Origin of the sequence: Pseudoalteromonas sp. SG44-17 (assembly GCF_014164235.1) — a bacterium.
In the GTDB taxonomy this organism is placed as follows: Bacteria; Pseudomonadota; Gammaproteobacteria; order Enterobacterales; family Alteromonadaceae; genus Pseudoalteromonas; species Pseudoalteromonas rhizosphaerae.
Genome location: NZ_JACJEV010000033.1, coordinates 1 through 43,645 on the forward strand (window position 1 = coordinate 1; position 43,645 = coordinate 43,645).

The window sequence follows — 43,645 nt, forward strand, 5'->3', positions numbered from 1 at the left end:
CAGATGATTGCTTTATATTGTTAAAGAACGTTGCGGTTAAAGTTAAACTTTATCTCGCTAGGGCTGCGCATATTACGCTTTCCTATTTTTTTGTCAACACTTAATTTTAAACTTTCTTAAAAATCCAAACTCAAGTTTTACTCGACTAACTGATTAACTCTTGCCTCGCTAAGCGTTGCTGTCTGCCGTCTCAGTGGGGTCGCATTATAGGGAGATCCAAAAACAGATCAACCTTTTTTTGAAGAAAACTTAAAATAAAACACTGTTCGCTGAGTATTTAAGCTAAACGCTCAAAAACAACACTAAACTAGACTGTTTTTAACTATATAAGTGTAAGTTAAATGAAGAAACCCAGATTCAATCTTTAATCGAAAAAACGATCCACTACTGAAATGATCAATATTTTGATCAAATGACCTAAGTTTATAATCTTTACCTATGTATATTGTTAATAACTTATGAGGGTCAAACACTGACAGTCGCAGTTATCACGCATTTAAATCATAGATAAAAGTAGACTCTATAGATTTATACAGCTACATATTCAGTAGCAAGATAACTTTCAAAGCTATAAATGTTATTACCGACCATGAAATTTAAATTAACAAGCTAGTTGAATAACAAATGGTTATTAAGGGAAGTAGATTCTAGTGACGCTTAGTGGCTTACAAAGATGTTGGTTTGATAATGGTATAGTTGAGATCTTGCACTATATACAGGGATACTGATAGCGATATTATTTTTTGCCAAATTTTAGATATTAAAAAGCCGAGCTTATGCTCGGCTTTTTGGTGTCTTTAAGACTTACTCAGCAGACTGCGCGTCTTCTTGAACTTCTTCGTTCGCAGATGTGCGACCTACTAGTTCAATATAAGCCATTGGTGCATTGTCACCAGCACGGAAGCCACACTTAATAATACGAGTGTAACCACCTGGACGGTCTGTATTGCGAGGACCGATTTCACTGAACAACTTACCAACTACTTCTTTATCACGCGTGCGAGCAAACGCTAAACGGCGATTTGCTACACTGTCAGTCTTAGCCAGTGTGATTAAAGGTTCAATTACACGACGTAACTCTTTCGCTTTTGGCAAAGTAGTTTTGATGATTTCATGTTTCACCAAAGAACCTGCCATATTGCTGAACATCGCTTTACGATGGCTGCTGTTACGGTTTAATTGACGACCACTCTTACGATGGCGCATGACCCTATCCTTCTAACTAAACTAATATAGTGATTTAGATTATTCAGCTAGGCTTGCAGGTGGCCAATTTTCTAGGCGCATACCTAGAGATAGACCACGTGAAGCTAGCACGTCTTTAATTTCAGTCAGAGACTTCTTGCCTAAGTTAGGCGTTTTAAGAAGCTCGACTTCTGTGCGCTGAACTAAATCACCGATATATTGAATTTGCTCGGCTTTCAAACAGTTTGCTGAACGCACTGTTAGTTCAAGATCATCAACTGGACGAAGTAGAATAGGATCGAATTCTGGCTTCTCTTCTTTCTCTTCTGGCTCAGTAACATCACGTAAGTCTACGAATGCTTCTAGCTGCTCAGCTAAGATAGTCGACGCACGGCGGATCGCTTCTTCTGGATCTATAGTGCCGTTTGTTTCCATATCAATGATTAACTTGTCTAAGTCTGTACGTTGTTCAACACGTGCTGATTCAACCGAGTACGCAATACGTTCAACTGGGCTAAATGATGCATCAAGCAACAATCTACCAATTGGACGCTCATCGTCATCAGAGGATAAACGGCTAGATGCCGGCACATACCCACGACCACGTTCAACACGAATTCGCATGCTGATCGCACTATTATCTGCCGTTAAATGACAAATAATATGATCTGGGTTGGCAATGGTTACATCGCCGTCGTGCTGAATATCAGCCGCAGTCACAGGGCCTACACCAGACTTAGTCAGGGTAAGAAAAACTTCATCTTTACCTTCCAAAGTAACTGCTAGACCTTTAAGATTTAACAGAATTTCAATGATGTCTTCTTGTACGCCTTCTTTCGCGCTGTATTCGTGCAACACACCGTCGATTTCAACTTCGGTTACTGCACATCCTGGCATTGACGAAAGAAGTATACGGCGTAAGGCATTCCCAAGAGTATGACCGAAGCCACGCTCTAATGGCTCTAAAACTACTTTAGAACGAGTTGGGTTAATAGCGTCGATATCGACTAACCTTGGTTTTAGAAATTCTGTAACAGAACCCTGCATTTTATCCTCTCTTAACTCTTAACTTTACTTAGAGTAAAGTTCGACGATTAGTTGTTCATTGATGTCCGCAGACAGGTCTGAACGCTCTGGTAGGCGTTTGAAATTACCTTCCATTTTCTTACCGTCAACTTCAACCCAAGTCGGTTTTTCACGTTGCTCGGCTAGTTCTAGAGCAGCGATGATACGAGCTTGTGTCTTAGACTTTTCACGGATAACTACTACATCTTCTGGAGTAATTACGAATGAAGGAATGTTCACTACACGACCATTAACTAAAACCGCTTTGTGGCTTACTAACTGACGTGCTTCAGCACGTGTGCTTGCAAAACCCATGCGGTATACAACATTGTCTAAACGTTGCTCTAAAAGCTGTAACAAGTTTTCACCTGTGTTGCCCTTAAGGCGAGCAGCTTCTTTGTAGTAGTTACGGAATTGCTTTTCTAATACACCGTAGATACGACGTACTTTTTGCTTTTCACGTAATTGTAAACCGTAATCAGATAAGCGACCTTTACGAGCGCCGTGCTGACCAGGTGCAGTCTCAAGTTTACACTTAGAGTCGATAGCTCTTACGCCGCTCTTAAGGAACAGGTCAGTACCTTCACGACGACTCAGCTTGAGCTTAGGGCCCAAATATCTTGCCATGTTATTTCTCCTAACCTATTGTTAAACGCGACGTTTCTTCGGTGGACGACAACCATTGTGTGGTATTGGCGTCACGTCAGTAATGTTGGTGATACGGTAACCAGCAGCATTCAAAGCACGTACAGCAGATTCACGACCTGGACCTGGACCTTTGATGAAAACTTCTAGATTTTTTAAACCGTATTCTTGAGCAGCAGTACCTGCACGCTCTGCAGCAACCTGAGCAGCGAATGGTGTAGATTTACGTGAACCACGGAAACCTGAACCACCGGCAGTAGCCCATGATAGTGCATTACCTTGACGGTCGGTAATTGTAACAATAGTGTTGTTGAAAGAAGCATGAACATGAGCCATACCATCAGCAACTTGCTTTTTAACCTTTTTACGACGAATTGGTGTCTTAGCCATAATACTATCCCCTTATCGCTTAATAGGCTTACGAGGACCCTTACGGGTACGCGCGTTAGTCTTTGTTCTTTGACCACGTAGTGGTAAAGAGCGACGGTGACGTAGGCCACGGTAACAACCAAGGTCCATAAGGCGCTTGATATTCAAAGTAACTTCACGACGAAGATCACCTTCTACAGTGTACTTGCCAACTGCTTCACGCAATACGTCAAGTGTTTCGTCTGAAAGTTCACCGATTTTTGTGGTTTCGGCGATACCAGTCGCTACTAAGATAGCCTTAGAGCGAGTCTTACCTATGCCATAAATAGCTGTTAAACCAATAACTGCATGTTTATGATCAGGGACGTTAATGCCAGCGATACGGGCCACTAACACATCTCCTATATTTGAATTCGGTTATCATCTGTTTGAAGAGCCCGTAAGGATACTCAAACGAAGACCAAATCACAACTGAAAACACAGGCCGAGAAACCTCAGCCTGCACGACTTATAAATTAACCTTGCCTTTGCTTATGCTTAGGCTCACTGCAAATTACACGTACAACACCGGCACGTTTAATAACTTTACAGTTACGGCATATTTTCTTAACGGAAGCACGTACTTTCATTGCTCAACTCCGTAAACTGACCTTATCGACCGTAGCCTTTAAGGTTCGCTTTTTTCAGCACAGAATCATATTGATGAGACATCATATGAGTCTGTACTTGTGCCATAAAGTCCATGATCACAACAACGATAATCAAAATTGATGTACCGCCGAAGTAGAATGGCGTTTGCCATGCCATGGTCATGAATTCGGGCACCAGACAGATAAAGGTTATATACAAAGCACCTGCCAATGTCAGGCGTGTCATCACTTTATCAATGTATTTCGATGTCTGCTCGCCTGGACGAATACCTGGGATAAATGCGCCAGATTTTTTCAGGTTATCTGCTGTTTCACGTGGGTTAAAAACCAACGCTGTGTAGAAAAAGCAGAAGAAGATAATAGCCGCAGCTAAAACTATTGCATACAAAGGCTGACCTGGAGTCAACGTTGTAGCAATCGCTTGTAGCACATCAGCGACAGGACCTTCACCCTGGCCGAACCAGCTGGCAATAGTACCAGGGAACAGAATTATACTGCTAGCAAAGATTGGTGGAATAACACCCGCCATGTTTACTTTTAGTGGTAAATGCGTGCTTTGGGCAGCAAATACTTGACGACCTTGTTGGCGCTTTGCGTAGTTAACGACGATACGACGTTGTCCACGTTCAAAGAACACTACAAGATAAGTAACAGCGAATACGATTACCGCAATCAATAACAGTGCTAAAACATGTAAATCACCTTGGCGCGCCATTTCGGCTGTCGAACCAATAGCAGACGGCAGGTTAGCTACAATACCAACAAATATTAGAACTGAGATACCGTTACCGATACCACGTTCAGTTATTTGCTCGCCCAACCACATCAGGAACATAGTACCAGTTACTAAACTCACCACTGCGGTGAAGTAGAAACCGAGACCTGGGTTAACAACTAACCCGTCCATCATACCCGGTAAGCTTGTGGCAATACCGATCGATTGGATAGTAGCAAGCAAGAGCGTGCCGTAGCGTGTGTACTGGCTAATTTTCTTACGACCTTGTTCACCTTCTTTCTTAAGCTCTATAAACGGAGGATACATATGCGTTAATAGTTGCGTAATAATTGAAGCTGTGATGTAAGGCATTATACCCAGTGCTAACACCGAAGCGCGCTCAAGCGCACCACCGCTGAACATGTTGAACATTTCAACAATGGTGCCCTTTTGTTGCTCGAAGAAATCGGCAAGTACAGCGGCGTCAATCCCAGGGATTGGCACAAATGAACCTAGACGGTAAATAATGATAGCGCCCAATACGAATAGTAATCGACGTTTCAATTCCGAAAGCCCACTTTGTGCACTTTGTGTATCTTGACCTGGTTTAGCCATTAGTACTTCCTTAGTCTTCTACCTTGCCTCCGGCGGCTTCGATAGCTTCGCGAGCACCTTTAGAGGCTTTAAGGCCTTTAACGGTAACAGCGCGTGAAACTTCGCCAGATTTAACAACTTTAACGAACAGAACGTTCTTTTTAACTAGACCAGCTGCCTGTAGCGTACCTAGGTCTACCACATCGCCTTCAACTTTAGCGATCTCGTATAGGTTTATTTCTGCAGATACTAAAGATTTGCGAGAAGTGAAACCAAACTTAGGTAGACGACGTTGCATAGGCATTTGACCGCCTTCAAAACCAACGCGTACTTTACCGCCAGAACGTGACTTTTGACCTTTGTGACCACGGCCACCAGTCTTACCTAGACCAGAACCGATACCACGACCAACACGTTTACCAGCAGATTTAGAACCTGCAGCAGGAGAAAGTGTATTCAAATGCATTCGAATTACCCCTCAACCTTAACCATGTATGAAACTTGGTTGATCATACCACGTACACATGCTGTGTCTTCTAACTCAACAGTGTGATTGATACGACGTAAACCAAGACCGCGTAATGTAGCTTTATGTTTCGGTAAACGACCGATAGAGCTCTTTACTTGTGTTACTTTTACAGTTTTATTAGCCATGGTTTACCCCAGAATCTCGTCTACTCGAAGACCACGTTTTGCAGCGATCGACTGAGGAGAATTCATATTCTCAAGAGCTGAGATCGTTGCACGTACAACGTTGATCGGGTTAGTAGAACCGTAACATTTAGAAAGTACGTTCTGCACACCAGTAACTTCTAGTACTGCACGCATAGCACCACCTGCGATGATACCAGTACCTTCAGATGCTGGTTTCATAAACACAAGAGAGCCAGCATGACGTCCTTTAACAGGATGCTGTAATGTGTTGCCATTTAGGTCTACGTTGATCATGTTACGACGTGCTTTTTCCATTGCTTTTTGAATAGCAGCTGGAACTTCACGTGCTTTACCATAACCGAAACCTACTTTACCTGCGCCGTCACCAACTACAGTTAGTGCAGTGAAGCTAAAGATACGACCACCTTTAACTACTTTAGACACACGGTTCACCGCGATTAGCTTTTCAGCTAGATCAGGCTGTTGTTGCTTTGCTTCTACGTTAGCCATTGTCTACTCCTAGAATTGCAAACCGGCTTCACGCGCAGCATCTGCTAGCGCCTTCACACGGCCGTGATATTTAAAGCCACTGCGATCAAAAGCAATCTTTTCGATGCCTTTGTCAGCCGCACGTTCAGCAACCGCTTTACCAACTGCTTGCGCAGCTGCAACGTTGCCTGTGCCTTTAACTGTTTCGCTAATAGCTTTCTCAACAGTAGAAGCAGCAGCCAGTACATTACCCTCAGCGTTTACAACTTGAGCGTAAATGTGACGTGGCGTGCGGTGGATAACAAGACGCGTTGTGCCTTGTTCAATATAATTTCTACGAGTGCGTTTAGCACGACGTAGACGAGCTGTTTTTTTATCCATCGTCTTACCTTACTTCTTCTTAGCCTCTTTACGGCGTACATTCTCATCTGAATAACGAACACCTTTACCTTTATAAGGCTCAGGTTTACGGTATGCACGAATGTTAGCAGCTGTTTGACCAACTAACTGCTTATCTACGCCCTTAACTAGAACTTCTGTTTGGCTTGGAGTTTCAATCGTAATTCCTTCAGGAACTGCGAAATTAACTGGGTGTGAGAAACCAAGAGTTAAATCTAATGTTTTACCCTTAGCTGCAGCACGGTAACCAACGCCTACTAACTGAAGTTTCTTCTCGTAACCTTCATGCGTACCAACAATCATATTGTTGATTAGAGCGCGAGCAGTACCTGCTTGTGCCCATGCATTGGCTACGCCTTCACGAGGTAAAGTTGTAATAACGTTGTCGTTAAGTTGTACTTCAACTGCAGAGTTGATAGTACGCGTTAATTCGCCGTTTTTGCCTTTAACTGTGATGTCCTGGCCTTTTAATGTAACTTCTACACCGGCAGGAACATTAATTGGTGCCTTTGCTATGCGAGACATAGTTCCCCTCCGATTAAGCTACAAAACCAATGATTTCACCACCAACACCAGCACTACGTGCGGCGCGGTCTGTCATTAGGCCTTTAGAAGTTGATACGATAGCGATACCTAGACCACCCATTACCTTTGGTAATTCGTCACGTCTCTTATAGATACGTAAACCAGGGCGGCTAACACGCTGGATATTTTCAATAACAGCTTTGCCTTCGAAGTATTTCAACTCGATAGAAAGCTCAGGTTTAACATCACCGCTGATTGTGAAATCAACGATATAACCTTCATCTTTTAATACTTTAGCTAATGCTACTTTCAGCTTTGAATTAGGCATCGTTACAGATACTTTTTTCGCTGACTGACCGTTACGAATTCGTGTAAACAAATCCGCGATAGGATCTTGCAAGCTCATAGTCTTACTCCCGTGATTCTATTACCAGCTAGCCTTTTTAAGGCCAGGAATTTCACCGCGCATAGCTGCTTCGCGAACTTTAATACGGCTCATGCCGAATTTGCGAAGGTAACCATGTGGGCGGCCCGTAATGTTACAACGATTACGTTGACGTGCAGGGCTAGAATCACGTGGTAAAGCTTGTAGCTTAAGTACCGCGTCCCAACGATCATCGTCAGATGTTTTCACATCACTGATGATAGCTTTTAGTGCTGCGCGCTTTTCAGCGAACTGAGCAACTAATTTCGTGCGCTTTGCTTCGCGCGCTTTCATAGAATTCTTTGCCATAACCCTACCCTTATTTCTTGAATGGGAAGTTAAACGCTTCTAACAACGCACGGCCTTCCTCATCTGTTTTCGCAGATGTAGTGATTGTGATATCCATACCGCGTACGCGGTCTACTTTATCATAATCAATTTCTGGGAAGATGATTTGTTCACGTACGCCCATGCTGTAGTTACCACGTCCATCAAAAGACTTAGCACTTACACCACGGAAGTCACGGATACGTGGGATAGCGATTGAAACCAAACGCTCAAAAAAGTCCCACATACGCTCGCCGCGTAGGGTTACTTTACAACCAATTGGGTAGCCTTCACGTACTTTAAAGCCAGCAACAGATTTGCGTGCTTTAGTAATGAGTGGCTTCTGACCAGCGATTGCTTCTAGATCCGCAACAGCGTTGTCTAGAATTTTCTTGTCAGCTAGGGCTTCGCCCACGCCCATATTCAATGTGATCTTTTCGATCTGAGGGACTTGCATGACAGAGCTGAAACCAAACTTCTCTTGAAGTTCAGCAACTACTTTGTCTTTATATACTTCATGCAGTTTCGCCATCATTCTACTCCAACTATTAGATAGTTTTACCAGTAGATTTAAAGATACGTAATTTCTTACCATCTTCAATCTTGAAACCTACACGATCTGCTTTACTCGTTTCCGAGTTGAAGATCGCAACGTTTGATACGTCAATAGACGCTTCTTTCTCAACAATACCACCTGGCTGGTTCAATTGTGGAACCGGCTTTTGGTGCTTCTTGATTAAGTTAATGCCTTCGACAAATACTCGACCAGACTCGGTAACAACTGAAAGCACTTTGCCGCGCTTACCTTTGTCTTTACCTGCTAGAACGATTACTTCGTCATCACGACGGATTTTTGCTGCCATGATTGACTCCTTACAGTACTTCTGGGGCTAGTGAAACGATTTTCATGAACTTATCATTACGAAGTTCGCGAGTCACAGGGCCGAAAATACGTGTACCAATTGGCTGCAAGTTATCATTTAAGATAACAGCCGCATTGCTGTCAAAACGGATCAAAGAACCATCTGGACGACGAACGCCTTTCTTAGTACGCACAACTACCGCGTTTTTAACATCACCTTTCTTCACTTTACCGCGAGGAATCGCTTCTTTAACAGAAACTTTAATGATGTCACCAATCGCTGCATAACGACGGTGCGAACCGCCTAAGACTTTAATACACTGCACTTTGCGAGCGCCGCTGTTATCAGCAACTTCCAGCTGAGTTTGCATTTGGATCATGTTAATGACCTCCGGTGTAGTTATTACAACTGTCTTAAATTTGTTTAAAATCAAGACATTTAGGTTAAAAACCACTCAAAAAACAATCTAGTTGTCTCCCAAGGGCGGGCAATTGTATCAGCATTGCGGGGGTAGTGGTAGGTTATTTTTTAATTAATTTAGAATAACGAGGATGGTTGTTTTGTCGATGAAACATATTTTGCTATTTTAGCATTGATTATAAAACAATCAGGGCAATTTTATGCCCTGATTGTTTTATCACCGAATAAAATCGGCATTATTTGCCAAACAAACCTTTTAACTTATCTTTAATTTTATCTTTCGCTTTTTCTTTTACTTCATCTTCTGCCGCTTTGCTTACATCTAAGCTGATGCCAACATCATGAAATGGTCCTTTGATTCGCACTGGAATTTTAAAGCCGGTACTGTCATCTTGGGTACCCTGTCCTTCGAGAGAATCGACTATGCCTGTCACTAAGCGGTAGTTAACTGTCGTTGCTGGTAGATTAACATCCCCTTCACCACTAATACGTACTAATGGACTTAACAAACTCAGATCTGTGTTTTTACCTACGCCATTGGTAAAGTTAAAGCTACCCGTTAGCGCAGAGAAGTCGGTTTGCTGGGAATTATCAAAGCCAGTATCTAGTCCTTGTGATATTGCACCAAAGTTACCCTTAATTAGCTCTTTGCCTTTGCGAACCATTTCAGCAATGTTGGCGCCTTTTACTGCACCATCGGCAAATTCAAATGCTAGTTTACCCTGTAGGGCACTCATAAAGTCTTTTTGGCTCTGACCTGATGTTGCTAAGTCCCAATTGAGTGAGCCTTTGCCCATTAGCTTATCGAAGCCAGCGGCATCTGTTAGCAATGGTTGTGCATCTATTTTATCTAACGAGAAGTTGGTGCTGATTTTGTAAGGAGCTTGTTTCGCATTAACCGTTACTGTGCCTTTACCATTACCTTCGTAGGCGGCAAACTTATCTAGGCTGATCTTTGCTACGCCTTTGTTAAGGTTTACAGTGAATTGATTAGCACCAAGTTTGATTTCATTTGCTTTTAAGCCACTTGAACGGATCACCACATTCGCATCTAAGGCATTTAAGCCACTTAAATCCATTTTTGTGTCATCCCATACAATTGGTTTGGCTGGCTCGTCACTTTTAGGTTCTGGTTTATCTGCTGGCGCTACCACCTCAGGTAAGTAAGGATTTAAGTCCAGCATACCTAAATCGATGTCAGCATTAACGGCTAAACGCTTACCTAAATTAAGCTCGCTTTTTCCTTTGATCTCTAATGCATCAAGAGTGGCGACTAATTCAGCTAGGTTGAACTTATCACCTTGCATACGCATTTTGCCGCTAACACTAAATGCATTAAAGGCGCTTTCTTTAGCGTTCAGCTCGACTCCCTGCCATTTAGCAATGTCTTTTACTGAATCACCACTGAGCGCTAATTGACCTTGAATATCTTTACCTTGACCGGCTATTAAGCCTTTAAACTCAACATCAACCAACTTTGAAGTGACATCAGTTGTCACATTAAATGTATCACCTTCTATTGCTTTAGCTGGGTTATCAACTGTTACATCAAGCTCAAAGCGCTCTTGCATATAAGTGATCCCACCTTTGACTTCGAGTGATTTATGCAGTGAAGGCAGTAAAATAGCTAATTCTAAATCGCTAATTTGCTGTTTAGCTCCCGTTTGACCATCTAAATAAGTAAACGACCCACCATATATAGCTACTTCACCTAATTGAATATCAAAGTTTTCAGGTAGTTTGACTGCCTCACCTGCTTGAGTTTGCTGCTCAGGTTTCGTAGCTACTGCATCAAATAACTGCCAGTTAGCTTTACCATTTTTATCTGTTTCAAGCAGAATGTTTGGTTCATTGATCACAAACTTTTCTAGTTTAAGTTCACCACCAAATAGCGAAAACCAAGGAATATGAACTGCAAGTTGCTGCATGCTTGCCATATCTGCACGTGAGCCAGTTTTCATATTGGCAAAATGCACATCTTCAAGTTCAAGCTTCAAAGAAGGAAAAACGGATAATGTTTTATCGCCTTTAATAGTTAAAGTACGCCCTGTGGTTTGCTCAACCTGCTCAGAGACTTTATTAAAAATGGCATCGGTTGGAATTAAAAACGGTGCAGCAATAATTAAAGCAACAAGCAATAATAATATGACACCAATAACTTTAAATAAGGTCTTCATGATGGTCCTTTCAAATGTGCAAATAATGTTCTTATCATAGCGGGAGTTAGCATTAAAATCATTGTGCAACGAATAAAAATGCTATTCCCTGCATTCTACATTGAATATATGAATTGTGACTGAAATATTTTGATACCTTTAGGTTACAAAAAACAACTTGACCAAATGATACCCCAAGGTTACATTGATACCTGTAGGTTACAAAAATATAAATTAACACTTTCACAGGATGGACTTTATGAAACAACAAGATATTAAAACCGAAGAAAAATTTATGAACCAAAACGCATGGTTTTCGATCTTCATGGGTATAACCTTACTAATTATTAGCGTTTACCCCATGCTTAATCACACATCAGCACCGCTGCTGTTTTTAGGAAGTGCTGCTTTTCTTGGTTCATTTTTTATGTTTGTGATCAGAGGTGGCTTTACATGGAAATTAAGTTACCGCCTGACTTATAAAGATGAGTATTTAAATACTATAGACACGATAGCCTATAAACATGTTGTACTCGCTCTGCTGTTTAGCATGGGGGCGATATATTTAGCTTCAGATAACCTTGCTGTTGATGTAACACACAGTACAATGGCCACCTTTTACTTAGCTGTTATGAGTTTGGTATATGGCTTTTCAATTTTTTGGCAAAGCCGTGATTAGGAGATAATGTGCAAAACCATATAGCTGAATTTCGCAAAGCCGCTGGGCTTTCACAGCAAGAGCTAGCCGATGCTATCGCCGTTTCACGCAAAACAATCAGCACGGTCGAAACATCACGCTTTACACCTTCAGTGATCATTGCATTGAAGATAGCTCGGCAGTTTGAAACTACTGTGGAGCAGTTATTTTCACTTGAAGAAGCAGATTAACCCCTTTAAATGCAATCTTGTGCAGATTTAACTTATCAAGATTGCATCCCCTGTATTCTCCGGTATGATGCACAGCCCTGTTGTTTTAAGACGTTTTGCGCTAAAATTAAACTACTGAAAAATGTATTTAACCGGAGTACCATCAGGCATGAAAAAATTGCTCATTTCACCTTCACAAATGGCATTAGGCGAACAAGAAGGCCATATTTATCAAAATATTCTAAAGCAGGCTTCTGAAATCAGCTTAAACCTGATGGCGGTGAAAATAGAAAATCATCCTGAAGACTTCTTAGGTTGGTGCTATGAACTACTTAATGCTAGCCGTGACCGTATTAATCATGACTTACTCGAAACCAATCAATTACCAATTTTAAAAAAGCTTAATGACTTATTAGTTTCAGCAATTAGCTTCTTACAATTGAAAACATTACGCGTAGCGCCTTGGCCTGTAGTTAGTGTATTTATAGAGCAACATAAAGATGTGTTAGCCCTTGATGAACAGTTACGCCTTGCCAACTATATAGCTGGTATTCGCGAGCAATCACTGAAAGAGATGATCCCTGAAGATTTATTAGCATTTAGTGGCAAACATACTTCTGCACTGGATCCAAGTAGTTATAATTTTGATGTTGAATGGTTTAGCTCTACTAAAAGCGCCAAAGCTTTTCATCAAATGCTTGCCGACCTGCCTGCATTATTTGATGAAGCATTAGCACATATACCTTTAGAAGGTGAAGTAACTGAAGCTGATTACCAAGAATTTGTGGTCAAATATTTAAAAGCCTTTACTGATAGCAATGAAAAGCCAACGCTTGCACCGGCAACTCGTCTATTAGCAATGCGCCGCCCAGATGTTTTTACACCAATTAATAACACCCGTTTAGATGCACTTTGTTCAGCATTGGCTATTACTAAATTAAATAATCGTGACTTTGCGCGTTATTGGCAGGATATTGTCCAAGCAGTTCATGGTATGTCTTGGTTTAAAATGGCAAGTGGTGACAGCGAGCTGGATCAACAACTTGTTGCAATCAAAGCGTTAATTCCGTGCTTTTTCTATCACGCAGACAAAAACACGCCTGAAAACTCTAACTACATCAAGTTATTGAGTAAACCAAAGCGTACAACAACCACTGGCACTAGAAAAGTGCGTCGTGGTAAAGAGTCTGCTGAAATACTTGTTGATCGCGCACTTGCTGCTGACGATATGCCTGAGCATATTCGCGCAAAGCGTGATTCAATTATCAGCGAAGTACAAAAAGGCCGTGGCGTGAACGAAACAATCAGCCTAATGCGTACTATTTTTGGTTAAACCACAGTAAAAAATACAAAAACCCGCTGCAACTGAGTTGTGCATGCGGGTTTTTTTACGCACCAATAAAGTGCGCAAGCTTCGTAAAAAACAATCTCATCCTTTCACTATAAATATTTATACCTTTGTTTATAAAGTAATTTAAATATAAATTATTGCTTTTCATTTAACTTGGCACAAGCAGTGCAATTATCCTAGTAGACAACTAAAAATAGGATCCGCAATTATAGACTGCAATCTAATTAATAATTGCGAGCCAAAAAATCAGCATAACAACAGGATACCAAACATGTTAAAACTAAAATCAGCAATTGCGATCAGCACACTTGTACTCATGGGTGCAACATCTACAGCAGCATATGCAGAAGTAACAGCCAATGCCGCAGCAACTTCAAACTACTTATGGCGTGGTCAAGAACAAACCGGTGGTGATGCTGCAATTTCAGGTGGTATTGATTATGCCAACGAATCAGGTTTTTATGCTGGTACTTGGGCTTCAAATGCAAGCTGGGCCGATGAAATGACCTACGAGCTTGATCTCTATGCTGGTTTTGGTGGCGATATTAATGAAAATATGAGCTACGACGTTGGCTACATCTATTACGCTTACCCTGATGCAGCTTCTGGCGCAGACGCTGATTTTTCTGAAATTTACGGTAGCATCAGTATGGGTGGCTTTAGCTTTGGCGCATCAGTTCTTGCAACTTCAGCCGCAAGCGGTGATGGCACAGACTTTGGTGATTCGTTATACCTGACTGCAGATTACGGTTTCGCAGTTGGTACTAATGGCACTGAAATGGCTTTACACTTAGGTCACTACTCTGGTGATTTTATTGGTGATGACGATATCATCGACTACGGCGTATCTATCTCTAAAGATGGCTTCACTTTTGGTCTATCTGATACCGATATGGATGACAGTGATATTAAGGCTTACGTTGCTTTTTCAATGGACTTTAGCCTATAAAAAAGAATGTGTTACTTGCTGCAACACTAAGGGCCGTAAGGCCCTTTCTCGATCTTGGTAAGCGGTAAGCGGCTAAGTTCAGATTTTATGTCAAGACTTACCCTCAACTCAGACTGCTTAAAACTTACAACTCCTATGGCACACTGTGCCCTGTTGAACCCTGCCAAATACGATACCATTGTTCACGACTGAGTTTTAACTGCTTAGCGGCAACAGCCGATTTAACACGCTCAATGTTGCCAGTACCCAGTACCACTGATGGGAAACTTGGGTGCATTAATAACCACGCGTAAACCACTTGATCAATAGAACTTGCACCAATTTCGCTACCGACTTGCTCAAGTACTTGACGCAGGCGAATCGCTTTTTCATCATTTTCTGCAAAAATGCGACCGCCAGCCAAAGGTGACCAACACATAGGTTTAATATCAAGTAACTGACATTGGTCTAAACTACCATCATCAAGTGCTTGCATTTCATACGGTGAAAATTCAATTTGATTGGTCACCAATTCAAAATCAAGACGCGACTGCAATAAACTTAGTTGTGATGGCGTAAAGTTTGATACACCAAAATCGAGTACATCACCATTTTGCTTAAGAGTAGTGAATGCCTCAGCTACTTCGTCTGCATTCATCAAATAATCAGGGCGATGAATAAGTAATGCATCTAATCTATCGGTATTAAAATGCTTTAACGATTGCTGTGCTGAGCTAATAATATGTGCGGCACTCGAATCGTAATGATTAGCTTGGCCTGCTAATCCTAAGCTTGCAAAAGCAGGTTTAATACCACACTTGGTAATAATTCTAATCTCATCTCGAATACTTGGCTTTAAAGCCAAGGTTTTACCAAACTCTGCTTCACAGCCATATCCACCGTAAATGTCAGCGTGATCGGTGTGCCTTACGCCAGCTTCAATTGCTTGCTCGAGAAAAGCTAAACACTGTTGTGGAGTAATTTGCCAATCTAATAATCGCCAAAACCCTAGTACTAGTTCGTCAATTTTACGCTCTGCGTTGTTCATTATTATCTCTCAACTATTTGGTGCACGATGCTAAAAAATGCCAGCCTCTATACGAATGGACTATATTCTACTAACTTAATATACTTTTAATAGAGAGAAGAAGATAATATATCCAGTATAGAAAAAGCACCCATTAAAAAGTGAGTGCGATGCTAACTATATGATTGAGTTAAATAAGGTTAAGGTACTTAACTAGTACAACTTTAACATGATCTTTGATTATTAAAAATTACTGCACTTTATACGGTACCTGTGCACAACTCACCTCAACTGTTTTTGGGTACCAAATAGGCCCAACTTCGTTAACAACCAGTTCTGCTAAGCCATTAGTAAATGATTTATAAGTGTGCACACTTTGCCATTGCGGATCAGGGCAAATCTCAGATAAATCAACCGCATTCGAGCCCTCATAAAGAGCGGCGGCAAAGTTGTGATGCCATTGCTCACTTTTATGGTTTTCAGCTAAGTCATCATATTCACCGTTATCAAAATGAATATTAGTACACCCCGCTAACACGACAATAAATACAATAGTGAACAACCCTGTTAACTTTTTCATATTCCAACTCCTTCGCTACCTTGCTCCTGACACCAGACTTTAATTGTGTGTGGTGCATAAATACCTAACGTGACTAACCCTAGCGCACCATCGGTAAATGTTTGTTGTGATTGCATTTGCACCACAGTTTGATCGCCACATACCTTTTTTACATCAACACGCTGCTCACCAACCAGTCCCCACATAAAAAATGGACGGCTATCTTGATAAGTTGGTTTTGAGCTAAGTTTAGCCATTTTTTGTGGTTGGATTGTTACAGCTGAACACCCTCCAAGCACAATAAATAACAAACTTATTAAAAAAATTCGCATAACTTAATCCTGATTAATTTAGTGGTGCAGAGTGTAAAATGAATGCCTACTAAAAAAAGTAAGAAACTGTATTGAAAATGTAGAAACAAACTGTATTCATTAGCTTGGCAAGCTTTTTTAGGAACTTTATCTTATTTAGAGCACCTAAAATGCAGTAACATTCTTTTTAGTCAAATTACTTTAAGGTCATTGATGCAGATAAAATCATTTTCTTTTATTGCTATTGTAGCAATTGCCATTGCTTTGCTAAGCATCACAGCATTGGCCACAGCACCATTATCAGACGAATATAAAGGCTTTACTGAAACAGCTCATACACTCACGCAAGATGTAACAACATCAAGGACCGATTATTTTTGCAGGGGAACTCAATGCATGTAGTGATGCAAGGCAAAAGGTAGCTATTACCGCACTTTATAAGCTTGGTTTCTCAAAAACGCTTTATATTGATGATAAACGGACAAATGCTTTTGGTCTTGCGCTTTAACAAATATAGCCCCGCGGTGTGACCGTTAATACAACCCGTGTGCCACAACAACAAAGCTCAGATCACAATCCTATAATGGTAAATTTACACCTAAATGAGGCTATAGATGAAACACTTACCCCATAATATATACGTTTTTATAGCGTGCCTTTTACTGTGCGTTAGTCGGCTAAGTGTTGCAGCAAGCGCAGATCAGGAAGTCAGTCACTTAATTAGTTTTATTAAGCAAAGTAAAGCAACGTTTATTCGAAATGGCGATGAACATAACAGTGAAGAAGCGGCTGAGCATTTAGCCATGAAATACCGAAAAGCCAAACGCTATGCAAAAACCGCTGATGATTTTATTGACAACCTTGCCAGCAAAAGTTCATGGAGTGGTAAAGCCTATACGGTTATTTTACCTGATAGTAGCACATTAACCGCTAGCAAATGGTTAACTGATGAATTAGCCCGTTTTAGAGCAATAGAAAAGCCGCAATAAATGCGGCTTTTCACCTTGTGAAAGTGGATATAAACCAAGTCTCAGCTAACGAACTCTAAAACTTAGCCAAGTTATCAACACTATCTTTATCAATTAACTTAACAAAAGGATCAACCCCTGCGAAAAGCGGCTTTTCTTTCACTTTTAGTTCAATGGTGTTAGTGCCGGTTACTAACCGGTGCTTTTGTGAATAAATCACAAAATCTTCAGCTAGTAGGTTTTCAGGATCATCGTTAAATAATGCAATATCAATCATTTCATCAAGTGGTTGCTCTGCTTCTTCACCTTGACCATCGGCACGCTTTTTAGCGGCCTCGACAGTTAGAGTGACCGTGTACAAGCCATCACTATCAGCCTCATCAGATACTTTCGCTTCTTTCATTGTCAGCTCATATAAAGTGATATACATAAACTGATCATCAATGAACGCTTGCTCTGCGGGAGTCGCGTCACGTTTCAAATAACTAAGTAAATCTAACGTGGTCGGGTAAGGATTACTTTGATATTTAAAGTCACTAACAAACTCTTTTAAAATGCTGTTTAAACGCTCCTCACCAAACAAATCATGCATGGCCATCATCACCACTGAACCTTTTTGGTAATAAATATGCGCTTGGCTTTCTACTTTATACAGCGGCATTTCTTGATACGCTTCAACCGAGCGACCTTGCAAATACTTATCAAGTTCATACTTTAAGAATTTACGTAGCTTTTGCTCACCGTATTTTTTCTTAAGTACCATAATTGCGCTGTATTGCGATAAACTTTCTGACAATACTGCAGCACCTTGCACATTAGCTCCGGTAACCTGATGCCCCCACCACTGGTGAGCCACCTCATGAGCAGTAACATAGTAAGGCACATCAATCTTAGTACTGTCTCGGTTATCTGTAATAAAGCCTATTTGCTCTGAATAAGGTACAGTATTAGCAAAGCTTTGTGCAAATGACTCATAACCAGGGAACTCAATAATACGCATTTGCTTATGTTGATAAGGACCAAACTCCGCAGAAAAATAATCAATTGAATCAGTAACCGACTCAATCATACGATCCACGTTCCACGTATGGTCTTGATGGTAATAGACTTCAACATTTACTCCATTATGCGTTATTTTTTTAGACTCTAAACGAGCGGATAAAATGGCATAAAAGTTTATTATTGGTGAATCCATTTCATAACGGAACGTGCGTCGTCCGTCAGTCACTGTTTCACTTTTTAAATAACCTGGTGCAATTGCAAATTGCGACTCATCAGTAGTAATGGTTGCAGCAAAGTTGATAAAACCACCATTCGCGCCAAACATGCTTTGTTTGTAATACTGAGTGTCTTCAAGTTTATTAGCACGCTGTAGCTCAGGTAAGCCACGTTTACGACGCTCATGTTTATCCGTTAATTGATAACTGTCGTTATAACCAAAGCGCGGGAATAAGCGCCAATTATCAATAAAGGTGCCATTAGCAACAAGCTTAGTATCGGTGTTGCTATCGGCAAAACCTTGGTGGCTGCGCTCGACTGAAATCTCACCTTTGCGCACTTCACCAGGCATTAATGGCTGAGTAAATTCAAACCACGCTGAGTTATAGTCAGGCAATTGTTCAGTGATGTCCCCTCCGGCAATTTTAACACTCCACTGAGGGCTGTTATCCGGTTTACTCACCAAAAATCGCTTAATTGCTTGCTCACTAGTATTGGTAATAAGCACATTGGCAGTGGCGAGTATTTTGCGCTGCTGTGGATATATCGCAACATTAAGATCAACGTCAGTGATTATCGGCAGTGGGTCATCTTTATACTGCACAAACTGTTGCTCGTATTCAACTTGCAAGTTTTCAAGTTGATCTTTAGTATAAAAATCATTCAGCACTCTTGTATTATAATAAATTTGTGCGCCCGCAGCGATAAATACCACTAACCCAAGTACTGCCGCCGCTTGCCCTTTTCGACCTAAGTTATATTTTAACTGCGCAAAACGATTGCGTAAGCTTTGTGACGGGCCACGGTGCCACAATGCAAGCCCAATAACGGCTAGCACCACACTTAACCCTCCCCAATAAAGTGTGTACCATGCCACTCCAGTTAAGTAATGACCATAACCGTTAATATCTGAATAAGCAGCAGGACTTGATTGGGCAAAATGAAACATATTATGACTAAACCCATAATTACTTAGCACTATTGACACTAAATAATACAGTCCAAATAATCCCATGCCGATGTATTTATTAGCACTGATTATCTGCAGAAAAAAGGCCAGAATAGCGAGCATTACAAAAGGTAAAAAAGCAAAATAACCTAACCTAAATAGGTATTGTCCAAGCTCTAAATTAAACTGTCCTTTAATTAGCTGTACAGTAATTGTCAGTACCATACTAAAAATATAAAGCAGACCAATAACACTCACTAAAGCCAATAGCTTAGACACCCAAAACACACTATTATGCACCGGAAAGCTATCGACAATATCACCCATGCCGCTATTACGTTCACGCCATACTAGCTCAGCGCTGTAGTACACAATAACAATAGTAATTAATAGTCTTATTGCATTTTGAATGATACCAACCATGTTTTGAGTAACAGGCCAATTAACTGTGCCATACCAACCAACTGGAGCTAGTAATGGCACCATAAGTACAGCTAAAGTAATAATACCTAAAATCAAAAATGGCGCACTGATAACAACTTGTTTAAACTCAAAAGCACAGCGCAATAATAGCTGTTGTTTGAAAGAACTTGCGCTCGCTTTGTGATTTACCGAAGAAGCAATGAGAGCCGCCTCTTTTTGTTTAGTTAAATTAGAGGCAGCGAGTTTCTTCTTTTCGCGCTTGATAACAATGCGAGATGACAGCTTGCCTGAGGCAAAAAATATAACAGCTGCCAATATAACCCATAATATACGATTAAATAGTAAAACCCCTGTTAGCTCTAACGTTTGAGTATTTTTATCACTCGCAGTCCAATAACGAGTAATATCAAGTAATGAGCCACTTGCAAAAGGATCGGCATAACCCACTATCCATCGAAACGCTAAATCATCAAAGTAAACAGATACGGTAGAGTAGGCGATTAAAAATGCAACCGCGGTAAGATATACTGCCATCATTGAGCGAAAATACGTTGCCACACCATTAAATATAGCCGCTAAAACAAACAAGCTAGGCACTGCCATATAAAAATAGGCCGTTAAGTAATAGCCTAACTTGTTATCTCCTACCAACTCAGGATCAAGCCAACCAACTAGCAAACCAAAACCAGATCCTAAATATATTCCCAGCGGTACAAACGCAAAAATAAGCGCAACAACACAGTACGAACCTAAAAAGCGCCCTAATTGATACATTAATGGCTTGAATGGCTTGCTAAAAACTAGCTCTGACATATTCGTTTCATCATTACGAATCGCAGAACCAGCAACAAAATTTACCACTAAAAAAATAGCAAACTGAAGCAAAATACTAACTAGCATCAAGATACTAAATGGTGAATTCACATTAACGTTGCTGCCACCAAGTAAGACGTTGTCACTGCTACTTGCAAAAAAAGCCACTAAAAAAAAGATTAAAGCGGTTACATAAAATGAAGGCTGACGTATAAAATAACGCAGCTCAAAGGTAAGCATATTTAAAAACATGATATCCCCCCTACGCTGCACTGATATTACGATGCTGATGCAAAGTAGAAAAATACACATCTTCTAAGTTAGCATGACTAGCAGTAAACCCTTCAGGAGCTTGCTCACCATACACATTTAAAATTGTCTGCCCAGCGAATAAACGCTTTGAAATCACTGGTAGATGCTGTTCAAGCTCTTGCGCTTCAGTTTGGCTAGTTGTTTTTTGCCAAATTTTACCTTGGAGTTTATCAGTAAGTGCTATTGGGTTACCTTCAAGTAAAATTTTGCCACTGGCTAATACCGCCATATTAGGGCAAAGCTCCGCGACATCTTCAACAATGTGAGTTGATAAAATGACCACTTTTTTCTCGCCAAGGCTTACTAATAAATTATGAAAACGATTACGCTCTTCAGGATCAAGACCTGCTGTTGGCTCATCAACAATCAGTAAATCAGGGTCACCAAGTAATGCTTGTGCGATACCAAAACGCTGGCGCATACCACCAGAAAAACCACTCACGGCTTTATTACGATGCTGATACAAATTTGTATGTGCCAACAAGCCTTCAACCGACTCTTTACGCAGTGCTTTATTATCGAGCCCTTTTAAAACAGCCATATGATCAAGTAAGTCATAAGCTGAAACTCGCGGATAAACACCAAAATCTTGTGGTAGGTAGCCTAAACGCTGACGAAGCGCTTGTGGGTCTTTAAATGCATCAATACCGTCAAAGATCACAGAACCTGCATCGGCTGACTGCAAAGTGGCAACAGTACGCATTAACGATGATTTACCGGCGCCATTTGGTCCAAGTAATCCAAACAGACCTTTTCCTATTGATAAATCAACCCCTTGTAGTGCGTGCACCCCGTTATCGTAAGTTTTTGATAACCCAGTTATTGATAGCATTTTTACTTCCTAGTATTTGATTATAATAATTATTTATACGAAGTAAGTTACATTACCAGTAAGTTAGTAACAATAGCAGGAGGTTGTAATTTTGTAACATAATGAAAACAGAAAAGCCGCAATAAGTGCGGCTTGGTTTCACTCTTAGGAGAGGTGAACTTAAATTCTGAAGTAACACTAACTCAAAGCTGTATTTAATACTGCAGTAGTTATTTTCATCATCAGTTTGCACTAGCGATAACTTTATATAACTAAGTTATCGACAAAATCTGCCTGCACTAATGATTTTTGAATGTCTAAATAATGACTGCCGGTATGCTCGGCTGAGTATTCAAAGCATGTGCTTGTAATAATGTTGCTTTGTTTTTAGCTACCCATGCATTCTTAATTTCGAACTATACTGTATGAAAATATAGCTGAACAATCTGTGAACACAATGTGCAATTAACAATCATTATTTTAGGAAATAACATAACTGTAAAGTAGATATTACTTGCACCTAATCTCGCTACTGGGTATAAAAATAGTTATCAACATTTAATAAGAAGCGAAAAGCCATGCAGCAACATGACCACCAACCACTTACAGACTTTATTGAATATCCACATGAACAGATGCTTGAACGCGCTAATGAGTTTTTAACGACCAGCCAACGTCGTCATACAATTCGTAGTTTTAGCGACCGACCGGTGCCAAAAGATATTATTCAAACCTGCATTAAAGCCGCAGCTACAGCACCAAGTGGTGCAAACCACCAACCGTGGCATTTTGTAGCAATTAATAGTAGTGATGTGAAAAAGCAAATTCGTGAAGCAGCCGAGAAATTAGAACGCTCATTTTATGAAGGCCGCGCTGGTGAAGAGTGGTTAGATGCTCTAAAGCCATTAGGCACTGATGCCAGCAAACCTTATTTAGAGCATGCACCTTGGCTAATTGCCGTATTCAGCCAAAAGAAAGGCGGCTTAAATACTGATGATAAAAACACCAACTACTATGTGCATGAGTCAGTCGGTATTGCCACCGGCTTTTTAATTCAAGCATTACATCGCGCAGGGCTTGCAACACTGACTCACACACCTAAACCAATGAGCTTTTTAACCGACATTTGTGGCCGCGACAAAGACAACGAACGCCCTTATATGCTGCTCATTGCCGGTTACCCAAGTGATGATGCTACTGTTCCTAATCATGCCTTGGTGAAAAAATCACTCGATGAAGTTGCGACCTTCATTTAGGTTTAAAATCCACCGCTAATGTGTCGCCGGCGTTAAGCCCGGCGATAATATGCTGTTTAGCATTAATCACCTCCCCTAAACGAACAAAGCGGCGCTCAATCTTTTGCTCGTTAATAACATATACCATGGCTAATTGACCGTACTCATGCACCCAACTTGGCTCAATTAAAATTCCTTGCTCGGTATCCAGTGGCAAGTGAAGCTGTGCATATAAACCAGGCATCAAGTTTGATTGTGTTGGCAACTCTAAACGAATTAACATACTACGTGCAGCACTATCGGCAATCGGAACAATTTCACTCACCACCGCAACAGCGGTTATATTAAGTGAAGGCAAACTGACCGTTAAGCTTTGACCCAGTGTGAGGCTAATTGCCTGACGTTCTCGCACATTAAATTCAAGCTGTAATTGTTGTGGATTATAAAGTGCCAATAAAGGTGAACCAGGCACTGCGGTATCACCTGGTTCAACTAACCGCTCTACAACAACTCCAGAAATGGGCGCTTTTATACGGGTAAATTCAAGTGCGACTTGTGCTTGGGTTTGCTGTTGCTTGGCAACAGCTAAGCTTGCGGTTAAGTTATCAAATTTCGCTTTTGCCTCATCATTATCACTAACCGATACCAACCCTTGTGAATATAAGTCAGTTACGCGCTTAAGCTGTTTATCAGCTTGTGTAAGTGACGCTTGAATGGCTTTTATTTGCGCATCACTTTGTGCCAATTGCGCTTTAAAATCGTCTTGCTGCAAAGTAATGAGAACATCGCCTTGCACAACACTATCACCAGCACGTACATTTAAACGTTCCACTTGTGCCATCACTCGTGACGAAATTTGCGTGTTTTGTTTTGCAATCACAGTACCGGGAACATCTTCACTGCGCTTGATCGCCGTCAGCTCAACGGTAGCGACTTTTCCCTCATATGTCGTTGCTAATACGGGTTTATTTCCTGCGGCTTGTTTATTTGAAAAGCTGCCTGCCATATAAAGCACAGCAACAATAATCACTAACAACGCAATGATTGAGCCGAACAGTTTTGATTTACCTTGCATGAGCTTCATCCTCGGTTGTTTGTGTGTTCGCAAACACTAAATAATAAACTAGCGGCACCACAAACAACGAAAACAATGTTGATGCCACAATGCCAAAAATAATAGCGATAGCAAGACCACTAAATACGGGGTCTAACGTAATCACTAAGTTGCCTAATAAAGTTGTGCCAGCAGTCAGTAATACTGGCCGCATCCGCGTTGTGCCTGCGGCAATCAATGCCGCTTTTATTGCCATCCCTTGCCCGCGAGCTTGATTAATAAACTCAACTAAAATAAGCGAGTTACGCACCACAATACCAGCAAGTGCTATCATGCCGATCATCGCTGTTGCGGTGAATAGCACAGGCTCTGGAGCACCGGCTATGGAGCGCTCACCAAACTGATTTAATAACCAAAAACCCGGCATAATACCAATCACAGTAAGTGGAATAGCCGACATAATAATCAGCGATAAACTGGCAGATTGCGTTTGTATTCGTAAAATAATAAAAATGGCGGTTAACGCAAAAGCAAACGCAATTCCCATATCTCTAAACACATCAATTGTGATCCGCCATTCACCTTCACCACTAAACGTTACATGCGTGCCTTGTGGTAATTGCCAAGCCTGAGTTCCACCGTTATTAAAAAAGCTGCGGGCTAACCAATTTGTTTGCTCAAAATCATCGCTACTTACATTTAAATCAGCGTTTACGTCCGCAATGATTTCTGCAGGAGTACGGCCATTAAGCTCTGCCATCACGTATACAACCTCGCGTTGGTCTTTACGCATAATCGGTTTTGCGACATTTAGGTTATGAAATTCACCCAGCTCAGATAAAGCCACCAACGGTCGTGGCGCACTAGTTAAACCAAACTCATTAGTTGATTTTGCCAGCTCTCTATCACCTCTGATTTGTATAGCAAGCAGTTGCGCTAATTGGTTTCGCTGCTGATATGGTAATTGCATTTTGATCTCAACGGGCTGCGTTTCACCACTGACATACATTACGCCCACATTTTTACCCGCAGATGCAATCGTTAATGTATTGGCAATATCTTGTGTTGATACCGCCGACAAAGCCGCCTTGGCTTTATCGGTAATAAAGCGCTGCATCGGTGCCGTGGCTGCAATACTTGTATCAACTTCAACCACATGGGGCTCTTGCTTCAGTCGTTGTGCAACTTGTTGAGCCGCTTGATGGTGGGTTTGCGTATCAACAAACGGATCACGATACACTTCAGCCACTAAGGTGCTAAATACTGGCGGCCCGGGTGGAACTTCAACCACTTTTATCACAATGCCGTTAACGGCCAATGGCTCAAGCTGTTTACGTAAACGCATCACGACACCATGAGACTGTTGCTCGCGCTGCGCTTTGTCTAATAGTAATACTCTAAGCTCAGCTAAATTAGCGGCCTCACGGCGATAATAACCGCGCACCATACCATTAAAATCCATGCTTGATGGTTGCCCAACATACGCAGCTATTTCACTTACTTCACTAAGCTGCCATGTTATAGCTTGTACTTTACGAGCGGTCAGTGTTGTTTGCTCCAGATTCGTCCCCTCGGGCATATCTATCAGTACTTGTAGTTCATTTTTATTATCAAACGGCAATAACTTCAGCGGCACCATTCGCATCACGGGCAGCAATGCACTGATAATAAATAATCCTAAGGTTGCCCATAAAATCAGTTTTGCGCGCCCTTTACTGGCCAGTAAAGGCGTTAATAAGCGTTCATAAATAGCTACTTTAGGGGAAGTTAAATCATTGTGCTCAACAACCGGTTCTTTTAATAACTTCATGGCAAGCCAAGGAGTTACAAAGAATGCCACAATGGTTGAGACCATCACGCTTACAGGCACATTAAATGCCATTGGTGCCATATATGGGCCCATCATGCCAGTGATATAAGCCAAAGGAATAAAAGCCACCATGATGGTCAGTGTCGACATTAATAATGCACCACGTATTTCGCTCATTGCAGCGACAATCTGTTGTTTTTTATTGCCTTTGTTTTGTAAAAAACGGCTAATATTATCAATGCCCGTTATCGGATCATCCACCAGCAAGCCCAGTGATAATATCAATGCAAATAACGTTACTCGGTTGATGGTGTAACCAAACGCAAAATCGAGGCTTAAGGTTATGCCATAACAAATTGGCACAGCTAAACCAACAACGATAGCGGGTCGCCAGCCTAAGAACACGCCAACAAAAATCACTACGGTAAATACCGCAAACACTAAGCTTGAGGTTAAGTTATTCACTTTTTCGTTAGCGGTTTGCCCGTAATCTCTAAGTATTGTGTAATCTATTTGCGAAGGTAAAAAATTAGTTTTTAAATCAGCCATCATTGCGTGTACATCATTTGCGACCGCGACTGCATTTGTGCCCGCTTTTTTAGCAACACTTAAGGTGACTAAAGGATGCTCTTGTGTGGTATCAGATTGCGCTAGCCACTGATAATTTTCAGGCTCACTTGGTCCATCGAGTACTTTTGCAATATCTTTTAAATAAACACTTTTGCCGTTAATAACATTTACAACAAGCTGCTCAATCGCGGCTTTTGTTCGTAACACATCACCAGCTTGTAGCATGATTTGTTGCTCTGCATTAACAACACTGCCAACCTGAGATAATTGATTAGATACACTCAGTGCATAATAAACATCGCTGAGCGTAGTTTGATGAGCTGCTAGGGCCGTCGCATCTAAATTGACCGTTAAAGTGCGTTTGCGCCCAGCAATCACTTTAACTTCACTGGTGTTTTCTATGCGCTGTAAACTATTCGCAATTTCGTTAGCAAAACGGGTTAACTCATAGTCGTTATATAATTTAGGATCTTTACTAAATAAGCCTAGCATCACAATCGGCACGTCATTTACTTCGACCGGGCGCACCTGCCATGAGCTAATAACTGACGCCATGGTATGTTGATAACTATATAGTTTGGCGTAAGTATCGAGGATTGCTTGTTCACGATCATGACCCACAGTAAAGCGCAATGTCACCACAGTGCCATTACTTTGTGTGGTTGAATAAATATGCTCAACACCGCGTAATTGCGCCAATAACTTTTCGAGTGGTTGCGTGACCAGCCTTGCCACTTCGGGAGCTTCAATGTTAGGAGCTGAGACATAAATATCCAGCATCGGCACCACTATTTGCGGTTCTTCTTCACGGGGAGTTTGCTGTAAAGCCATAATGCCAAGCAACACAGCCATTACAAAAATAATGATAGGAATACGCCCGTTAAGACTATTTTTTACTGCACTGTCGAGCTTATCCATTTGGTTATTCCTTACAAAATAAACCATAGAGCGTGGCTAACATAGCCTGTGCGTTGTCGTTAATCACCCGATAATAGATGGTCTGGCTTTCGCGACGAGTACTAACAATATTTGCTTTTCGTAGTGCAGCCAAATGCTGCGATAAAGCAGACTGTGCCAATGGTACAGCCGCATTTAATTCAGAAACACTCATTTCACGCCCCTGCAAAGAGCACAAAATCATTAAACGGTTTTTATTTGCTAAAATTTTTAATAGCTGCTCAGCATGCTCTACGTTATTAGCCATAGCTGCAAAGTCGATAGTCATAGTTCCACTCTTATATTCAAAGTACAGCAGATTATAGTTAGCTATATTAGAAAAGTCTAATATTATAATTTACTAATGTAGCTTTATCTAATATATTAAATAGTAACAGTCACTATTACTAAGGTTAACCGTGAAACTAAACGATGCTCTTCGCTTGATAGCAGGTGTAATGATTTGCATATCATTGTTACTACAGCAATTTCATGATCCATTGTGGATTTGGTTTACAGTGTTTATTGCTCTAAACTTAATTCAATCAGCATTTAGTAAATGGTGCCCGATGATCACTCTTTTAAAAAAACTAGGTTTCGAGGAATAACATGCTTACTTCAATCCCAGATCTAATGAAAATAATTACGCCAAATCAACGCCGAATTGAGGCTACACAGGCCAAGCAAGAAATTGCTGACAACAAAGGGCTATTAATTGACGTACGTGAACCCGCCGAACATGCGGCAAAAGCAGCTATCGGCGCAATTAATATTCCCCGAGGTTTACTAGAAATGAAGTTAATGGAAATCGAAAAAGACCCAGCTCGGCCAATTTACTTACACTGCGCCAGTGGCGCACGCGCAACATTAAGCGCTGAAGCACTTACCCGCGTTGGTTATGAAAACGTCACCGTTATTACCTGTAATGCAGAACAGGTTTGCCAAGTATTTTAATGCAATTGGCATAACAGCTTCACATAAAAGTCATACTGGTCGGATAAGCTCTTACTTTTAAATTTAGCGGTACAGAGCAATGACGTTTACACGAAGAAATTTTTTAAAAGCCTCGGCGGCAGGATTTGGTGTCGCCGTTTTGTCATTAGGATTAACAGCTTGTCGGTTTGATGATGAAGATGACGACATTCTTGACGTAAGCTTTGCTCATGGTGTTGCCAGTGGTGATCCATTAGCTGACAGCCTAATTCTGTGGACTCGTGTAACCCCTCTAGATCCAACAACCACCAGCATTAAAGTACAATGGCAAGCAGCAACCGACCCTAACTTTGCTAATATCAGCCACAATGGTGAAACACATATAAGTGCAGCTACAGACTTCACCTTAAAAGTCGACTTACAAGGCTTAAACGCCAACACCACTTACTATTATCGCTTTAAATCGAATGGCAAAACCTCACCTATTGGTGCAGGTAAAACACTACCAACAGGCAGTATTGATAAAGTGAAATTTGCTGTTATATCGTGTGCCAACTACCCCGCAGGCTTTTTCCATGTGTATGGTGAAATAGCCAAGCAAACAGACATAGACGCTGTATTGCATTTAGGTGATTACATCTATGAATACGGCAATGATGGCTACGCTACTGAAGATGCTGGTATTTTAGGCCGTTTACTGCCAGAAGATAACAGTGACGAAATAATTAGCTTAGCTGATTACCGTAACCGCTATGCCCACTATCGTACTGATTCAAACTTACAAGCTGCGCATAGTAACTGTGCATTTATTACTGTGTGGGATGACCACGAAATTACCAATGACACATGGCGAAATGGCGCAGAAAACCATAATAAAGGCGAAGGTGAATTTAGCGAACGTAAGCTACATGCCCTACAGGCCTATTTTGAATGGATGCCAATTCGTAATGTAGCTGATAAAGAACGAATTTACCGTCGCTTTGAGTTTGGTAATTTAGTCTCTTTATACATGCTAGACACGCGTGTACTCGCCCGTGATGAACAGCTAAACTATGCTGATTTTGACCTAACCAGTGCACAAGGACAAAGTGATTTTGCACACGCACTAAGCTCACCATCGCGCGCATTACTTGGCAATGAGCAGCTAACATGGCTCACTGATGGCATGACAACATCAAACTCAAAATGGCAGGTACTTGGCCAACAAGTACTGATGACCAAAATGCATTTGCCGTTTGAAGTACTGCAACTACTAGTGAGCTTACAAATAAGTCAAGCAAATGGCGGCGACACAAATGCATTATTAGCACAAGCATCGGCATTATTTGCTGAACTTGCACAAATCAAAGGCCGCGTGCTTGCAGGCGATCCAAGTGTTACTGATGCGGAACGCGCTCGAGTTGATACTACTGCACCATACAATTTAGATGCATGGGATGGTTACGCCTACGAACGTGAAGTGCTGCTTGGTACTGCCATTGCCGCACAAAAGAACTTAGTGGTTTTAGCGGGTGATACTCATAACGGTTGGGCTGGGCAATTAGTTACTGATGCTGCAAACCCAATTGCAGCGTCACAAAATGCCGGTGTAGAATTTGCTACCTCTTCGGTGTCTTCGCCTGGTCTTGAAGAATACCTAGCGCTGAATACACAAGGACCTGAAGTTACGGCACAAATGGAGCAAGTTATTGCACTATTAGTCAATGATCTTATCTATAACAACTTAGTCGATAGAGGTTACTTAACCGTGACCTTTACCCCTGAGCAAGCCACCGCTAAGTGGAATTACGTGAGCAGCATTAAAACCGCTTCATACGAAATGCAAACCGAGCGCAGTAAAGAACTACGTATGCTAGCAGGTCAGCCAGTAATACAAGGGTAAAGATTCTAGGTGCTAGGAAAAATGTTTAGATGAAAGATTAAAACAGCCCGGCGATCACTCGATCGCCGGAATTTTTGCGTTACGACTTTAATCATTGGTAATTCCTTTCATATTCTTAGTGTCGCTATTCCTCTCAAAGTGCATGAATAAAACATGAGCGATACTTGATAGCACGATCAATACAATGCCTGTGATACCCAATAAAGTTTGAGTTTGTTGAAGAAAAATGTAGCCCAAAATACTAGAAAATAGAATTTGCGCATATTCAAGCGGCATTAGCTTAGATAAGTCACTTTTATTAAAAGCGAAAAAACGTGCTGCAAGTTTAGTAATAAGGAGCCCACCATATAGCATAATTAGTAGAGCACTATTTGTATCTAAAGGTTTCCACACAAAAATAGCGACGGGTAATAAGATAATCGCCGAATAGAGGGGAGCAAAAACCATTTGAGGCACAACTTTCTCTGCATTGCCTATTTTCTTTAAATTAATATTATAAATGACTAAAATAGCTACCGCTGACAGTGCAAAGATCAATCCTAGATAGAGGTTTTGCTGCGTTACTTGGCTCGCCATTAGTTTTGGAGAAAGCAGCATCATCACTCCAGCTAAATTCAAAATAATAGCGATATAGACATAGGCTTTTGGTTTTTCTCTAAAGATAAACACCGACAAAATGGACGTTATAAGTGGCACAAAAAAGTTAATCGCGGTTACTTCCGCTAAACTTAAATATTGCAGAGCATAAAACAAACATATTGTTGAACTAACACCAAGCAGTCCTCTGAAAATATGTAGCTTCATTTTTTGGGGTTTGATATTTTCCCATTTGCCTTTCGAGAATAATATAATGGCCGCAAAAGCTGCAATTACATTAACCAAAAAGACAACTTGGAATGGGCTGATAGCTTTACCTAAAAAACCACCGATTAGTAACATCACACTTAAGATAAATGAATCTGACAACATCCAAATCACTGCGGTTGACTCTTTACTAGCCATTTAACTTCTCTCCATGTGTTTGTGTAGCACAAATATATGCTACAAAATTAGAGCCCTATTAGAAATCAACTACTTTGAACCCTAATAAAACTGCATCCTTTTCAGATAAAATCGCTTTAAATTACACCCATAAAAGGTACAAAACAAGGGGTTTAGAGATAATTTGAGCTAATAGCATAAGACACTTTGGGAGGGTTAAAACAACTGGAACCAATGATAGTTAATGTAATAGTCTTGGGTTATCGAATGTAAACTTAAGCTCCCTGTTTAGTGAATACATTGGCATAGCACTGTATTAATTTCGCGGATACTCGCACATTGCCATATACCAATTGCCAGTTACATGTTCGTGCTTACCATAATCTTTAGCGCCGTAACCGAGCACACATAAACCTATTTTCTCAGGGTTACCAAAAACAAAATAACCTTCTTGTTGCCTATCCTGGTATGAAAAGGTAAATGCTTTTCTAATCAACCAAACACCCTGAAAAGATTGAATCCAAAGAACATCTATATTTTTATTCAGTAAAAACTCAGTGAGCTCATCCAAACTTGGATCGGTCACCTTCACGAATTCTTTACTGCCTTTTTTTCTTATTAACTTATGCGCGAAACGCTCACCACTTTTATCATCAACCCATTGTACAGCCTAAAGATCCCTTTGCTCTGCAAGTAAAATGGCGTGCTCCAAATCATTCTCGTGTTTTTTGAGAAAGTTTTTAGCTTTTGATTCAGGGCTATTAACCGTAAAAAATAAAAAGCTTGCTAGAAAAATAACTACAAGCACCGAGAATAAAACAATGAATCTTGGTATCAGAGTCTTCCTACGAAACAGCTTAATATAAGGTGTATTTTCCATATTTTCCTTAAAGCAAAATAGGATTACTCATATCTAACTATTTCCGCTCATCCAATAACGTCACTAACATTTGTTCAATATTTTTCACACTGTAAGTAAGTGCGCGTATTAGCTCAACTTGGCTTTGTGGCTCATCACTGTTCGCTTTTGTTGGTTGCTGTGCGGTTAGATTATCTTTTTGAGTTAAGATTGCCTCGCGAAACTCACTGGCATCAACTACCCCAAGTAACGATACTAATGCGCCATGACCAGACTGACCTGCGGTTTCAAAGCTTAGTCGATATAAACCAAATAAACGCATCAACGGGCCTTGGCTTAACCCGACGTCAGTTATTTTTTCAAGTGGGATGGACTTTTCTTCTTTGAAAAATACACCGCGCTTTACTACCAGTTTACGCTCAAGTAATTGAGCCGACATAGCGGCTAATATACTGCCACTTACAATCCAAACAATCAGTACTATTACCGGGATAAGCGGAATAGTCACAACTCCTAAGGTGCTTGCACATACTGCAAAAATTAACCAATAAGGCTTTATTTTAGGATCAAACGTAGCACTTTTTAACATAGCTTCTGACATCGTAGTTACCCATAATCGTATTATGATTATAAATTACGCTAACTTTGCCTAGGCTGCAATTTGATCATAAAAAAACCGAGCATCTAGGATACTCGGTTCTGATTGTTTATAAAGTGTATTAATGCTTAGTTCTTATTGATCAGTACCTGCATATTATTACGATTAGGGCCAATAACCGTAAAGGTATAGTTGCCTGCGTCAGCAATGGCTACATTAATATTTGCCCCTACAGCTTCAAGCAAACTTTGCTCGCCAACTATAACCTGTGGAGATTCACCTTTGCCGCCGTAGTCCACAGTGTTCCAATCTTCAGAGGCTATTTTGAACTCATAATCACCGGCATCTAAATCAAGTGATGTACTATAAATAGCATTCCCTTGATAGATTAGGGGGTTGTCGGTACCCCAGCCATTTAAGCTGCCACGTAAGTAAACTTGAGTGTCTGCAAACATTTGCGCATTAAATACACTCAGCGTGGGTGCATTCAAATCACTGGCATCAAAAATGAACTGATATTCGCCCTCGGTTGCAACATCCATCGTCATATTAGCGCCTTTAACAGCTAATAACTTATCTTCGGCAACGGTTACGATTACATCCGCTTCACCGGAACCATAATCAACGGTATCCCAATCTTCAGAAGCAATTTTAAATTCATAACTACCTACACTGAGAATTTTAGTAAAGGTATAAACGCCTTTACCTTGATAGATTAACTCATCACTGGTGCCCCATTCATTTAAGCTGCCACGAACAAATACAGGCGTGCCAACGAATCGTTCTTCGTTATAAATTTTCAGCGTTGGATTGTCTTTATCGCTGGCATCAAACGAGAATACATAAGTTGCATCAATTGCGGCATTAAAGGTCATATTCGCGCCACTGCGCATTAAAGGCTCGGTTTGATTTTCCAACACTGCTTTATCAGCATCAGACAGCGCGCCAAAATCCACACTCGACCAATCTTCAGAGGCAATTTTAAATTCATAATCTCCCGCAGTTAAAGTAATAGCGATACGGTATTCACCATTGCCCATATACTCAAAGCTGTCAGCTGTGCCCCAATCATTTAAACTACCTCGCACATATACTGTGGTGCTGCCAAAAGGCACTACGTCTGGCGCGCCCACTGTTGCATTCGCACTTAAGCCTACACCTTGGTTCTCGCCTTGTGGTTTTACAAATACCGCGATTGTATAAGCTGGGACTGTAAATGTACCGTCGGTTTCACTGGCAGTAAAACTCACTCCAGACATACTGCTATCGGTGCTGTTTTTAAGTATTGGATGTAATTCAAACCCAGCAGCGGTTGGTACTGTATGTGAAAGCGCTTGCTCAGTTGCATTAATTACTACTACGAGCGCGTCAACTTGGTTATCTAAATCTGCAAAACCTTGACCGTCATCAATGCTCATTACAATCAAACCATGTTGCTGGTTTTTACCAACATTGTGAAAACCTACACGGTCAATAACATCTTGCTCTGTGGTTAATCTAAATAATGGGCTGCTACTACGAATAGCTAAAAACTCTTGGAACACATCCCCTGCGTAAGCTATATCTTGCGGCTGTGCAGCAGCTTGTGGATTACCTGAGACCTTAATGATTTCAGGCCATTTCTGTTGGTTTTTCTCAGCATTAGGTAAACCAATATTCCAATTATTATTTTCTTTCGTTAAATCTACCGCATTAAACCAATCCCCTGCATTGTAGCTGTCACGATCCATTGATTTTGAGCGTAGTAAATCAGCCCCAAGTTGCATAAACGGGATACCTTGGCTTACTAATGGAATTGCTAATGCCATATTATGCGCACGCACTCGTTGCTCAATACTCATACTTGTTGCATGTTTATATTGCAGTTGATCCCATAAGGTTTCGTTATCGTGCTTTGATACGTAGTTAATGCTGTCAGCAGGGTCTAAAGCATAAGCCGTCGGCTGAGTATTCCAGCTAAAGCTATTACCTTTTGCCGAATTACCTTTAAAGTCTTTCAGGATATAGTTTTGTAAATTACCCGCCAGTGATAAACGCAGAGTATCTTGGTCTGCTAAATTACCATCGGTCGGGTTATTGCTAAACATAGCCCCACCGCGCACAGCCTCACGGATGCGGTCATTGAATGTGCCAACTTCAGAGCCTGCCATATCAGCTTGCTTAGCTTGAGTGAACAATCGGTTATTAGCGACTTCACCAAAATCCCAGCCTTCGCCATAAAAGTAGTTGTCAGGGTCAACAGCTTGCACCGCTTCACGCGCTGCTAAAATTGATGATTTAGGCATGTGCCCCATAACATCAAAGCGAAAGCTGTCGTAACCAAAATCACGGGCAAGAATGACCAGTGAATCGCTAACAAACTTGTCCATCATCACATGTTCAGTCGCGGTGTTTTCACAACAGGTTGAACGCTCGATATCCCCCGTTATTTCACTGTATCTGTGGTAATAACCCGGCACGAGTTTATCAAACACTGATTTTTCCCAAATGCCTGATGACGTTGTATGGTTGTATACCACATCAAGAACCACGCGAAGGCCAATCTCTTGAAGTGACTGTACCATGGCGCGCGTCTCTTTAACCCGGGCAACCCCTTCACTGCTTGATGCATACGAACCTTCTGGGGCAATAAAGTGATGCGGGTCGTAACCCCAGTTAAAACCGTCTAAATCACGCATCGCGCTGGCAAGTGCTTGAGCATCATCAGAACCCGGAAAGTAGCTTTGCATTAAATCAGCAATGATGCTGTTTTTATTTTCGATTTTACAAGCATCGGCGGCATCGTCTATTCGCTCACATAACTTACCTAGGGTGTCAGTGATTTCAACGCGCTTATCCGCATCTTCTTCAATGGTGCCAATGTCTGTTACAGGGAGTAAGTGAAAATGCGTTAAACCTTTGTCAGCTAGTTGCTTAAGGTGCTGCATAGGGATGCTTTCAAGCTCAGTAAATGCTAAATATTTACCTTGGTTTGCTGCGCTTACTGACGTATCGCGAATACTAAAATCACGTACATGACCTTCATAGATAATGGCATCTTCCGGGTTGGTAATTGTTGGTACACTGCGCTCATCCCAGCCTTGTGGTTTGGTATCGTCATCATTTAAGTTGATCAACTGCGAATACAGGCCATTGCTTGATACATTCAGTGAGTAAGGATCGGTACTCCATAAACTTTCAATCGCTTGAGTAGTAGGGTGGTAAACATCAAACGCATAGCGGTAATAATGACGGTCGTATTTGCTGTCTAAACTCACTGACCAAATACCTGTATTGCTGTCTAACGTCATGGCAGTGCTATGTACTTGTGCTTTATCGGCGTCAAATACATTAAGCATCATATTGCTAGCGGTTGGTGCCCATACTGAAACATCAATTGCATTGTTATTATAATGCACGCCTAGCATGGCTTCATTTGCGTCGTTTTCACCTTGGGTGTAAAGTGCATCAAGGGCTTTGGCGGTTTGCACAAAACTTGCTTCAAGTAGCTTGCCTTCTGCATCGTAGCCCGCTACAACGAGCTGTTGTTTTATAAGTTGTTTTGCAGTAGCGGCATCCCAATTACCTTGATAGGCAGTCCAATCTGTTAAGTGCGGTACTTTCGCTGCTTGTGCATCGGTTAAACTCGTTGCCATTAATTCAACTGTTTCACCATTTAAGCCAGTATCAACATCAACAACCAAATCGGCAGCAGCTGATGAATGCAGCTTAATAATCTGCGTAAGCTCATTACTTGGCTTATACAGCACAGTATTTAAATCAATCCAGTGTGCTGATGCACCGTCAATTGCAACGGGGCGTTCGCCAAGCGCTTCTACTGGGTATTCAAATACTGTTGGCTCACCGTCAAAGGTAAAGTTCATACGTACAAAACGCTCGTCGTCCTGCATCAGTGGCATGGTTAAATCCACATCACCATGGGCTTTACCTGAACCTTCTGTGCCAATATGAATAATAAAATTAGCGCACTCGGTATAACCGTCTTTTAGCGCGACAATCCAATAAGCTCCATAGTTTGGATCGACACCATTATATTCATGGCCATTAGCCCAATCGGTGGCATCAAACGGCGGCGCGTAAGCATCACAGCCGTCGGTATTCCAAGAGTGTAAACGATAGCCTTCGTACCCTTCATTCTTATCACGTTTATAAAATAAAATAGCCTCACCTTCGCCTGCAAATACCACAGGGTCTGGTAAGTCGGGGTTATAGCCACTGGTACAGCTTTCATTATTTGCATCTGGAAACAGCGGTGCGTCACAAGAGATAGGCTCAGGATCAACACACTTAGTGCCTGCTGCATTAGGGACTTGCGGTACATCACAAGTCAATAAGGCTTGGCCTGCTTTTACATCGCTACTGCCTGAGCCTCCACAGCCAAACAGTAGTGTTAAGCTCACTGCTAATAGCAAATGAGTCAATTTAGTTATTTTATTCATTATTTATGCTCCAATTTGCTATTAGTGGCTATAGGTAAAACCTAAATAAACCTGACGACCAAAGTACTGGGTAGTACCGGTGATGTTTTCATTGCCAAAGTAACTTTGGGTTGGTTCATCAGTAAGATTATTAACCTGTAGCAACATGCCAAATGAGTCTGTAAATTGATAAGAGGTTTGAAAATCGACCACGGTCTCGGCATCAAAATTAACCACTTGCTCATTGATCGCCACTTGCTCTGAAACAAAGTCTGAGCGGTAACGCACATTAAGGCGGGTTTCAAAATTATCTAAGCTGTAAAATAAAGTGCCGTTTAACACGTTTTTAGACAAACCAGGTAAACCTTGTGTAACCGTTTCACCACCTAAGCTGGTGATAGATTCAACTTCGCTCTCGGTGTATGAATAGCTACCGTTAAACCCAAGGCCATCAAACGGCGCGGGTAAAAACGAAAATACTTGCGTGTAGGCAAGTTCAATACCGCGAATATAACCGCCATTGGCGTTATTTACCGCCGTTGTGTAAGTGCCGTTAGTTGTGGCAACTTGCTCACCACTGACTGGATTTTCTATATAGTCAGGGACGTTAAAGCCATTACCTTTAAAGTCAAACCCTTCAATGGCGATGGTATCGATAAACGAATCGATGTTTTTATAGAAACCTGCGATCACTAGCGCACCATCTGACTCATCAAAATAATGCTCGTAAGAGATATCGTATTGGTCGGCATAAAATGGTTTTAAGAATGGATTATTGGTACTTGAGCCGTTAATTTTGCCACTGGTTTTATCAGCTTGCGCACTGGCGTCCCCCGCTAGGCGATTAATCGGTGGGCGCGACATTACTTTAGCCGCCGCAAAGCGTAATTGCGTGTTATCCGTTAGCTGAAAGTTTAAATTAAGGGATGGCAGATAATCGGTATAAGTTGTGCCAAGTACATTAGGTAAATAATTTTTATTTATGATGCCGATACTGTCGGTAATGTTTTGTGCACCGAGTGATAAATCACCATTAACATTTTCTAAAATAGTGGCCGATTGGTCGGTATCAACACGGCGAATACCAATATTACCCAGTACCGGCATAGTACCAATTTCAGTATTAATATTAAGCATGGCGTAGGCTGAAAGCACTTCTTCATACACTGAGCCACTTTGTAACATGGTCCACGAATAGTTAGTGGTGTAACCTTGCGAGTCAACTACCCCATCTGCATTACCCCAAGTTTTAACTGGCTCTGGTGCGCCTTCAGGAAACCAAGCATTAAGCGCTTTGTCTAAATCAATCGCCAAATATGATGGGAAATAACTAAAGTCACCTTCCCAGTCAACAACATTTACCATGTCATTGGTTAAACGCAGTGGCGGCTCACTCACTGAAAAATCACCATCATTACCGTATTCAAACACTGAGCGGTTATTGCTGTATTCGCGATCTGAATAACGCGCGCCAAATTCAACAGAGCTAAACCAGCTGTTATTCAGCTCGTATTTAAAATCAAGGCGATAAGCGCTTACTTCATCTTCATTTTGATAAGGGTAAATACCGTATTTACTAACCATTACTCGGTCGATATCGCTAAATGCAGCCGCTTGATTAAAGCCTACATCAGGTAAATTTAAACCATTAAGTTGGTAGTTTATTGATACGTTTTTATCTAACACAGGTTCTTCGGCTGAGGCGTCTTCGGCAACCAACGCCCACAATAAGCCATTGCGAAAGTTACTTTTAGCCCGTGACAGCGACACATCAACATTAACGTTTAAACGTTCTGTCACTTGCCAATCGGCGTTAACACCGTAGCTATCTACTTCATCAAAGTCTTGGTTATCATCATTCACAATTTCAACGCGAGTGTAGCCTTTTGAAGTACGATTAACAGAGGCACCAACTACTGAATTTCCCTCTAGCTGAGCGTTTGTATAAGTGGCCGTTGGGCCACCTAATTTCACTCGTAACCCACGGGCAAATGACTCAGTATCAAAGCGTGATAAAAACACGTCCCCTTTTAATTTAAAATTATCCACCGGTGCCCATTCAATCGCCGCCATATAACCGTTACGGGTTTCTTCTCCACCTAAATGCTGAAGCTCAAAACCTTCGCTGATATACTCATTTTCAGGTTTAAGTTCGGGGCCATTAGTATCATTTGCAACACCATCAACGTCTTTATTATCGTTATAGGCAAGGCCAATAAACTGTGTTGCTACGCTGGGTTGAAATAACCGTGCATAACCAAGTGCTACACCTAAAGTATCGTCAAGATATTTACCTTGATAGGAAAAACTAATGCGGTCGCCAAACTCAGTGGCATCGTTCACCTCTGACGCTCGGTCGTTGTACATACCTCTGGCGTTAACCACAAACTTATGTTGCTGATCATTATCAAGCGGGCTAGCTGTTTGCAGTTCTACCGTACCTGCAACACCACCTTCGATAAGCGATGCTTTTGGTGATTTATACACGGCTGCTGAGCTGATCAATTCAGACGGATATTGGTCAAACTCAATACTACGGCTGCCACTAGTTGATACCTGTTCACGGCCATTTAAAGTTGAAAATACAAATCCACCGGACATACCGCGAATGTTGATTTCTGCCGCCTGCCCGCCGGTTCGTACCGCTGAGATCCCCGGTAACCGAGTGAGCGCATCAGCCATAGATACATCAGGCAAAGCACCTAAGTCATCCGCCGATAACTGCTCAGATACCGTATCAGTAAAGCGTTTTTGATTAAGTGATTGGATTAAACTACGACTAAAGCCACGCACTTCAATGACTTCAAGATCTTCTTCTAGTTGTGGTTTTTTTACGGTACTTTGCGCGTCACTTTCAACCGCAGCTAATACACTGCTGGCTGCAAACATTGCGAGCATTAACGCACTTAGTTTGAATTTCCCCATGAGCTTTCTACCCTATTGATTTTATAATTGTGTGCTGTTTGTTTTGAAATTATGGATAAAATAAAACCAATAAAGTGTAACTAAAAAGTAAAATAAGTGTGATGAATACGTATGCAGCAGTAAGGGCAATAGCTAGCAAGGTGAGGAACTTAGTTTAGAAGTGCTGCGATCATGTAGATAACGTAAAATAAATCGACTGACTAACGGAATAACTCAGTCATAAGCCACTATTACACAGGTGAATTAGAAATTGCTAAAAACAGCTTTAAAGGGAAGTAGTAAGGATTAGTTAAGTTTAATAAACTACACCATTAGCACCACCCTTATTGCTAGACCAATAAAAATCACCGCTAATATTTTATCAAACCATGGGGATGATTTAGTAAAAGCAAAGCGCTTCTTTGAAAGCTCTGTCAATGCTGCAACAATCAGATACCAGCCAGTATCAATAGTAAAAACCGTTAAGCACATAATCAAACCGACCTTAAAACTGAGATTGGCAGGATCTATAAACTGTGAAAACAGGGCTAAAAAGAATACCGCTAATTTAGGATTTAGAAACGCAATAGCAAAGCCGTCTTGCAAGGCTTGTTTTGCACTGCCACTTTGCTGAGCCACTTTTAACTCACTATTACTTGGTTTGGCTAATAAGATTTTAACCCCTAAATATGCCAAGTACGCTGCACCTAAGTAAACTAACACTTGATACACAGTAGGAAATTGCAACATTAGTGCACCGAGGCCAAGTAACGATGCTGCAGCATAAAAACCGACGCCAACACCATGACTCAGCGCTGCCAACATGCCGTTCTTCATACTGCCATGAATGCTGTGTTTTAACACCACAGCCAAACTTGGCCCAGGAGACATTGCACCCATCATACAAATGGCGACTAAGCTTAGCCACAGTGATAACGTCATTTATATTCCTTATAGTTCTTCATTTTCAATAAGTAAGATGTATGCATAAACTTGGCCGTATAATCCTGTAGAGGCGCTAACATTTATTACTTTCCAGCCATCTTGGTTTAATTGATAAATTCGCTCATTAAGTGCGTCAATATCAATACCGCCTCTAAAAAAGCCACGCTGCTTGTTAAACTCAATTATTTTCTGCATGGCTGTATCGCTTATAATTGATACTCAAAATCATAAATGTGTATACCTGCTTCGATGCGAATTGCCATTTTTCCGCTAAGGCCTGCAAGTTCATTACTGCCAGAATCTGGCACCACGTTTAAAATTAATGAATCTTGGCCTTTATCCATAGTGCCAAAATGTTGCAGCACAAAGCTGCCTTGAAGACCTGCAAGTGTGCCAACTACTTGTTCAATTGCCACATAACCGGCACTGCCTTGAGTTGCGGTCATAGCACTGAGCATTTCGCCAGTGCTGGTTGCATCAAGCTCACCTGTAAACGTTTTATCAATCGACATACGACCCAGGTTTACGCCATCAATGCCCTTTGCATAACCTTCAATAGGATTGAGTTTAACGTTAAATTCGCCCGTTACTTTTTCAGTTGTCATGGTTAGTCCCTTAGTTAGTTATTGAAATTATGATTTAAGTAACCATATCTATACCCTATTCATCTAAAAGAATCCACTATGAGCAATAGTAAAACCGAGCAAAAAGACAAAGCTGCTTTTAGTAGTTTAATTCCTATTTTTCAGTTTATTAAGCCGTATAAATGGGTGGTTTTTGCAGCTCTTGCAGCATTACTTGTTACTGCCGGGGTTAATTTATCATTGGGCCAAGGAGTTAAATTTGTTATTGATCACGGCTTTATTGCGGGCTCTCAAGAACAATTAAAACAAGCCATAATCGTGCTAATTGGCTTGATCAGCTTATTAGCCATAGGAACATTCAGCCGTTTTTATTTAATGTCATGGATTGGTGAGCGCGTCAGTAATGATATTCGTAAAGCGGTATTTGATCGCATAGTCACCCTCCACCCGAGTTACTTTGAAGAAAACCGCAGTGGCGAATTAATGTCGCGCTTAACAACCGACACCACTTTGTTGCAATCAATCATTGGCTCGTCATTTTCAATGGCACTGCGCAGCGCTCTGATGCTAGTCGGTGGTTTAGCCATGTTGTTATTTACTAACTTAAAACTCACTTTAGTTGTAGTTGCCTGTGTGCCGCTGGTGTTAGTACCCATGATGATTTTTGGTAAAAAAGTACGCAAACTTGCCAGCTCCAGCCAAGATGCGATTGCCGATATCAGCACTTATGCGGGAGAAATAATTCAAAATATTAAAGTAGTGCAAAGCTATAGCCACGAACAACGCGAACAACACGCTTTTGCACTAGAGACCGAAAAAGCCTTTAACGTTGCGAAAAGCCGCATTAAACAGCGCTCATTTTTAATTGCTGCAGTAATATTTTTGACCTTTAGCGCAATTAGCGTGATGCTGTGGATAGGTGGTAGTGATGTACTGGCAGGCACAATGACTGGCGGTGAGTTAGGTGCATTTGTGTTTTACGCCATTATGGTAGCGATGTCGGTAGCAACCGTTGCTGAGGTATATGGCGAGCTACAACGTGCAGCGGGCGCTGCCGCGCGGTTACTTGAACTGCTCGCGGTTAAAAGTGAGATCACAAACCCTGCAGCACCACAAGATCAGTTATTACATAACAACTCTAACGCTCCAGCCATTAGTCTTGATAAAGTAACTTTTAATTATCCATCGCGTCCTGATGTGAGCGCCTTAAAAACTATTTCATTAACGATTGAACAAGGCCAAACAGTAGCAATCGTTGGTCCGTCAGGTGCTGGTAAAACCACGTTATTTGAATTACTACAACGCTTTTATGACCCTGCAGGTGGCGACATTAAGTTTCATAATATTAATATCAAAGATCTATCCCTTAATACGCTCAGAAACAGCATGGGCATGGTGGCACAAAACCCGATTTTATTTAGCTCTGATGTGATGCATAACATTCGTTATGGCAACCCAGATGCAAGCGACGAACAAGTATATGCTGCCGCTAAGCATGCTCACGCGGATGAATTTATTGCACAATTACCTAACGGCTACGAGAGCTTTTTAGGCGAGCAAGGGGTGCGCTTATCAGGCGGCCAAAAACAACGAATTGTATTAGCAAGAGCAATATTAAAAGACCCAGAAATACTGTTACTCGATGAAGCAACCAGCGCTTTAGATGCGCAAAGTGAGCATCATGTACAAGCTGCGCTTGAACATTTAATGCAAAACCGTACTACGCTTATCATTGCCCACCGCCTCGCCACAGTAAAACATGCTGATATGATAGTGGTAATGGAGCACGGAGAGATAATCGCAACAGGTACTCATCAACAATTGCTAGCGAGTAATCCACTATATCAAATATTATGTGAGCTGCAGGTTAATAAGGATTGAAGCGGTAAGCGGTAAGCGGTAAACGGTAAGCGGTAAGC

The 43,645-nt window shown here is 41.3% G+C and carries 45 protein-coding genes; 11 read left to right on the forward strand and 34 right to left on the reverse strand.

Annotation, left to right across the window (positions count from 1 at the left end):
* Nucleotides 1-804 precede the first annotated feature (804 nt).
* From rplQ to H5182_RS18100, 18 genes are all read right to left on the reverse strand, one after another.
* Nucleotides 805-1,206, reverse strand: a complete 402-nt coding sequence (rplQ, locus tag H5182_RS18015; protein ID WP_016710207.1) for a 50S ribosomal protein L17 — start codon at nt 1,204-1,206, stop codon at nt 805-807.
* 39 nt (nt 1,207-1,245) lie between these two features.
* A complete protein-coding gene (locus H5182_RS18020; RefSeq protein ID WP_145241913.1) occupies nt 1,246-2,232 on the reverse strand; it encodes a DNA-directed RNA polymerase subunit alpha in 987 nt (328 codons plus the stop codon).
* 24 nt (nt 2,233-2,256) lie between these two features.
* Nucleotides 2,257-2,877 (reverse strand): 30S ribosomal protein S4, encoded by a 621-nt coding sequence (gene rpsD, locus H5182_RS18025; RefSeq protein WP_016710205.1) that lies wholly within the window; start codon nt 2,875-2,877, stop codon nt 2,257-2,259.
* A gap of 21 nt (nt 2,878-2,898) precedes the next feature.
* On the reverse strand, nt 2,899-3,285 hold the full coding sequence (gene rpsK / locus H5182_RS18030; protein WP_002959471.1) for a 30S ribosomal protein S11: 387 nt from the start codon (nt 3,283-3,285) through the stop codon (nt 2,899-2,901).
* A 12-nt stretch (nt 3,286-3,297) separates the two neighbouring features.
* Complete coding sequence (rpsM, locus tag H5182_RS18035) at nt 3,298-3,654, reverse strand: 30S ribosomal protein S13 (RefSeq protein ID WP_145241916.1); 357 nt, start codon at nt 3,652-3,654, stop codon at nt 3,298-3,300.
* Between the two features lie 125 nt (nt 3,655-3,779).
* Complete coding sequence (gene rpmJ, locus H5182_RS18040; RefSeq protein ID WP_002959476.1) at nt 3,780-3,893, reverse strand: 50S ribosomal protein L36; 114 nt, start codon at nt 3,891-3,893, stop codon at nt 3,780-3,782.
* 22 nt (nt 3,894-3,915) lie between these two features.
* Nucleotides 3,916-5,244, reverse strand: coding sequence for a preprotein translocase subunit SecY (secY, locus tag H5182_RS18045; RefSeq protein WP_145241918.1), 1,329 nt, complete (start codon nt 5,242-5,244; stop codon nt 3,916-3,918).
* A gap of 10 nt (nt 5,245-5,254) precedes the next feature.
* Entirely contained in the window at nt 5,255-5,689 is a 435-nt protein-coding gene (rplO, locus tag H5182_RS18050) for a 50S ribosomal protein L15 (RefSeq protein WP_064668467.1), read from the reverse strand.
* A gap of 5 nt (nt 5,690-5,694) precedes the next feature.
* Nucleotides 5,695-5,877 (reverse strand): 50S ribosomal protein L30, encoded by a 183-nt coding sequence (gene rpmD, locus H5182_RS18055; RefSeq protein WP_016710201.1) that lies wholly within the window; start codon nt 5,875-5,877, stop codon nt 5,695-5,697.
* 3 nt (nt 5,878-5,880) lie between these two features.
* Nucleotides 5,881-6,387, reverse strand: a complete 507-nt coding sequence (rpsE, locus tag H5182_RS18060; protein WP_002959485.1) for a 30S ribosomal protein S5 — start codon at nt 6,385-6,387, stop codon at nt 5,881-5,883.
* Between the two features lie 9 nt (nt 6,388-6,396).
* Nucleotides 6,397-6,747 (reverse strand): 50S ribosomal protein L18, encoded by a 351-nt coding sequence (rplR, locus tag H5182_RS18065; RefSeq protein WP_008115388.1) that lies wholly within the window; start codon nt 6,745-6,747, stop codon nt 6,397-6,399.
* Nucleotides 6,748-6,756: 9 nt separating this feature from the next.
* Nucleotides 6,757-7,290: a 50S ribosomal protein L6 gene (gene rplF / locus H5182_RS18070; RefSeq protein ID WP_145241920.1), complete on the reverse strand. Its 534-nt coding sequence runs from the start codon at nt 7,288-7,290 to the stop codon at nt 6,757-6,759.
* Nucleotides 7,291-7,303: 13 nt separating this feature from the next.
* Nucleotides 7,304-7,696 (reverse strand): 30S ribosomal protein S8, encoded by a 393-nt coding sequence (gene rpsH / locus H5182_RS18075; protein WP_145241923.1) that lies wholly within the window; start codon nt 7,694-7,696, stop codon nt 7,304-7,306.
* A 21-nt stretch (nt 7,697-7,717) separates the two neighbouring features.
* Complete coding sequence (gene rpsN / locus H5182_RS18080) at nt 7,718-8,023, reverse strand: 30S ribosomal protein S14 (RefSeq protein WP_058562128.1); 306 nt, start codon at nt 8,021-8,023, stop codon at nt 7,718-7,720.
* Between the two features lie 10 nt (nt 8,024-8,033).
* Complete coding sequence (rplE, locus tag H5182_RS18085) at nt 8,034-8,573, reverse strand: 50S ribosomal protein L5 (RefSeq protein ID WP_016710195.1); 540 nt, start codon at nt 8,571-8,573, stop codon at nt 8,034-8,036.
* Nucleotides 8,574-8,589: 16 nt separating this feature from the next.
* Entirely contained in the window at nt 8,590-8,904 is a 315-nt protein-coding gene (gene rplX / locus H5182_RS18090) for a 50S ribosomal protein L24 (RefSeq protein ID WP_016710194.1), read from the reverse strand.
* A 10-nt stretch (nt 8,905-8,914) separates the two neighbouring features.
* Entirely contained in the window at nt 8,915-9,283 is a 369-nt protein-coding gene (gene rplN, locus H5182_RS18095) for a 50S ribosomal protein L14 (RefSeq protein ID WP_011329449.1), read from the reverse strand.
* A gap of 277 nt (nt 9,284-9,560) precedes the next feature.
* The gene (locus H5182_RS18100; RefSeq protein WP_182758461.1) at nt 9,561-11,501 is read right to left on the reverse strand and encodes an AsmA family protein; all 1,941 of its coding nucleotides are present in this window, start codon (nt 11,499-11,501) and stop codon (nt 9,561-9,563) included.
* A gap of 238 nt (nt 11,502-11,739) precedes the next feature.
* On the opposite strand from H5182_RS18100, the gene H5182_RS18105 reads away from it, so the two are divergent.
* The 4 genes from H5182_RS18105 (at nt 11,740) to H5182_RS18120 (ending at nt 14,647) form a co-directional block, all read left to right on the forward strand.
* Nucleotides 11,740-12,159, forward strand: coding sequence for a hypothetical protein (locus H5182_RS18105; protein ID WP_145241927.1), 420 nt, complete (start codon nt 11,740-11,742; stop codon nt 12,157-12,159).
* A gap of 8 nt (nt 12,160-12,167) precedes the next feature.
* Nucleotides 12,168-12,368 (forward strand): helix-turn-helix transcriptional regulator, encoded by a 201-nt coding sequence (locus H5182_RS18110; RefSeq protein ID WP_145241929.1) that lies wholly within the window; start codon nt 12,168-12,170, stop codon nt 12,366-12,368.
* Between the two features lie 148 nt (nt 12,369-12,516).
* A complete protein-coding gene (locus H5182_RS18115) occupies nt 12,517-13,680 on the forward strand; it encodes a hypothetical protein (protein ID WP_145241931.1) in 1,164 nt (387 codons plus the stop codon).
* 289 nt (nt 13,681-13,969) lie between these two features.
* A complete protein-coding gene (locus tag H5182_RS18120; protein ID WP_145241933.1) occupies nt 13,970-14,647 on the forward strand; it encodes a TorF family putative porin in 678 nt (225 codons plus the stop codon).
* Between the two features lie 133 nt (nt 14,648-14,780).
* Here the strand turns inward: H5182_RS18120 and H5182_RS18125 are convergent, their stop codons facing one another.
* The 3 genes from H5182_RS18125 to H5182_RS18135 all read right to left on the reverse strand — a co-directional run bounded on the left by H5182_RS18125 (nt 14,781) and on the right by H5182_RS18135 (nt 16,544).
* On the reverse strand, nt 14,781-15,674 hold the full coding sequence (locus tag H5182_RS18125) for an aldo/keto reductase family oxidoreductase (RefSeq protein WP_182760409.1): 894 nt from the start codon (nt 15,672-15,674) through the stop codon (nt 14,781-14,783).
* Between the two features lie 229 nt (nt 15,675-15,903).
* Nucleotides 15,904-16,233, reverse strand: coding sequence for a Bor/Iss family lipoprotein (locus H5182_RS18130; RefSeq protein ID WP_145241937.1), 330 nt, complete (start codon nt 16,231-16,233; stop codon nt 15,904-15,906).
* Complete coding sequence (locus tag H5182_RS18135) at nt 16,230-16,544, reverse strand: Bor family protein (protein WP_145241939.1); 315 nt, start codon at nt 16,542-16,544, stop codon at nt 16,230-16,232. The genes H5182_RS18130 and H5182_RS18135 overlap by 4 nt, the downstream gene beginning before the upstream one ends.
* Before the next feature lie 192 nt (nt 16,545-16,736).
* Here H5182_RS18135 and H5182_RS18140 point away from each other — a divergent pair, with 192 nt between their 5' ends.
* The gene (locus H5182_RS18140) at nt 16,737-16,925 is read left to right on the forward strand and encodes a hypothetical protein (RefSeq protein ID WP_182760410.1); all 189 of its coding nucleotides are present in this window, start codon (nt 16,737-16,739) and stop codon (nt 16,923-16,925) included.
* Between the two features lie 212 nt (nt 16,926-17,137).
* Nucleotides 17,138-17,512: a DUF5329 domain-containing protein gene (locus tag H5182_RS18145; protein WP_145241943.1), complete on the forward strand. Its 375-nt coding sequence runs from the start codon at nt 17,138-17,140 to the stop codon at nt 17,510-17,512.
* A 55-nt stretch (nt 17,513-17,567) separates the two neighbouring features.
* Here the strand turns inward: H5182_RS18145 and H5182_RS18150 are convergent, their stop codons facing one another.
* Both H5182_RS18150 and H5182_RS18155 read right to left on the reverse strand, forming a co-directional pair.
* Nucleotides 17,568-21,146: a M1 family aminopeptidase gene (locus H5182_RS18150; RefSeq protein WP_182760411.1), complete on the reverse strand. Its 3,579-nt coding sequence runs from the start codon at nt 21,144-21,146 to the stop codon at nt 17,568-17,570.
* A 10-nt stretch (nt 21,147-21,156) separates the two neighbouring features.
* Nucleotides 21,157-22,038 carry an ABC transporter ATP-binding protein gene (locus H5182_RS18155; RefSeq protein WP_145241947.1) on the reverse strand — a complete coding sequence of 294 codons (882 nt, stop codon included), beginning with the start codon at nt 22,036-22,038 and terminating at the stop codon, nt 21,157-21,159.
* A 557-nt stretch (nt 22,039-22,595) separates the two neighbouring features.
* Between H5182_RS18155 and H5182_RS18160 the strand changes: the two genes are divergently transcribed.
* Nucleotides 22,596-23,273, forward strand: a complete 678-nt coding sequence (locus tag H5182_RS18160) for a nitroreductase family protein (protein ID WP_145241949.1) — start codon at nt 22,596-22,598, stop codon at nt 23,271-23,273.
* On the opposite strand, the gene H5182_RS18165 is transcribed toward H5182_RS18160, so the two are convergent.
* Genes H5182_RS18165 through H5182_RS18175 form a run of 3 tightly spaced genes read right to left on the reverse strand, consistent with a single transcriptional unit; the run spans nt 23,266 to nt 27,911 of the window.
* A complete protein-coding gene (locus tag H5182_RS18165) occupies nt 23,266-24,327 on the reverse strand; it encodes an efflux RND transporter periplasmic adaptor subunit (RefSeq protein ID WP_145241951.1) in 1,062 nt (353 codons plus the stop codon). The genes H5182_RS18160 and H5182_RS18165 overlap by 8 nt on opposite strands.
* Complete coding sequence (locus H5182_RS18170; RefSeq protein ID WP_182735711.1) at nt 24,317-27,604, reverse strand: efflux RND transporter permease subunit; 3,288 nt, start codon at nt 27,602-27,604, stop codon at nt 24,317-24,319. Before H5182_RS18170 ends, H5182_RS18165 begins: the two co-directional genes overlap by 11 nt.
* 4 nt (nt 27,605-27,608) lie before the next feature.
* Nucleotides 27,609-27,911 carry a metalloregulator ArsR/SmtB family transcription factor gene (locus tag H5182_RS18175; protein ID WP_149983086.1) on the reverse strand — a complete coding sequence of 101 codons (303 nt, stop codon included), beginning with the start codon at nt 27,909-27,911 and terminating at the stop codon, nt 27,609-27,611.
* A 130-nt stretch (nt 27,912-28,041) separates the two neighbouring features.
* Here H5182_RS18175 and H5182_RS18180 point away from each other — a divergent pair, with 130 nt between their 5' ends.
* The 3 genes from H5182_RS18180 to H5182_RS18190 all read left to right on the forward strand — a co-directional run bounded on the left by H5182_RS18180 (nt 28,042) and on the right by H5182_RS18190 (nt 30,437).
* Entirely contained in the window at nt 28,042-28,230 is a 189-nt protein-coding gene (locus H5182_RS18180) for a DUF2892 domain-containing protein (protein WP_149983085.1), read from the forward strand.
* A 1-nt stretch (nt 28,231) separates the two neighbouring features.
* Nucleotides 28,232-28,576, forward strand: a complete 345-nt coding sequence (locus H5182_RS18185; protein WP_182732369.1) for a rhodanese-like domain-containing protein — start codon at nt 28,232-28,234, stop codon at nt 28,574-28,576.
* 79 nt (nt 28,577-28,655) lie between these two features.
* Nucleotides 28,656-30,437, forward strand: coding sequence for an alkaline phosphatase (locus H5182_RS18190; RefSeq protein WP_182760412.1), 1,782 nt, complete (start codon nt 28,656-28,658; stop codon nt 30,435-30,437).
* A gap of 87 nt (nt 30,438-30,524) precedes the next feature.
* On the opposite strand, the gene H5182_RS18195 is transcribed toward H5182_RS18190, so the two are convergent.
* The 8 genes from H5182_RS18195 to H5182_RS18230 all read right to left on the reverse strand — a co-directional run bounded on the left by H5182_RS18195 (nt 30,525) and on the right by H5182_RS18230 (nt 41,747).
* Nucleotides 30,525-31,439 (reverse strand): DMT family transporter, encoded by a 915-nt coding sequence (locus tag H5182_RS18195; RefSeq protein ID WP_182735712.1) that lies wholly within the window; start codon nt 31,437-31,439, stop codon nt 30,525-30,527.
* 295 nt (nt 31,440-31,734) lie between these two features.
* Entirely contained in the window at nt 31,735-32,004 is a 270-nt protein-coding gene (locus tag H5182_RS18200; RefSeq protein WP_182760413.1) for a hypothetical protein, read from the reverse strand.
* A 331-nt stretch (nt 32,005-32,335) separates the two neighbouring features.
* On the reverse strand, nt 32,336-32,878 hold the full coding sequence (locus tag H5182_RS18205) for a PH domain-containing protein (protein WP_064668490.1): 543 nt from the start codon (nt 32,876-32,878) through the stop codon (nt 32,336-32,338).
* Between the two features lie 125 nt (nt 32,879-33,003).
* Complete coding sequence (locus H5182_RS18210; protein WP_182760414.1) at nt 33,004-37,314, reverse strand: alpha-1,6-glucosidase domain-containing protein; 4,311 nt, start codon at nt 37,312-37,314, stop codon at nt 33,004-33,006.
* Nucleotides 37,315-37,335: 21 nt separating this feature from the next.
* Entirely contained in the window at nt 37,336-40,218 is a 2,883-nt protein-coding gene (locus H5182_RS18215) for a TonB-dependent receptor (RefSeq protein WP_182732374.1), read from the reverse strand.
* Between the two features lie 303 nt (nt 40,219-40,521).
* The gene (locus H5182_RS18220) at nt 40,522-41,139 is read right to left on the reverse strand and encodes a LysE family translocator (protein ID WP_145241971.1); all 618 of its coding nucleotides are present in this window, start codon (nt 41,137-41,139) and stop codon (nt 40,522-40,524) included.
* A gap of 9 nt (nt 41,140-41,148) precedes the next feature.
* Entirely contained in the window at nt 41,149-41,337 is a 189-nt protein-coding gene (locus H5182_RS18225; protein ID WP_182760415.1) for a hypothetical protein, read from the reverse strand.
* 11 nt (nt 41,338-41,348) lie between these two features.
* Complete coding sequence (locus H5182_RS18230; protein WP_145241975.1) at nt 41,349-41,747, reverse strand: DUF3224 domain-containing protein; 399 nt, start codon at nt 41,745-41,747, stop codon at nt 41,349-41,351.
* A gap of 78 nt (nt 41,748-41,825) precedes the next feature.
* Here H5182_RS18230 and H5182_RS18235 point away from each other — a divergent pair, with 78 nt between their 5' ends.
* On the forward strand, nt 41,826-43,607 hold the full coding sequence (locus H5182_RS18235) for an ABC transporter transmembrane domain-containing protein (RefSeq protein ID WP_182760416.1): 1,782 nt from the start codon (nt 41,826-41,828) through the stop codon (nt 43,605-43,607).
* The last annotated feature ends 38 nt before the right edge of the window (nt 43,608-43,645 follow it).

Bases quoted from the DNA above. Each gene is read 5' to 3' on its own strand.
- secY (WP_145241918.1), bottom strand. From the start codon at position 5,244: ATGGCTAAACCAGGTCAAGATACACAAAGTGCACAAAGTGGGCTTTCG.
- H5182_RS18230 (WP_145241975.1), bottom strand. From the start codon at position 41,747: ATGACAACTGAAAAAGTAACGGGCGAATTTAACGTTAAACTCAATCCT.
- H5182_RS18100 (WP_182758461.1), bottom strand. From the start codon at position 11,501: ATGAAGACCTTATTTAAAGTTATTGGTGTCATATTATTATTGCTTGTT.
- rpmD (WP_016710201.1), bottom strand. From the start codon at position 5,877: ATGGCTAATAAAACTGTAAAAGTAACACAAGTAAAGAGCTCTATCGGT.
- rplO (WP_064668467.1), bottom strand. From the start codon at position 5,689: ATGCATTTGAATACACTTTCTCCTGCTGCAGGTTCTAAATCTGCTGGT.
- rplR (WP_008115388.1), bottom strand. From the start codon at position 6,747: ATGGATAAAAAAACAGCTCGTCTACGTCGTGCTAAACGCACTCGTAGA.
- H5182_RS18210 (WP_182760414.1), bottom strand. From the start codon at position 37,314: ATGAATAAAATAACTAAATTGACTCATTTGCTATTAGCAGTGAGCTTA.
- H5182_RS18190 (WP_182760412.1), top strand. From the start codon at position 28,656: ATGACGTTTACACGAAGAAATTTTTTAAAAGCCTCGGCGGCAGGATTT.
- rplX (WP_016710194.1), bottom strand. From the start codon at position 8,904: ATGGCAGCAAAAATCCGTCGTGATGACGAAGTAATCGTTCTAGCAGGT.
- H5182_RS18205 (WP_064668490.1), bottom strand. From the start codon at position 32,878: ATGTCAGAAGCTATGTTAAAAAGTGCTACGTTTGATCCTAAAATAAAG.
- H5182_RS18105 (WP_145241927.1), top strand. From the start codon at position 11,740: ATGAAACAACAAGATATTAAAACCGAAGAAAAATTTATGAACCAAAAC.
- H5182_RS18165 (WP_145241951.1), bottom strand. From the start codon at position 24,327: ATGCAAGGTAAATCAAAACTGTTCGGCTCAATCATTGCGTTGTTAGTG.
- rplF (WP_145241920.1), bottom strand. From the start codon at position 7,290: ATGTCTCGCATAGCAAAGGCACCAATTAATGTTCCTGCCGGTGTAGAA.
- H5182_RS18215 (WP_182732374.1), bottom strand. From the start codon at position 40,218: ATGGGGAAATTCAAACTAAGTGCGTTAATGCTCGCAATGTTTGCAGCC.
- H5182_RS18195 (WP_182735712.1), bottom strand. From the start codon at position 31,439: ATGGCTAGTAAAGAGTCAACCGCAGTGATTTGGATGTTGTCAGATTCA.
- rpmJ (WP_002959476.1), bottom strand. From the start codon at position 3,893: ATGAAAGTACGTGCTTCCGTTAAGAAAATATGCCGTAACTGTAAAGTT.
- H5182_RS18235 (WP_182760416.1), top strand. From the start codon at position 41,826: ATGAGCAATAGTAAAACCGAGCAAAAAGACAAAGCTGCTTTTAGTAGT.
- H5182_RS18130 (WP_145241937.1), bottom strand. From the start codon at position 16,233: ATGAAAAAGTTAACAGGGTTGTTCACTATTGTATTTATTGTCGTGTTA.
- rpsK (WP_002959471.1), bottom strand. From the start codon at position 3,285: ATGGCTAAGACACCAATTCGTCGTAAAAAGGTTAAAAAGCAAGTTGCT.
- rplN (WP_011329449.1), bottom strand. From the start codon at position 9,283: ATGATCCAAATGCAAACTCAGCTGGAAGTTGCTGATAACAGCGGCGCT.
- rplE (WP_016710195.1), bottom strand. From the start codon at position 8,573: ATGGCGAAACTGCATGAAGTATATAAAGACAAAGTAGTTGCTGAACTT.
- H5182_RS18155 (WP_145241947.1), bottom strand. From the start codon at position 22,038: ATGCTATCAATAACTGGGTTATCAAAAACTTACGATAACGGGGTGCAC.
- rpsE (WP_002959485.1), bottom strand. From the start codon at position 6,387: ATGGCTAACGTAGAAGCAAAGCAACAACAGCCTGATCTAGCTGAAAAG.
- H5182_RS18020 (WP_145241913.1), bottom strand. From the start codon at position 2,232: ATGCAGGGTTCTGTTACAGAATTTCTAAAACCAAGGTTAGTCGATATC.
- H5182_RS18225 (WP_182760415.1), bottom strand. From the start codon at position 41,337: ATGCAGAAAATAATTGAGTTTAACAAGCAGCGTGGCTTTTTTAGAGGC.
- H5182_RS18170 (WP_182735711.1), bottom strand. From the start codon at position 27,604: ATGGATAAGCTCGACAGTGCAGTAAAAAATAGTCTTAACGGGCGTATT.
- H5182_RS18140 (WP_182760410.1), top strand. From the start codon at position 16,737: ATGCAGATAAAATCATTTTCTTTTATTGCTATTGTAGCAATTGCCATT.
- rpsN (WP_058562128.1), bottom strand. From the start codon at position 8,023: ATGGCAAAGAATTCTATGAAAGCGCGCGAAGCAAAGCGCACGAAATTA.
- rpsD (WP_016710205.1), bottom strand. From the start codon at position 2,877: ATGGCAAGATATTTGGGCCCTAAGCTCAAGCTGAGTCGTCGTGAAGGT.
- H5182_RS18115 (WP_145241931.1), top strand. From the start codon at position 12,517: ATGAAAAAATTGCTCATTTCACCTTCACAAATGGCATTAGGCGAACAA.
- H5182_RS18120 (WP_145241933.1), top strand. From the start codon at position 13,970: ATGTTAAAACTAAAATCAGCAATTGCGATCAGCACACTTGTACTCATG.
- rpsH (WP_145241923.1), bottom strand. From the start codon at position 7,696: ATGAGCTTGCAAGATCCTATCGCGGATTTGTTTACACGAATTCGTAAC.
- H5182_RS18175 (WP_149983086.1), bottom strand. From the start codon at position 27,911: ATGACTATCGACTTTGCAGCTATGGCTAATAACGTAGAGCATGCTGAG.
- H5182_RS18150 (WP_182760411.1), bottom strand. From the start codon at position 21,146: ATGTTTTTAAATATGCTTACCTTTGAGCTGCGTTATTTTATACGTCAG.
- H5182_RS18125 (WP_182760409.1), bottom strand. From the start codon at position 15,674: ATGAACAACGCAGAGCGTAAAATTGACGAACTAGTACTAGGGTTTTGG.
- H5182_RS18220 (WP_145241971.1), bottom strand. From the start codon at position 41,139: ATGACGTTATCACTGTGGCTAAGCTTAGTCGCCATTTGTATGATGGGT.
- H5182_RS18145 (WP_145241943.1), top strand. From the start codon at position 17,138: ATGAAACACTTACCCCATAATATATACGTTTTTATAGCGTGCCTTTTA.
- rplQ (WP_016710207.1), bottom strand. From the start codon at position 1,206: ATGCGCCATCGTAAGAGTGGTCGTCAATTAAACCGTAACAGCAGCCAT.
- H5182_RS18185 (WP_182732369.1), top strand. From the start codon at position 28,232: ATGCTTACTTCAATCCCAGATCTAATGAAAATAATTACGCCAAATCAA.
- H5182_RS18160 (WP_145241949.1), top strand. From the start codon at position 22,596: ATGCAGCAACATGACCACCAACCACTTACAGACTTTATTGAATATCCA.
- H5182_RS18135 (WP_145241939.1), bottom strand. From the start codon at position 16,544: ATGCGAATTTTTTTAATAAGTTTGTTATTTATTGTGCTTGGAGGGTGT.